57 protein-coding genes and 1 pseudogene (1 of these 58 running past the window's edge) are annotated in these 56,432 nt (G+C 61.7%); 30 read left to right on the top strand and 28 right to left on the bottom strand.

The window, feature by feature from the left end:
* The 3 genes in view from E5X88_RS20505 to E5X88_RS20495 are tightly spaced (each overlapping or abutting the next) and all read left to right on the top strand, a layout consistent with a single transcriptional unit that may run on beyond the window.
* On the top strand, positions 1–201 hold the 3' portion of the coding sequence (locus tag E5X88_RS20505) for an ABC transporter substrate-binding protein (protein WP_292164487.1). The gene continues 1,443 nt to the left of window position 1, outside the view; the window shows 201 of its 1,644 coding nt (coding positions 1,444–1,644); its start codon lies off the left edge, out of view; it ends in the stop codon at positions 199–201.
* Positions 191–1,135 carry an acetamidase/formamidase family protein gene (locus E5X88_RS20500; protein ID WP_292164485.1) on the top strand — a complete coding sequence of 315 codons (945 nt, stop codon included), beginning with the start codon at positions 191–193 and terminating at the stop codon, positions 1,133–1,135. The genes E5X88_RS20505 and E5X88_RS20500 overlap by 11 nt, the downstream gene beginning before the upstream one ends.
* Positions 1,132–2,949: an ABC transporter ATP-binding protein gene (locus tag E5X88_RS20495; RefSeq protein WP_292164484.1), complete on the top strand. Its 1,818-nt coding sequence runs from the start codon at positions 1,132–1,134 to the stop codon at positions 2,947–2,949. The genes E5X88_RS20500 and E5X88_RS20495 overlap by 4 nt, the downstream gene beginning before the upstream one ends.
* Positions 2,950–2,969: 20 nt before the next feature.
* Here E5X88_RS20495 and E5X88_RS20490 read toward each other — a convergent pair whose 3' ends face one another.
* From E5X88_RS20490 to E5X88_RS20470, 5 genes are all read right to left on the bottom strand, one after another.
* A complete protein-coding gene (locus E5X88_RS20490; protein ID WP_292164483.1) occupies positions 2,970–3,884 on the bottom strand; it encodes a nitrilase-related carbon-nitrogen hydrolase in 915 nt (304 codons plus the stop codon).
* A 26-nt stretch (positions 3,885–3,910) separates the two neighbouring features.
* Positions 3,911–4,258 (bottom strand): RidA family protein, encoded by a 348-nt coding sequence (locus tag E5X88_RS20485; protein ID WP_292164482.1) that lies wholly within the window; start codon positions 4,256–4,258, stop codon positions 3,911–3,913.
* A gap of 4 nt (positions 4,259–4,262) precedes the next feature.
* The gene (locus E5X88_RS20480; protein WP_292164481.1) at positions 4,263–5,450 is read right to left on the bottom strand and encodes an FAD-binding oxidoreductase; all 1,188 of its coding nucleotides are present in this window, start codon (positions 5,448–5,450) and stop codon (positions 4,263–4,265) included.
* Positions 5,451–5,452: 2 nt separating this feature from the next.
* Entirely contained in the window at positions 5,453–6,142 is a 690-nt protein-coding gene (locus E5X88_RS20475; RefSeq protein WP_292164479.1) for a D-2-hydroxyacid dehydrogenase, read from the bottom strand.
* A 461-nt stretch (positions 6,143–6,603) separates the two neighbouring features.
* Complete coding sequence (locus E5X88_RS20470) at positions 6,604–7,104, bottom strand: isoprenylcysteine carboxylmethyltransferase family protein (protein ID WP_292164477.1); 501 nt, start codon at positions 7,102–7,104, stop codon at positions 6,604–6,606.
* A gap of 146 nt (positions 7,105–7,250) precedes the next feature.
* On the opposite strand from E5X88_RS20470, the gene E5X88_RS20465 reads away from it, so the two are divergent.
* Positions 7,251–7,754 (top strand): MarR family transcriptional regulator, encoded by a 504-nt coding sequence (locus E5X88_RS20465; RefSeq protein WP_292164475.1) that lies wholly within the window; start codon positions 7,251–7,253, stop codon positions 7,752–7,754.
* Positions 7,755–7,805: 51 nt separating this feature from the next.
* Here the strand turns inward: E5X88_RS20465 and E5X88_RS20460 are convergent, their stop codons facing one another.
* The 6 genes from E5X88_RS20460 to E5X88_RS20435 all read right to left on the bottom strand — a co-directional run bounded on the left by E5X88_RS20460 (position 7,806) and on the right by E5X88_RS20435 (position 11,179).
* The gene (locus tag E5X88_RS20460; protein ID WP_292164473.1) at positions 7,806–8,171 is read right to left on the bottom strand and encodes a DUF4087 domain-containing protein; all 366 of its coding nucleotides are present in this window, start codon (positions 8,169–8,171) and stop codon (positions 7,806–7,808) included.
* Between the two features lie 27 nt (positions 8,172–8,198).
* On the bottom strand, positions 8,199–8,699 hold the full coding sequence (locus E5X88_RS20455; RefSeq protein ID WP_292164472.1) for a hypothetical protein: 501 nt from the start codon (positions 8,697–8,699) through the stop codon (positions 8,199–8,201).
* Between the two features lie 101 nt (positions 8,700–8,800).
* Positions 8,801–9,211 (bottom strand): lysozyme inhibitor LprI family protein, encoded by a 411-nt coding sequence (locus tag E5X88_RS20450; RefSeq protein WP_292164469.1) that lies wholly within the window; start codon positions 9,209–9,211, stop codon positions 8,801–8,803.
* Between the two features lie 74 nt (positions 9,212–9,285).
* Positions 9,286–9,930, bottom strand: coding sequence for a hypothetical protein (locus tag E5X88_RS20445; protein ID WP_292164468.1), 645 nt, complete (start codon positions 9,928–9,930; stop codon positions 9,286–9,288).
* Between the two features lie 384 nt (positions 9,931–10,314).
* Positions 10,315–10,824 carry a hypothetical protein gene (locus E5X88_RS20440; RefSeq protein ID WP_292164466.1) on the bottom strand — a complete coding sequence of 170 codons (510 nt, stop codon included), beginning with the start codon at positions 10,822–10,824 and terminating at the stop codon, positions 10,315–10,317.
* Positions 10,787–11,179, bottom strand: coding sequence for a hypothetical protein (locus tag E5X88_RS20435; protein WP_292164464.1), 393 nt, complete (start codon positions 11,177–11,179; stop codon positions 10,787–10,789). The genes E5X88_RS20440 and E5X88_RS20435 overlap by 38 nt, the downstream gene beginning before the upstream one ends.
* Before the next feature lie 644 nt (positions 11,180–11,823).
* On the opposite strand from E5X88_RS20435, the gene E5X88_RS20430 reads away from it, so the two are divergent.
* From E5X88_RS20430 to E5X88_RS20400, 7 genes are all read left to right on the top strand, one after another.
* Positions 11,824–12,135 carry a helix-turn-helix transcriptional regulator gene (locus E5X88_RS20430; RefSeq protein WP_292164463.1) on the top strand — a complete coding sequence of 104 codons (312 nt, stop codon included), beginning with the start codon at positions 11,824–11,826 and terminating at the stop codon, positions 12,133–12,135.
* Entirely contained in the window at positions 12,132–14,150 is a 2,019-nt protein-coding gene (gene hyfB, locus E5X88_RS20425) for a hydrogenase 4 subunit B (RefSeq protein ID WP_292164462.1), read from the top strand. The genes E5X88_RS20430 and hyfB overlap by 4 nt, the downstream gene beginning before the upstream one ends.
* A complete protein-coding gene (locus E5X88_RS20420) occupies positions 14,141–15,097 on the top strand; it encodes an NADH-quinone oxidoreductase subunit H (protein ID WP_292164461.1) in 957 nt (318 codons plus the stop codon). Before hyfB ends, E5X88_RS20420 begins: the two co-directional genes overlap by 10 nt.
* Positions 15,097–15,759, top strand: coding sequence for a hydrogenase-4 component E (locus E5X88_RS20415; protein ID WP_292164459.1), 663 nt, complete (start codon positions 15,097–15,099; stop codon positions 15,757–15,759). The genes E5X88_RS20420 and E5X88_RS20415 overlap by 1 nt, the downstream gene beginning before the upstream one ends.
* Entirely contained in the window at positions 15,756–17,204 is a 1,449-nt protein-coding gene (locus tag E5X88_RS20410; protein WP_292164457.1) for a hydrogenase 4 subunit F, read from the top strand. The genes E5X88_RS20415 and E5X88_RS20410 overlap by 4 nt, the downstream gene beginning before the upstream one ends.
* A gap of 20 nt (positions 17,205–17,224) precedes the next feature.
* Positions 17,225–18,775 carry an NADH-quinone oxidoreductase subunit C gene (locus E5X88_RS20405; RefSeq protein ID WP_292164634.1) on the top strand — a complete coding sequence of 517 codons (1,551 nt, stop codon included), beginning with the start codon at positions 17,225–17,227 and terminating at the stop codon, positions 18,773–18,775.
* Between the two features lie 63 nt (positions 18,776–18,838).
* Entirely contained in the window at positions 18,839–19,378 is a 540-nt protein-coding gene (locus E5X88_RS20400) for an NADH-quinone oxidoreductase subunit B family protein (RefSeq protein WP_292164456.1), read from the top strand.
* A 136-nt stretch (positions 19,379–19,514) separates the two neighbouring features.
* Here E5X88_RS20400 and E5X88_RS20395 read toward each other — a convergent pair whose 3' ends face one another.
* The gene (locus tag E5X88_RS20395; protein WP_292164455.1) at positions 19,515–19,748 is read right to left on the bottom strand and encodes a hypothetical protein; all 234 of its coding nucleotides are present in this window, start codon (positions 19,746–19,748) and stop codon (positions 19,515–19,517) included.
* A 388-nt stretch (positions 19,749–20,136) separates the two neighbouring features.
* Between E5X88_RS20395 and E5X88_RS20390 the strand changes: the two genes are divergently transcribed.
* The 7 genes from E5X88_RS20390 (at position 20,137) to E5X88_RS20360 (ending at position 29,518) form a co-directional block, all read left to right on the top strand.
* Positions 20,137–22,290, top strand: coding sequence for a class I SAM-dependent DNA methyltransferase (locus E5X88_RS20390; protein WP_292164453.1), 2,154 nt, complete (start codon positions 20,137–20,139; stop codon positions 22,288–22,290).
* Positions 22,247–22,399, top strand: coding sequence for a hypothetical protein (locus tag E5X88_RS20385; RefSeq protein WP_292164451.1), 153 nt, complete (start codon positions 22,247–22,249; stop codon positions 22,397–22,399). Before E5X88_RS20390 ends, E5X88_RS20385 begins: the two co-directional genes overlap by 44 nt.
* Positions 22,396–23,712: a restriction endonuclease subunit S gene (locus tag E5X88_RS20380; protein WP_292164449.1), complete on the top strand. Its 1,317-nt coding sequence runs from the start codon at positions 22,396–22,398 to the stop codon at positions 23,710–23,712. The genes E5X88_RS20385 and E5X88_RS20380 overlap by 4 nt, the downstream gene beginning before the upstream one ends.
* Complete coding sequence (locus E5X88_RS20375) at positions 23,709–24,296, top strand: hypothetical protein (protein ID WP_292164447.1); 588 nt, start codon at positions 23,709–23,711, stop codon at positions 24,294–24,296. The genes E5X88_RS20380 and E5X88_RS20375 overlap by 4 nt, the downstream gene beginning before the upstream one ends.
* Before the next feature lie 8 nt (positions 24,297–24,304).
* Positions 24,305–27,376, top strand: a complete 3,072-nt coding sequence (locus E5X88_RS20370; RefSeq protein ID WP_292164444.1) for a DEAD/DEAH box helicase family protein — start codon at positions 24,305–24,307, stop codon at positions 27,374–27,376.
* Positions 27,377–27,823: 447 nt separating this feature from the next.
* Positions 27,824–29,221, top strand: a complete 1,398-nt coding sequence (locus E5X88_RS20365) for an integrase arm-type DNA-binding domain-containing protein (protein WP_292164442.1) — start codon at positions 27,824–27,826, stop codon at positions 29,219–29,221.
* 27 nt (positions 29,222–29,248) lie between these two features.
* The gene (locus tag E5X88_RS20360; protein WP_292164440.1) at positions 29,249–29,518 is read left to right on the top strand and encodes a hypothetical protein; all 270 of its coding nucleotides are present in this window, start codon (positions 29,249–29,251) and stop codon (positions 29,516–29,518) included.
* A gap of 37 nt (positions 29,519–29,555) precedes the next feature.
* Here E5X88_RS20360 and E5X88_RS20355 read toward each other — a convergent pair whose 3' ends face one another.
* From E5X88_RS20355 to E5X88_RS20345, 3 genes are read right to left on the bottom strand one after another with little or no spacing between them, the layout of a single operon-like run.
* On the bottom strand, positions 29,556–30,647 hold the full coding sequence (locus E5X88_RS20355; RefSeq protein ID WP_292164438.1) for an ABC transporter substrate-binding protein: 1,092 nt from the start codon (positions 30,645–30,647) through the stop codon (positions 29,556–29,558).
* The gene (locus E5X88_RS20350; protein WP_292164437.1) at positions 30,644–32,002 is read right to left on the bottom strand and encodes a sensor histidine kinase; all 1,359 of its coding nucleotides are present in this window, start codon (positions 32,000–32,002) and stop codon (positions 30,644–30,646) included. The genes E5X88_RS20355 and E5X88_RS20350 overlap by 4 nt, the downstream gene beginning before the upstream one ends.
* A 22-nt stretch (positions 32,003–32,024) precedes the next feature.
* On the bottom strand, positions 32,025–32,702 hold the full coding sequence (locus tag E5X88_RS20345; protein ID WP_292164434.1) for a response regulator transcription factor: 678 nt from the start codon (positions 32,700–32,702) through the stop codon (positions 32,025–32,027).
* Positions 32,703–32,938: 236 nt separating this feature from the next.
* Here E5X88_RS20345 and E5X88_RS20340 point away from each other — a divergent pair, with 236 nt between their 5' ends.
* Entirely contained in the window at positions 32,939–33,907 is a 969-nt protein-coding gene (locus E5X88_RS20340) for a tripartite tricarboxylate transporter substrate-binding protein (protein WP_292164432.1), read from the top strand.
* A 25-nt stretch (positions 33,908–33,932) separates the two neighbouring features.
* On the opposite strand, the gene E5X88_RS20335 is transcribed toward E5X88_RS20340, so the two are convergent.
* A complete protein-coding gene (locus E5X88_RS20335; protein WP_292164431.1) occupies positions 33,933–34,055 on the bottom strand; it encodes a hypothetical protein in 123 nt (40 codons plus the stop codon).
* Here E5X88_RS20335 and E5X88_RS20330 point away from each other — a divergent pair.
* The 3 genes and pseudogenes from E5X88_RS20330 to E5X88_RS33665 all read left to right on the top strand — a co-directional run bounded on the left by E5X88_RS20330 (position 34,054) and on the right by E5X88_RS33665 (position 36,706).
* Positions 34,054–34,527: a tripartite tricarboxylate transporter TctB family protein gene (locus tag E5X88_RS20330; protein WP_292164429.1), complete on the top strand. Its 474-nt coding sequence runs from the start codon at positions 34,054–34,056 to the stop codon at positions 34,525–34,527. The two genes, E5X88_RS20335 and E5X88_RS20330, sit on opposite strands and share 2 nt — an antisense overlap.
* A 25-nt stretch (positions 34,528–34,552) precedes the next feature.
* Positions 34,553–36,067 carry a tripartite tricarboxylate transporter permease gene (locus E5X88_RS20325; RefSeq protein ID WP_292164427.1) on the top strand — a complete coding sequence of 505 codons (1,515 nt, stop codon included), beginning with the start codon at positions 34,553–34,555 and terminating at the stop codon, positions 36,065–36,067.
* A gap of 344 nt (positions 36,068–36,411) precedes the next feature.
* A pseudogene (locus tag E5X88_RS33665) lies at positions 36,412–36,706 on the top strand (DNA-binding protein).
* Between the two features lie 372 nt (positions 36,707–37,078).
* On the opposite strand, the gene E5X88_RS33660 reads toward E5X88_RS33665, so the two are convergent.
* From E5X88_RS33660 to E5X88_RS20285, 8 genes are all read right to left on the bottom strand, one after another.
* Entirely contained in the window at positions 37,079–37,246 is a 168-nt protein-coding gene (locus tag E5X88_RS33660; RefSeq protein WP_366929955.1) for a type IV toxin-antitoxin system AbiEi family antitoxin domain-containing protein, read from the bottom strand.
* A 469-nt stretch (positions 37,247–37,715) separates the two neighbouring features.
* Positions 37,716–38,774, bottom strand: coding sequence for a 3-carboxy-cis,cis-muconate cycloisomerase (locus E5X88_RS20315; RefSeq protein ID WP_292164425.1), 1,059 nt, complete (start codon positions 38,772–38,774; stop codon positions 37,716–37,718).
* Positions 38,771–39,385, bottom strand: coding sequence for a protocatechuate 3,4-dioxygenase subunit alpha (gene pcaG, locus E5X88_RS20310; RefSeq protein WP_292164423.1), 615 nt, complete (start codon positions 39,383–39,385; stop codon positions 38,771–38,773). The genes E5X88_RS20315 and pcaG overlap by 4 nt, the downstream gene beginning before the upstream one ends.
* Entirely contained in the window at positions 39,385–40,143 is a 759-nt protein-coding gene (gene pcaH, locus E5X88_RS20305) for a protocatechuate 3,4-dioxygenase subunit beta (RefSeq protein WP_292164421.1), read from the bottom strand. Before pcaH ends, pcaG begins: the two co-directional genes overlap by 1 nt.
* A complete protein-coding gene (gene pcaC / locus E5X88_RS20300) occupies positions 40,140–40,538 on the bottom strand; it encodes a 4-carboxymuconolactone decarboxylase (RefSeq protein WP_292164419.1) in 399 nt (132 codons plus the stop codon). The genes pcaH and pcaC overlap by 4 nt, the downstream gene beginning before the upstream one ends.
* A complete protein-coding gene (gene pcaD, locus E5X88_RS20295; protein ID WP_292164418.1) occupies positions 40,535–41,338 on the bottom strand; it encodes a 3-oxoadipate enol-lactonase in 804 nt (267 codons plus the stop codon). Before pcaD ends, pcaC begins: the two co-directional genes overlap by 4 nt.
* Positions 41,335–43,233, bottom strand: coding sequence for a sugar phosphate isomerase/epimerase and 4-hydroxyphenylpyruvate domain-containing protein (locus E5X88_RS20290; RefSeq protein ID WP_292164417.1), 1,899 nt, complete (start codon positions 43,231–43,233; stop codon positions 41,335–41,337). Before E5X88_RS20290 ends, pcaD begins: the two co-directional genes overlap by 4 nt.
* Before the next feature lie 43 nt (positions 43,234–43,276).
* Positions 43,277–43,993, bottom strand: coding sequence for a TetR/AcrR family transcriptional regulator (locus E5X88_RS20285; RefSeq protein ID WP_292164414.1), 717 nt, complete (start codon positions 43,991–43,993; stop codon positions 43,277–43,279).
* A 143-nt stretch (positions 43,994–44,136) separates the two neighbouring features.
* Between E5X88_RS20285 and E5X88_RS20280 the strand changes: the two genes are divergently transcribed.
* The 7 genes from E5X88_RS20280 (at position 44,137) to E5X88_RS20250 (ending at position 51,277) form a co-directional block, all read left to right on the top strand.
* Entirely contained in the window at positions 44,137–45,042 is a 906-nt protein-coding gene (locus E5X88_RS20280) for a shikimate dehydrogenase (protein WP_292164412.1), read from the top strand.
* A gap of 115 nt (positions 45,043–45,157) precedes the next feature.
* Positions 45,158–46,117 (top strand): TRAP transporter substrate-binding protein DctP, encoded by a 960-nt coding sequence (gene dctP / locus E5X88_RS20275; protein WP_292164633.1) that lies wholly within the window; start codon positions 45,158–45,160, stop codon positions 46,115–46,117.
* Positions 46,118–46,210: 93 nt separating this feature from the next.
* The gene (locus tag E5X88_RS20270) at positions 46,211–46,717 is read left to right on the top strand and encodes a TRAP transporter small permease subunit (RefSeq protein ID WP_292164409.1); all 507 of its coding nucleotides are present in this window, start codon (positions 46,211–46,213) and stop codon (positions 46,715–46,717) included.
* On the top strand, positions 46,714–48,015 hold the full coding sequence (locus E5X88_RS20265) for a TRAP transporter large permease (protein ID WP_292164406.1): 1,302 nt from the start codon (positions 46,714–46,716) through the stop codon (positions 48,013–48,015). Before E5X88_RS20270 ends, E5X88_RS20265 begins: the two co-directional genes overlap by 4 nt.
* A 4-nt stretch (positions 48,016–48,019) precedes the next feature.
* Positions 48,020–48,460 (top strand): type II 3-dehydroquinate dehydratase, encoded by a 441-nt coding sequence (locus tag E5X88_RS20260; protein WP_292164403.1) that lies wholly within the window; start codon positions 48,020–48,022, stop codon positions 48,458–48,460.
* A 5-nt stretch (positions 48,461–48,465) separates the two neighbouring features.
* Positions 48,466–49,305, top strand: coding sequence for a 3-keto-5-aminohexanoate cleavage protein (locus E5X88_RS20255; protein ID WP_292164401.1), 840 nt, complete (start codon positions 48,466–48,468; stop codon positions 49,303–49,305).
* A 619-nt stretch (positions 49,306–49,924) separates the two neighbouring features.
* Positions 49,925–51,277, top strand: a complete 1,353-nt coding sequence (locus E5X88_RS20250) for a site-specific integrase (RefSeq protein WP_292164398.1) — start codon at positions 49,925–49,927, stop codon at positions 51,275–51,277.
* A 101-nt stretch (positions 51,278–51,378) separates the two neighbouring features.
* Here the strand turns inward: E5X88_RS20250 and E5X88_RS20245 are convergent, their stop codons facing one another.
* From E5X88_RS20245 to E5X88_RS20230, 4 genes are all read right to left on the bottom strand, one after another.
* The gene (locus E5X88_RS20245; protein ID WP_292164396.1) at positions 51,379–52,833 is read right to left on the bottom strand and encodes an aldehyde dehydrogenase family protein; all 1,455 of its coding nucleotides are present in this window, start codon (positions 52,831–52,833) and stop codon (positions 51,379–51,381) included.
* A gap of 102 nt (positions 52,834–52,935) precedes the next feature.
* Complete coding sequence (locus E5X88_RS20240) at positions 52,936–53,058, bottom strand: hypothetical protein (RefSeq protein WP_292164393.1); 123 nt, start codon at positions 53,056–53,058, stop codon at positions 52,936–52,938.
* 20 nt (positions 53,059–53,078) lie between these two features.
* Positions 53,079–54,248 (bottom strand): alanine racemase, encoded by a 1,170-nt coding sequence (locus E5X88_RS20235; protein WP_292164390.1) that lies wholly within the window; start codon positions 54,246–54,248, stop codon positions 53,079–53,081.
* Between the two features lie 20 nt (positions 54,249–54,268).
* Positions 54,269–55,135, bottom strand: a complete 867-nt coding sequence (locus E5X88_RS20230; protein WP_292164387.1) for a GNAT family N-acetyltransferase — start codon at positions 55,133–55,135, stop codon at positions 54,269–54,271.
* Positions 55,136–55,432: 297 nt separating this feature from the next.
* On the opposite strand from E5X88_RS20230, the gene E5X88_RS20225 reads away from it, so the two are divergent.
* On the top strand, positions 55,433–56,371 hold the full coding sequence (locus E5X88_RS20225; RefSeq protein WP_292164384.1) for an ornithine cyclodeaminase family protein: 939 nt from the start codon (positions 55,433–55,435) through the stop codon (positions 56,369–56,371).
* Positions 56,372–56,432: the final 61 nt, after the last annotated feature.

Below are 56,432 nucleotides of genomic sequence, written 5' to 3'. Positions count from 1 at the left end.
CCGGCCAAATCAGGCGGACGTGCCAAAATGTGGAGCGCGATCTACGGCAAGGTCATGGAAGACGCGCCCTGGGCGCCGGTCTTCAACGAGCAGCGCTTCACCATGAAATCGGCCCGGATGGGCGGTGCCGACAATCTCTACGTCGACCCCGTCCATATCCCGATCAACTACGACAATGTGTATGTGACCGATGTGCAATAATTGCGACTACACCATCCACGGTCGCCATCACCATTTCGGCTGGGACAATTCCTTTGTCCCAGCCGAGCGGGTGGCGCCCGGTTCGACGATCGAGTTCCAGTGCCTCGATTCGTCCGGTGGCCAGCTTCAGGCCGACAGCACCGTTGCCGATATCGCCAAGCTCGATTTCAACAGGATCAACCCGGTGACCGGGCCGATCTTCGTCGAGGGTGCCGAGCCGGGCGACGCGCTGAAGGTGACGATCGAGATGTTCAAGCCGTCCGGCTTCGGCTGGACGGCGAACATACCGGGGTTCGGCCTGCTTGCCGACGACTTCCCGGAACCGGCGCTGAACATCTGGACATACGACGCCGCCTCGCTCGAGCCGGCGCTGTTCGGCAGGCAAGCCCGCGTGCCGCTGAAACCCTTCGCCGGCACCATCGGCAATGCGCCGGCTGAAATGGGTCTCCACTCGGTCGTGCCACCAAGGCGCGTCGGCGGCAATCTCGACATACGCGATCTCGCGGCGGGCACCACGCTCTACCTGCCGGTCGAGGTGGCCGGTGCACTGTTTTCGGTCGGCGACACGCATGCCGCGCAGGGCGACGGCGAGGTGTGCGGCACGGCGATCGAAAGCCCGATGGACGTCGTGCTGACGCTCGACTTGGTCAAGGGTGCGCGGCTGAAGACGCCGCGCTTCACCACGCCGGGGCCGGTGACGCGCCATCTCGACGCCAAGGGCTATGAGGTGACGACAGGCATCGGACCGGACCTGATGACGGGCGCCAGGGAAGCGGTCTCGCAGATGGTCGACTTGCTTGCCGGCCGCTACGGAATGGATCCGGTCGAGGCCTACATGCTGGTTTCGGTCTGTGGTGATCTCCGGATCAGCGAGATCGTCGACATGCCGAACTGGGTGGTGTCGTTCTACTTCCCGCGCTGCGTCTTCGAATGAGCAAAAGCGCAGGCAATAGGCGGCCCGGGGTTTTTGCCCCGGCCGCTTCGACCACGGCCGGACCGGTGCTGGAGATCTCCGGCCTGACCGTCAGCGTGCGCGGCGAAGACGGCGAGCGGCCGGTGGTGTCAGACCTTTCGCTCTCGCTTGCCCGCGGCGAGACGCTTTGCATTGCCGGCGAATCCGGTTCCGGCAAATCGATGACCGCGCTGGCGATCATGCAGTTGCTGCCGCAGCCCGCCGCCCGGATAGACTCCGGCACGATCCGGCTTCGTAATATGGATCGGGGCGACATCGATCTGGCGGCGCTCGATGAGCGCCGGATGCGCCACATTCGCGGCGACCGCATCGCGATGATCTTCCAGGAGCCGATGACATCGCTCAATCCGGTGCTGTCGATCGGCCGGCAGCTGATCGAGTCCATCGAGGCTCATACCGATCTCTCCCGCGCCGAGGCGCGCCGGCACGCCATCGAGGCGCTGAAGGCTGTCCGCATCCCGGAAGCCGAAAGCCGGCTGAAGCAGTATCCGCACGAGCTGTCGGGCGGCATGCGCCAACGCGTGATGATCGCCATGGCGCTGGCGCTGAAACCGGATGTGCTGATCGCCGACGAGCCGACGACGGCGCTCGACGTCACCGTGCAAGGCGAGGTGCTGGAATTGCTGCGCGATCTGCAGCGCGAACATGGCACCAGCATCATCCTCATCACCCACGACATGGGCGTGGTCGCCGAAATGGCCGATCGCGTCATCATCATGCGGCACGGCCGCATGATCGAGGAGGGGACAGCCGCCGATATTTTTGCCCGCCCGCAGGCCGACTACACGCGTGAACTGCTCGCCGCCGTACCGCGCATCGGAACCGGCGTCGGCCGCCGGAAGTCCGTTGAAGCGGAAATGCGCGGGAGTGTCGCTGTCGTCAACGATCTGCATGTCCGCTTCGACCTGCATGGCGGCTTCTTCGGCAGGGTGAACCGCCGTGTCCACGCCGTCGAAGGCGTCAGCTTTTCGATCGCGCCGCACGAGACGCTGGCGCTGGTCGGCGAATCCGGCTGCGGCAAGTCGACCACCGCCAAGGCGCTGGCCGGGCTTGTGCCCTACCAGGGCGATATCGTGATCGGCGGACGCAATCTGGCGGGCCTTGGCCGTGACCAGCGCAAGGCGGTTCGCCGCGACGTTCAGATGATTTTCCAGGATCCCTATGCCTCGCTCGATCCGCGCATGCGCGTCGGCGACCTCGTTGCCGAGCCGCTGTTGATCCACGGCATCGCCTCGAAGGAAGAGCGCAGCCAGCGTGTGGCATCGCTGTTCGAGCGCGTCGGCCTGTCGGCCGACCAGATGGAGCTTTATCCGCACGAATTCTCGGGCGGCCAGCGCCAGCGCATCTGCATCGCCCGCGCTCTGGCGCTCAGGCCCAAACTCATCATCGCCGACGAAAGCGTTTCGGCGCTCGACGTGTCGGTGCAGGCCCGCGTGCTCGACCTGTTGAAGGAACTGCAGCGCGAGTTCGGCATCGCCTATCTGTTCATCTCGCACGACATGGCGGTGGTCGAGAACATTTCCGATCGTGTCGCCGTCATGTATCTCGGCCAGATCGTCGAAATGGGCACCCGCGACCAGGTCTTTTCGAACCCGCGCCACCCCTACACGAAGCGCTTGATCGAGGCCGTGCCGGTGCCCGATCCGGCAAAGCGGCGGCCGCGTTTCGCGCGTCTCGATCAGGAGATCCCGAGCCCGACTCGAAATATCGGCGAAGACCCGCCGAAACTGGCCCTGAAGGATGTTGGCAACGGCCATCTCGTTGCTGTTTCCTGAGGCCAGCGAGGGCTGTCATCTCAAACCTGATCCGCGATCAGCCGATATTGGTCGGGCCGGCGATATCTTGCGAAATCGAAATTCACCTTACGGCAGACGGCGATGAGGTCGAGATCGGCGCGATGGACGATCACCTCATCGTCGAGCGACATCGCCTGCGCCGCGATTTCGCCGGTCGGTGCGACGATGCAGGAGCCGCCGATCAAGGCCTGGCCGTCCTCGACGCCGGCCTTGGCCGCTGCCGCGACCCAGACCGTGTTCTGATAGGCACCGGCCTGCATCGGCAGATGATTGTGGAACATGCGCAGATGCGCCAGCGCCGGTGCCTCATCGAGCAGCAGCGGCGTGTTGTAGCCGATAAGGACAATCTCGGCGCCGTTGAGACAGAGCATGCGGTAGGTCTCCGGCCAGCGCCGGTCGTTGCAGATAGCCATGCCGACGCGCACGCCGCGATAGGCGAAGACCGGAAAGCCGAGATTGCCGGGCTCGAAATAACGGCGTTCGAGGTGCACGGTCGTGCCCGGCTCCGGCTCGCTCGATCCGGGCACATGGATCTTGCGGTAGCGCCCGATAAGCGTGCCGTCCTGCCCGACCAGATCCATCGTGTTGAAGCGGCGCGTTACCCCGTCTTCACGCGTCCGCTCGGCATATCCGAGCGCAAAGCCTATCTTGAGGCGCGCCGCGGCGTGGTAAAGGCGCTGCGTCTCAGGGCCCGGCATGGCGTTCTCGAAGAACGCCTCGATCTCGGCCTCGTCGTCGATCCGCCAGCGCGGAAAGAAGGTCGTAAGCGCCAGTTCGGGGAACACCGCGATTTCAGCGCCGGCGGCGGCCGCTCTTTCCAGAAGCGCGATGAGCCGGTCCACCGTCTCGGCGCGTTGCGCGCTCTTTTGGATCGGGCCTGTCTGGCAGACCGCGATGGTCAGGTCTCGAGCCATGGCGTCGTCTCCTTGATAGGCCGTTTTCAGGCCGCAGCGGTCACCATGATCTCAACGCGATAGCCGTCGCCGGCGAGCCGGGCCTCGACCGTTGCCCGCACCGGCATGGCGCTTTTGTCGATCCAGGCATCCCAGGCGGCGTTCATCTTGTCGAAGTCGGCAATGTCGCGCAGCCACACCGTGGCGCTCAGGATCCTGGTCTTGTCGCTGCCGGCCTTCGCCAGATAGCTGTCGATCTTGGCGAGTACGTCGCGCGTCTGCTGCGTGGTGTCGCCCGACAGATCGTCGGCCGTCATGCCGGCCAGATAGACCATGCCATTGTGGCTGAGCACCCGGCAGAAGCGTGGTCCATTCTCGAAGCGTTCGATTGTCATGCGGTCATCCTTGCTCACTATGCTCTGGCTCCGGCGCGGATGTCGCCCTGATCCGGCCAGGCGCAAGATCGCCCGGCTCTATGCCCTGACGCAACAGTTCATCCGGCAAACGTCCGGTGCGGATCAGATAGCGGCATGCCCTGGCCAGCGCCGGCGATGTCTTGATGCCGTAGCCGCCCTGGCCCGCCAACCAGAAGAAGCCCTCGGCCTTGGCGTCGAAGCCCACCACCGGCGAGGCGTCGCTGACAAAACTGCGCAGGCCCGCCCATTGATGTTCTATCCGGCGCACGTCGATTGTCGTCGCGCGCTGCAGGCGATCGACCCCAACGGCGACGTCGAAATCATCGGGGTAGGCATCCATCGGCTCGCTCGGGGTCGCATCCGCCGGCGAGACGAAAATCCGGCCGGCGTCCGGCTTGAAATAGAATTCCTCGCCGACATCGTTGACGAGCGGCCATCCGGCAATGGAGACGCCATCTGGTGCTGCTACATGGAATGCGGTGCGCCGCTTCGGCACGAGGCCTATCGGGGCGACTCCAGCCAGACCGGCAATCCTGTCCGCCCAGGCGCCGGCCGCATTGACGAGGATCGGCGCGGCGAACAGTCCCTGGCTCGTCTGCAGGATCCAGCGGTCCTTGTGCCGCTCGATCGCGTCGACGCCGGCACTGGTGACGATCCGGCCGCCACGCTTGCGCGCATTGCGCAGGAAACCTTGATGAAGCTCGTTGACGTCGATCTCGCGAGAGTCCGGTTCGACGATCGCACCGGCGACATAATCCGATCGCAGCACGGGCACGCGCGCCAACGCCTCTCTGGGGCTTACCCGATGGATCGACGGGACAAGTTGGCGGGCCCTTTCGAGTTCTTCCTCAAGCCGGCTAAGCTGATCCTGACGCGCGATGGTCAGCATGCCACGCGGAAGCATCAAGGGATGGTCGCAAAAGCCCTCTGGCGGCGCTTCGAGAAAAGACCGGCTGGCGATCGCCAGCCGCCGGATGATGGCGTTGCCGTAATTCTCCGTAAAGCTGGCGGCCGACCGGCCGGTGGAATGATAACCGCAATGGCTTTCGCGCTCGAGCAGGATGACCGACGAGACGGCCGTCAGTTCATAGGCCGCGCTCGCTCCGGCAATGCCGCCGCCGATGATCGCGATGTCGGCTTCCTGTATCGAGGCGCCATTGGGAGACGTCATCGTCAGTAACCGCGAACGGGATCGACAACGTTTTCGAGCGGTTCACCTCGCAGAAAGCGGCTGAGATTGTCGGCAAACATGCGCAGGGCTTCCTTTTCCCAGCCATCATAGACCGACGAACAATGCGGTGTGACGATCACGTTCTCATAGCTCCAGATCGGGTGATCCTTTGGCAGTGGCTCGGTCGAAAAGACATCGAGCGCGGCGCCTTTGATGCGGCCGCCGTCGAGCGCCGACAGCAGCGCGGCTTCATCCACGACACCACCACGCGAAACGTCGATGAGCACCGCCGACGGCTTCATCGCGGCAAACGCTGCAGGGCCGATCAGCCCGCGCGTCGCCTCCAGCAACGGCACGCAACAGGCAATGAAGTCGGCCCGGCCCCAAAGCGCCGGCAATTCCTCGATGCCGTGAACCTCATCGACATCGGCGGTTGGCCTGGGACGGGCACGCACGCCGAGCGTCGTGAGCCCCAGGGCCTTCGCGCGCCGGGCCAATGCTTGCCCGGTCCTGCCGAGGCCGAGCAGCAGCAACGTCTTGCCATGGATCGGCTCCACCGTGCCGGCGATCCATGTCCGCGCATGCTGATGCCTGGCGAAATTTCGAAGACCCAGCGAGAAGGACAGCATCGCTCCCAGCGCGTATTCGGCCATCATGTCGGCCGCGACACCGGCGGCGTTCGTCACCGTCACCTTTTCTGGGTTCCAGGAACCCAGATGATCCGTCCCATTTCACCGTCGGGCTTTCCAGGAGAGCAGAGCGCGGGAAGCGCGCTGTGCCGTCGAAGCGCACCGAGTAGACGATCTCGGCTTTTGTCGCTTCTATCAAGGCTGCCAGACCGGCGTAGCTGTCACAAGGATAAACCGCCAGCCCCGGATGCTTGTCCCGCAACACCTTCATCGCCCCGGCCGGCGCGTTGGTGTGAAGGATTACGGTTGGGCCGACTGTCATCGTCACGATCGAGGGCCAAGGCGCGGCGCGATTCCCGCCGAGATGCGGCGACGCACCCCGTCCAGGCTTTCTGCGAAGGCATCAAGCACGTTCATTGAGTGTCTTGTAGCGTTGGTTCTGGATCGTCGCCGGCCGACAAAATAGTACCAACTCGGCAAGATTTTGGGGTCAGGCAGCACTCAATCGGCATTTTTTGCGACGCTCAGAGCCACCGGCGCACGTGTCGCTTGTAGTCGAGATACGCATCGCCGAACCGCCGTTCCAGGTACGCCTCCTCGCGGGCGACGACGCCGTAGCGGACCGTGATAGCAAGCGGCAGCGTAAGGATCAGGACCCACGGGCTTTGCGCGGCTACGCCGATGCCGCCGTATATGAGAAAAAAGCCGAGATAGATGGGATTGCGGGTCCAGCGGTAAATACCGTCAGTCACGAGCACGCGGGCGGGCTGGTTCGTAGGCAAAGGCGTCGCAGCGCGGGAGAAGTTGCGGACTCCCGCGGCAAAAAGCACAAGACCGATGAGGATCAGGAACCCGGCGACGACCCAAGCTGCCTCGTCGGCCTCCGGGATTGCGAACGGCAAAGGCAGCAGGCGATCCAGGACGAGACCGACCAGAATAACGGCAGGAAAGAAGAGGATCGGTCTCGCGATGACGCCTGCGGTTCCGGTGTCGGTTACCTCTCGCTCAGCCGGGTCCATTTCCATGTCTGCTCCCGCAGATGCTGGAGGGCTACGAAGCTCATAGCCGCCTAGAAACGACAACTAAGGTGTCATTCTAGAAATTGACAACAGGGGTGTCAATCGCGGAAATTGGTCAGACAGAAATTGGCACGGACGAGGGAACGGAAGCGATGGCGCCGGCACGACGCGAGACTGGACCAAGGACGGGGGCAGGCCCAACCGTTGACGGCAAGGCCGAGGCGATCACCGAGCTGATGCTCGAAGTGGCCCAGTGCTTCTTCAGGATACGGGCTCTCGGCCAGAAGACGGGGCTGATCACCAGTTGGGGCGGCGGGGCCTTCGGCTTCATGCGAAGCCTCGCGCTGCTTGGTCCTCTCACCGTGCCGCAGATCGCCCAGATGCGACCCACCAGCCGTCAGCGCATGCAGCGGCTTGCGGATGAGCTTGCGGCCGAGGGACTTGTCGAATTCGTCGACAATCCGAAGCACCGGCGCTCGAAGCTTGTGCAGCTGACGCGCAAGGGCGACGCGCGCCATGACGAGTTGAACACCCAGCTCATGGTGATCGCCTCGACCATGGGCGACGCTCTCGGCGAAGCGGATATCCGCAAGACCACCGGGATCGTGCGGCAGCTGAGCGAGGATGTGAAAGCGCGGTCGGAGCGGCCGTCGTAGTGCGCTCCCGGCGTCTTCGGGTGTTGTCAGCTTAAGTCGGACAATGGTCCATCAGTCCGGTTTTTGCAGCGATTTGTCGTTACGACATTGCGCCAGGGGCAGGATTTCGCCCGAGATCACCCTGGTGATCCTTTGTTGCCTGGCGTTGGTCACGACAGTCATGCACGCACATCCGTAGCCGTAGCCCGAGCCAGGCACATTGGTCTCGACGAATCGTCGGTCGTCAAAAGCCGGCACATTGCCGATGCCTTTGGGATCCGGTCGCCCCTGCATCTGGATCCACCAATCCCCGTCCCTGTCCGTCAGGACAAGGTTGCCGGGTGTCGGGCTCGAGTACCAGCCACAACGGCGCTCGGCATAGGCGGTCGCGGGTAGGGCCATGGCCAGGCAGAAACAGATGGCGAACAGCAGGCGCATGAAAACCGTCTCCTCCCTTTGCGGGCCTTATGGCTTCAACTCCGTGTCGTAATTTTCTTCGATCAATGCGCAATGAAGCGTCACAGGTTGCTTTTGGACGGCGCTGAGTGGGCCGTCGATGAAGTCGCAGCCGAGCAGATTGTCCGAACTGCTCTTGCGGGCCGATGCAACGTTGAGGTTGACCTTGGGAGGGCCAGCGAGCCAATCAAGACGTTTGGTGTCGATCTTTGCGCCGCTGATATGGGCGTGGCCGCCTGTGCCGGGTATCGCCACCTCCTCGTTTTGCTGCTCAAGATCGATTTGGCCGATCTCGTTGGCGTGCCTCTCGGCGCTCCGCTTCGGATCGCCGTAGTAGTCGACGAAGACAACGATGCCCTCCTTTTCGGCCGCGAGCTTGGCAGCTGCCTTTTTGGAAAGCGTGACGGTAACGTCGAAGCTCATGTCACCCTGTGCCGTTGCCGGCATGGCACAGGCCAACAGCGCAGATGCCGTAATCGTCATTGCGAGCGACGATCCATAGCGTTTCACAATCCGCCCTCCTTCAAGTCCTCACGCGATGATGATGCCCCTCGCACCCTTTCATGTCTGGCGCCGGCATCACGCTCGCCGCCGCCCGATTGTGATAAGTGTCAATCCGCGGCAGGAACGGGGCAACTCATGTCCCCTTCCTCGCATTTCAGGTAACCCTCGAAGTCCTTGACACGGGATTGCGCCAGGCTGTCCATGCACTGGGCGGTGAGCATTGGCATCATGCTTCCTCCGGCCGCTCCCGCGGTCTGGAAGCTGCACTCCGCGTCGCGAAATTTGACCCAATCCCGCTGTGCTTGAACGAGAAGCTTCTTGGTATCCGCATCGTCCTTCAGGCGGGCCTTGATCTGCTTGTAGAGATCATTGAGCTTCTTGTCGGATTTCTTGAACGCGGCATCGGCGCACTGGTTCAGGGCAGCCTGATCCTTGGCGGCGTCGTAGCACTTGTCCTGGGCAAAGGCGAAAGCCGGCATGGCCAGAACCATGACAGCGGTCAGTATGGCGGTTTTCATCGATTGTCCTCCGTTTAGAAATCATCTTGTTGACGGTCGGGATTCCCTCGGGGTCCACCGCCGGCACGGTCGGCCTAATTGGAATCGTCATCGTCCGATCCGCCAGCGTCGCTGGTACTGTCATCCGACGCATCGTCGTCCATATTCACGTCACCCGTGCTGTCGTTTTGGTCATCACCACCGTCCGTCGGGTCTTCATCGTCATTCTGATCGCTCGAATCGTCCTGATCGTCGGAACTGTCGTTGTCGGTACTGTCATTCGACGCATCGTCATCCGTGCTATCGTCGTTGGTGTCGGTGCTGTTTTGGTCATCGTCACCGTCCGTTGAGTCGTTGTCGTCCGAATCGTCCTGATCATCGGAACTATTGTCATCGGCATCGGGAGGAGACGCGTCTGCGTCCGGACGGTCGTCGCCAGGCTGCGAGTCGTCCCCGCGATAACTTGTGTCACCAAGGTTTGTCTCCATCTCGTCGTCGTATTCATCGACGATCTGCGTCCACTCCTGACGGTTGTCGACACTCGTCCATTGCGAAATATTGTTGATGGAGATGTTGGTGTTGAAGTTGTTGACCGTGATGTTGGTGTTTACCTCGACGACATCCGGCCCCCGGTTCACGCCAAACAGAAAATCGGTGACGCTCACCGCGAGCGCAGCCCAAACCAGCCTGTCGACGTCGGCCGGTGTCGAAATCGCTTGACGCCGCACTGTCGCAAGCACGTCACCCGGTCGGATGCCCTCTCGTGCGGCAACGCCATGGGTGCAACGGCCAAGACATATACGCCGCGAAGCTTGGGCGGGATCTGGTAGCGGTGCCGAGAGGCGTGATTGATCGGTATCAGAACCGCATCAAGAGCCCGGGAGACGTAGGGTGTCGGCAGATCATACTTGCTGGCATGTGCAATATTGATCGCCTGCGGGGCGGTTATGCTCACAACAGCCGTCATTTTCACGGTTGTTGCCAATACACGGGCGAACTGCACGATCAGTCTGGATTTTCGAAGAGTTTGCATTTTCCACACCTTGCGGCCGATGTCCGGAACCTGTCCTAGATGCCTCGCGGCTCCTTGCCTGCCGGGCGGCAATCTCCAGCGATCATCGCCGTCATTCCGTAACCGTCTCGGCAAAACACTTTGCTAGATCTTGCGGCGCTCCGAGTTTCTTCGCCCACGATACCAGTTCAGGTTTTTCCGACGGCTCGGCATAGCCGCCCCATACGTCGCGAAACTGCTTCTTTCCGTTGACTGTCTGGAAGAACATCACGCCGTCATCGCTCACGGGCGTGGAGACGTAGGCGGCGCTCCAGTTGCCGCTCTCCATGATCGTGATGAACTTCGCCTGAGCGGGCTTGAACTTGCTGTCCATCGCCGAGACGACGAGATGGGCATATTCCTGCTTGCGCGCCTTCGTCGCTTCGACCTTTACGCCGTCGCAGGCGTGATCCGCGGCGAAAGCGGGAGCGGGCGTCACTCCCAACACCGCAAGGCCGACCACGACGATTTTGGTGCGTCGGCGGATGAGACCGTTCAATCCAGACATGAGTGCAATCCTCCTCCACGGCTCGCTGCAGGGGCCATCAATCGGAATCGTCATCGTCCGATGAGCTGTCGTCATCCGGTGTGTCGACCTCGCAGCCGATGCCCCGGCATCCTTGGTAGTTGCCTCGCGTATCGAAGTTCGGATTGCCCTCTTTGTCGTACTGCGGTCTGTCGTCGATGCTTTGATCCCCGTCGTCGGGATCGTCGACCTTGCACCCGAGCCCACGGCATCCGATGTAGCGGCCCCGCGTATCGAAGTTGGGATTGCCGTTCCGGTCGTACTGCGGCCGGTCGTCAATCCTTCGATCCCTTTTATGGGGCCTATCCACCAGGCAACCCGTCCCGCGACAGCCATCATAGCCATCATCGGTTGTGCAGCCGGCGAAAGCCAACGATGCAGTGATCAGGGTCGCATACATTATGAATTTCATGATCATTCCCCTGGCTGGCTGGCGGCGACAGCTTGTCCGTCAGATCCATAGTCGATAGCCGATGGTGATACGAACCAGATCCCGGCGATAAAGGGCTGCTTGGGTGCCTGCCAGAAACTTATGGTCCTCGGGCCGATAGCTGCTAGATCCGGCATATCTGTCCCTCCATCCGAAGGCTTTTACAGGCGACCGTCCCCGCTCCTGTCGGCCGCGCAAAAGTCTCTCATGATCCGGTTTTGATGCTGACCAAAGGTACATCTCGCTGAAAGGTTGCACGGGAGTACAGCATAAAGCAAGTTTAGATTTAAACGGTTGATTAAACTTTAAATTAGGAATTTCTAACAAGCCAGGAATTTCTATCAATTTTCGAACTTATTCCTTTAGCTGTGGCACAATATTGCAAATAAGCCGGGATACGCCTTTTGGAATAAGGCTCGAACACAATTGCGTTGTAGTGATGCCGGTCGGCACGCAGGAAATCCCGGAATTGCCCGGATGTTCGCCCGCGATCTCATCCCGGCCACAGCCGCGTCGGCTCGCCATCAATATCGATGTCTCACGCATCAGTAATTGACGTTAAAACATTTTAATGTATGCTGCAGAGCCGAGACATCATATCTCAAAGATGAGCCGAAGGGTCTCCGGTGATAACTGCACCACAATTGCGCGCCGCCAGGGCGCTGCTCGGTATCGACCAGCGCCGGCTTGCCGAATTGTCCGGCCTTTCGGTTCCGACAATTCAGCGCATGGAAGCCAGCGAGGCGATGATCCGGGGCAATGTCGATTCCTTGATGAAACTGATTGCGGCACTTGAGGCTGCCGGCATCGAGCTGATCGGCGAAGGCGCGACCAGCCAGGCTGGCGGACGTGGCGTGCGGCTGAAGGTCGGCCTCAATCCAGCCAGGATCTCCGGCGCCGACGAAGCGGAAGCCGAGGTCGGCGGGAGCCCGCCGTGACGTCGATCGTTGCCCTTCTCTTGTGGGGTGCCGCCGCGTTCTTGGGAACCGCCATGCTGGCTGTCGCCGTCAGCCGGCGCGGCTCGGCGACGCATCTGGTCTATGGCGCAACCCTTGGCATCTCGGCCGTCATGTTCGCGATCGCCACAGCCGCGCTGACAGGCGATCCTGCCGGCGTGTCCCCTGTCACGCTGCCGCTCGGACTGCCGTGGATCGGCGCTCATTTCCGTCTCGACGCGCTGTCGGCATTCTTTCTGGTCGTCGTCAATCTGGGCGGCACCGTGGCCAGCCTCTATGGGCTTGGCTACGGCCATCACGAACCTGCGCCACACCGGGTGCTGCCGTTCTTCCCGGCCTTCCTTGCCGGCATGAACATGGTCGTGCTGGCCGACGACGCCTTCACCTTCCTGCTGTCCTGGGAGTTCATGTCGCTCGCCTCGTGGGCGCTCGTCATGGCGCACCATCGCGAACAGGACAATACGCGGGCAGGCTACATCTATCTGGTGATGGCGAGCTTCGGCACGTTGGCGCTGCTGCTCGCTTTCGGCCTGCTGGCCGGACCGGACGGAACCTACACATTCGACGCGATGCGAGCCGCCGAGCCAAGCCGGTTCGCTGCCGCTGCCGCCCTGGTTCTCATGCTGCTCGGCGCCGGTTCCAAGGCCGGCCTTGTCCCGCTTCACGTCTGGCTGCCGCTCGCTCATCCGGCGGCGCCAAGCCATGTCTCGGCCCTGATGAGCGGCGTCATGACGAAGGTCGCCGTCTATGGCTTCCTACGTGTCGTTTTCGACCTGCTCGGCGAGCCGGCATGGTGGTCTGGCGTCGTCGTGCTTTTCCTCGGCGGGCTGACGGCGGTCCTCGGCATCCTCTACGCGCTGATGGAAAAGGACCTCAAGCGGCTCCTTGCCTACAGCACCATCGAAAACATCGGCGTCATCTTCGTTAGCCTTGGCCTGGCGCTCGCCTTCAAGGCCAACGCGATGCCGTCGGCCGCAGCGCTGGCGCTCACCGCCGCGCTCTTCCACGTTCTCAACCATTCCTTTTTCAAGAGCCTGCTGTTTTTCGGCGCGGGCGCCGTGCTCACGGCGACCGGCGAGCGCAATATGGAGAAGCTGGGCGGCCTTATCCATCGCATGCCGCTGACCAGCTTTGTCTTTCTCGTCGGCTGCGTTTCGATCTCGGCGCTGCCGCCCTTCAACGGCTTCGTCTCCGAATGGCTGGCCTTCCAGGCCATATTGCAGAGCCCCGATCTGCCGCAATGGGGCCTGAAGGTGATGGTGCCCGCCGTCGGCGGCCTGCTGGCATTGTCGGCGGCGCTGGCCGCGGCCTGTTTCGTCAAGGCATTCGGCATCACATTTCTCGGCCGGCCGCGTTCCGCGGCGGTGGAGCAGGCGCAAGAGGTGGATCGCTACGCGCTGGCGGCAATGTTTACTCTCGCCGCCCTTTGTCTGCTTGCCGGCATTCTGCCGGGCCTGGTCATAGACGGTCTTTCACCGGTGACGCTTTCGCTCATCGGCAGCCGCATGCCGGTGCAGATGGCGCAGCCCTGGCTGTCGATCGTGCCGATCGCCGAGAGCCGCAGCTCCTACAACGGCCTTCTGGTGTTCGTGTTCATCGCAATCTCGGCATCACTCGCGGCATTCGTCATCCACCGCTTCGCCTCCCATGCGCTGCGTCGCGGTCCCGCCTGGGGTTGCGGCTTTCCCGACGTCACACCAGCCGCGCAATACACCGCCGTCAGTTTCGCGCAGCCCATTCGCCGCGTCTTCGGCACATTCGCATTCCGTGCCAGGGAAAAGGTGGAAATGCCGCCGCCGGGCGCCACCGCTCCGGCACGCCTCACCGTGGAAATCCACGATGTGGTCTGGGAGACTTTTTACCAGCCGATCACCGGCGCTGTCGGCTATGCGACCGAGAAGCTGAACCGTCTGCAGTTCCTGACCATACGGCGCTATCTGACCCTGGTCTTCCTCTACCTCGTCACCTTGCTTCTGGTGCTCGCGCTATGGCCCTGATCGCTGAACTGGCCGTCCAGGGCGCGCAGATGATGCTGGTGCTTTTGCTGGCGCCGCTTCTGACCGGTTTCGTGCGCAAGGTGAAGGCGAGACTGCTGCGCCGCCAGGGGCCTTCGCTGATCCAGCCCTACCGCGATCTCCTGCGGCTGATGCGCAAGGAGGTCGTCCTGGCCGGCAACGCATCCTGGCTGTTTCGCGTCATACCCTATCTGATCTTTGCCGCCACCTGGGTCGCCGCCGCGCTCATCCCGACATTCGCCACCGGCCTCACCTTCAGTTGGACCGCCGATCTGATCGCCATCGTCGCGCTGCTTGGCAGCGCGCGTTTCTTCCTGGCGCTGGCGGGGATGGATGTCGGCACGAGCTTTGGCGGCATCGGCGCAAGCCGTGAGGTGATGATCGCTTCGTTGGCCGAACCCGCCATGCTTTTGATCGTGTTCAGCCTGGCGCTTGTCGCCGGCGCGACGCAACTCTCCACCGTCGCCGCCTTCATGGGCTCGCCGGAGGTTGGCCTGCGGGTATCGCTCGGCATGTCGCTGATCGCCCTCGTCATGGTGGCGCTCGCCGAAAACGCCCGCATACCGGTCGACAACCCATCCACCCACCTGGAACTCACCATGGTTCACGAAGCGATGGTGCTGGAATATTCCGGCCGCCATCTGGCGATGATCGAGTTCGCCGCCTTCCTCAAGCTTCTGCTCTATGTGTCGCTGATTTCCTGCGTCTTCATTCCCTGGGGGCTGGTGACCGCCCGCTCCGGGCCAGGTGCTTATGCTCTGGGCGTCGCGGTCTACATCGGCAAGCTTGCGCTGAGCGGCATTCTGCTTGCGGTGTTCGAGACCGCCATCGCCAAGATGCGCGTCTTCCGCGTTCCGGATTTCCTGGGTGCCGCCCTCATGCTGGCCCTGCTCGGCACGCTTCTGTTGTTCGTCTCACGGAGCCTTTGATGAACGGCCTCACCTTCGACATCGCTCATCTGCTCGCCGGCGGCCTGGTGCTGGTCAGCTTCATGATGCTGTATCAGGATCGCCTGTTTGCGCTGATCAACGTCTTTGCGCTTCATGCGGTGGTGCTGGCTTTGTCCGTGGCCTGGCAGGCCTACGTCCAGGACGCCCATCACCTTTATGTCACCGCGGCGATTGCCCTCATCTTCAAGGCGATCGTCATTCCCGTAGGGCTTCATCGCATCATCCAGCGGATCGGCATCCATCGCGACATCGAGACCGCCGTCGGCATCGGTCCGACCATGCTGGCCGGCATCGGTCTGGTGGCGCTGTCCATGGTGCTGATGCTGCGGGTCACGCCCGAAGCCGACCCACTGGCCCGCGAGGACCTGGCCTTCGCGCTGTCGATAATATTGCTCGGCCTGCTTGTGATGGTCACCCGCCGCAACGCCGTCAGCCAGGTTGTCGGCTTCATGTCGCTGGAGAACGGCCTGGTGCTGGCCGCCACCGGCGCCAAGGGCATGCCGCTGGTCGTCGAGATCAGCGTCGCCTTCTCGATCCTGATCGCCTTCATCGTCATCGGCGTCTTCCTGTTCCGCATCCGCGAAAGGTTCGACTCTGTGGATGTCGGCGCGCTCGACGACTACCGGGGAGAACGCCGTTGACCGCTCCCTTCGATGCGGTGGCCGCCATCCTGCTGATCCCCGTCGGCGCGGCGGCACTTCTGGCGGCGCTGCCGAACTACAAGATGTCGGCGGGCCTGAATGTCGCCGCGAGCTTCCTGACCTTGCTCGCCGCGCTGTCGCTGTTCATCACCGACCGGCCGCAGCCGGGCCAGTACCTGCTCGTCGACGATCTCAACATCGTCTTCATCGTGCTCAACACATTCGTCGGCTTCACCACCAGCGTGTTCAGCGCCTCCTACATCGCGCACGAACTGGACACCGGCCGGCTGACCGCGCCGAACCTGCGCTTCTACCACGCGATGTACCAGATCATGATGTTAGGCATGAACCTCGCCTTCGTCTCGAACAATATCGGTCTGATGTGGGTGGCGGTGGAGCTTGCGACGCTGACCACCGTGCTCATGGTCGGCATCTATCGCACGCATGAAGCGCTGGAGGCCGCCTGGAAATATTTCATCCTGGGAAGCGTCGGCATCGCGCTTGCGCTGTTCGGCACCATCCTCGTCTACATGGCCGCGCAGCCGGTCGTCGGCGAGGGCACCAATGCCATGGTCTGGACGGTGCTTATCGAACAGGCCGCGCGTTTCGACCCGGCTTTGCTCAACGTCGCCTTCGTCTTCCTGCTGCTCGGCTACGGCACCAAGGTCGGTCTTGCCCCCTTGCATGCCTGGCTGCCCGATGCGCATGCCGAAGGCCCGACGCCGATCTCGGCGGTGCTGTCGGGCCTGCTGCTCAACGTCGCGCTCTATGCCGTGCTGCGCTTCAAGCTGCTGCTCGCCGCGAGCCCCGAGGCGATCGCGCCTGGACCATTGATGGTGGCGATGGGGCTCACCTCGCTGATCTTCGCGGCCTTCATGCTCTACCGCCGCCGCGACATCAAACGCCTGTTCGCCTACTCGTCGATCGAGCACATGGGCATCATCGTCTTCGCCTTCGGCATGGGCGGCCCGCTGGCGAACTTCGCCGGCCTGCTGCACATGGTCATGCACAGCCTGACCAAGTCGGCGATCTTCTTCGCCGTCGGCCACATCGCGCAGGTCAAGGGAACACAAAAGATCGCCGACATAAGAGGGCTGACGGAAACGCATCCCGGGCTTGGCTGGGCTCTGGTCATTGGCGTCGTTGCCATTGCCGGCCTGCCGCCGCTCGGCATCTTCATGAGCGAATTCCTGGTCGTGAGCTCGACCTTCGCAAGACAGCCGCTTCTGGCGATCCCCCTGGTATTCGGGCTTCTGCTCGCCTTCGGCGCCCTGCTGCTGCGGCTGACCGGTGTCGCCTTCGGCGAGCCGCGCGGCAGCACCGCGCCCGTCGAGGCATCCTACGTGCCGATGTATTCCCACCTGGCCCTGGTGTTTGGCGCCGGCATCTATTTGCCGGCATCCCTGGTCACCTGGTTCCAGCACGTCGCGGACATTCTGGGATGAAGCGGATGAGCAAAAGAAGCCTGCCTGCGCTGACCGGCCTCATCGAGGCCGGCCGGCCTGTCGAGCACCACGCGCCCGCCAGACGCGCCATGGTGGCGCCGAAAGCCTGGAACCTTGCCGTGGAGCAGCTCGCCGAGGGCCGCTGGAGCCTGCTCGGTCTTTGGGGCGAGCCGGACATCGTCCACATGGCGCTTCTCGGCGAAGGTCGGGAGATCGGCATGATCAGCCTGAAATGCCCCGGCGGCCGCTACCCATCGGTCGGCCAGCTTCATCCGCCGGCCCTGCGCCTCGAGCGCGCCGCCGCGGACCTGTTCGGGCTGCTGCCGCAAGGCCTTCCCGATACCCGTCGCTGGCTCGATCACGGCCAATGGGGCGTCAGTCATCCCCTGGCACCGGGGACATTGGCAGCGGGGGCATCGGCAACCCGGACCCCGCCGCCAGCCGCGGCGTACCGTTTCCTGCCCGCCGAAGGCGACAGCCTGCACCAGATTCCGGTTGGGCCCGTGCATGCCGGCATCATCGAGCCCGGGCATTTCCGCTTCACCGCAAGCGGCGAAACGGTTGTGCGACTGGAAGAGCGTCTCGGCTACGTGCACAAGGGCATCGAAGGCCTGATGGCGGGTTCGCCTGTCGAGCGCGCGGCCAGACTGGCGGGCCGGACGTCCGGCGACAGCACCGTCGCCTATTCGCTTGCCTTTGCCCGCGCGGTCGAAGCCGCACTCGGTGTCGAGGCTCCGCCGCGCGCGGTCTGGCTGCGGGCGCTGATGGCCGAACTGGAGCGCCTTGCCAACCATCTCGGCGATATCGGCGCCATCTGCAACGACGCTGCCTTCGCGCTCATGCATGCCCATTGCGGCGTGCTGCGCGAACGCGTGCTGCGCGCCGGCGACGCGGCCTTCGGCCATCGCCTGATGCGCGACCGCATCGTGCCCGGCGGGGTGGCAAGCGACCTGGGCGAAGCGGGGACGGCGGCAATCCGGGCGCTGGTCGCGGAGATCAGGCAGCGCTTTCCTCATTTGGTCGAACTCTACGACAACACGGCGTCGCTGCAGGACCGCACCGTCGCGACCGGCCGGCTCAAGCCGGCACTCGCCCGCCAATATGCAGCAGGCGGTTATGTCGGCCGCGCCTCCGGCCGGGATTTCGACGCGCGGCGCAGCCCGGGCTATCCGCCCTATGACGAACTCGCCTTCGACGTCCCTGTCCTTCAGGAGGGCGACGTGAATGCGCGCGTCTGGATCCGCATCCGCGAGGTCGAGCAGAGCCTGTCGCTGGTCGAGCAGATCCTGCAAAAACTGCCGGGCGGCCCGATCCGCGTCGATATTGCCGAGCCGGATGGGCCGCGTGAAGGCATGGCGCTAGAGGGTATGGCGCTTGTCGAGGGCTTCCGGGGCGACATTCTGGCCTGGCTGCGCATTGGCGCAGGCGGCATCATCGAGCGCTGTCACCTGCGCGACCCCTCCTGGTTTCAATGGCCGCTGCTTGAAGCGGCGATCGAGGGCAACATCGTCGCCGACTTTCCGCTCTGCAACAAGTCGTTCAACTGCTCCTATTCCGGCCACGATCTCTAAGACCATGATCCCAAAAAGTGGAAACCGGTTTTTGGAAAAGGTCAAACAAGAAGGCACGCTGTCATGCGCAAGCTTCTCTTCGAAAGCCTGATACGCCCCCCGCTCACCGAGCGTCCGCCCGAAGCGAGCGATGCCGCGGTCGACGAGCTCGCCCGCGCTCTCGACGGTGCCGCCCGCAAGCGGCTCGGCCGAAGCCTGTCGATCCGGGCGATCGACGCCGGCTCCTGCAACGGCTGCGAACTCGAGATGCATGCGCTCAGCAACGCCTTCTACGACATCGAGCGCTTCGGTATCCGCTTCGTCGCCTCGCCGCGCCATGCCGACGTGCTGCTCGTCACCGGGCCGGTCACCAAAAACATGCGCGAGGCGCTGAAGCGAACCTGGGACGCGACGCCCAACCCCAAATGGGTGGTCGCCCTCGGCGACTGCGCCAGAAACGGCGGCTGCTTCGCCGGCAGCTACGCCGTCATGGGCGGCGTCTCGGAGGTGCTGCCGGTCGATCTGCACATCCCAGGCTGCCCGCCGCCGCCGGTGGAGATTCTGAAGGGGCTGCTGGCGTTGCTGGATGGGGTGAATGCCGGAACGGGCGCTGCCCGAGGTTGAAATGCCGGCGAGCTCCGGCCGTGCGGCAATCGGCAAAGCGAAGCTTTTCGCGACCGCGAATGCATGGCTCAGCCCCGACTGACCCGCCCGCCTGCAACTATGCCTGCCCATTTCTATTCAGGCTCCCCTGCGCGGATCAGATCGCCGGCACCCACTTCCAGAACACGCCTTCCATCCGTTCGGGGTAGTGCTTGAAATCGCATTCGAAGCGCCATCCGTAAGTCTTGGCGGCCGCCAGCGCTTCCGTGCTGACCGGGTTCATGCCCGTTCCCGGCGCGAACCAGTCTTCCAGCAAGTCGTCGGGTATGTAGGCGCCGATCCTCAAAGGCAGCTTTTCGAGGACGACATCCATTTCCTTCGGTGCGGACAATGGCTTCTCCTTCAAATCTACCCACAAACAAATCATCCGAAGCCGATTGGGTTCCAGATCATCGCTGAGATCGAAGGTGACCGTGATGGGCGGGCAGGACTGGATTCGACGTCGAGCTTTACGAGATATGGCTGAAATAGGGGAATCGGCAGTCGGTGTTTTGGCGGTCGCGGTTCAGTGGCGGGAAGCCAGGTCGGCCAGGTTCCAGTATTCTGTCCGCTCCGGTCGTCGTCTACCAACCCCAAGCCGTCCTATCCGTCCACCAAAGCTCAATTGATCGCCGGTGTGGCGTACCAGTCGCTCCTTGACTGTACGCGGTCGGTCGATTCTACCTCCTCCGGGAAATGTTCCATTCCAAGTGAAGAAATTGCCAAGGCGGACTGCTGACATGAATCTGCAAGCCCACGAGAATTTGAAGTCTACGATCTGGGAAATTGCCAACCGACTTCGCGGCCCATATCGCCCGCCGCAATACCGGCTGGTCATGTTGCCGATGGTCGTGCTGCGCAGACTGGATTGCGTTCTTGAGCCGACCAAGGCCGCTGTACTCAAGGAATACGAAAAGCTGACCGCAAAGGACACGCCCGAAAGCGCGATGGATAAGCTGCTCGGAAAGGCCGCTGACCCCAAGCGCAAGCATCCGCTTTACAACGTAAGCCCTTTCACTTTTGAAAAGTTGCTTGGTGATCCGGAGAACATTGCGCCGAATCTCGTTTCTTACATCAACGGGTTCTCGCCTACTGCACGCGCAATTTTTGACAAGTTCAAATTTACAGACCAAGTCGAAAAGCTCGACGCCAGCAACCGACTTTTCACCATCGTCAAGGCGATGGCTGATCCCCAAGTTGATCTACACCCTGACCGCATAGACAATTTGCAAATGGGCTATCTATTCGAGCATCTGGTGATGCGCTTCAACGAGCAGGCCAACGAAGAAGCCGGCGACCACTTCACCCCCCGCGAAGTCATCCGTCTGATGGCCAACCTTATATATACCGGTGAACCGGATGTGTACAAACCGGGAATCTACCTTGAAATTTATGATCCCGCATGTGGTACCGGTGGAATGCTTTCGGAGTCAGAACGGTTCTTCAAAGGAGAACCCGGAAGTGATCTCGGGCAAAACAAGTCAGCACATTTGGCGTTGTTCGGGCAAGAATATAACGATGAAGCTTGGGCAATCTGTTGTTCGGACATGCTCATCAAGGATGAAGATGTCAGCAATATTATTCTCGGCGACACTCTGGGCGATGGCAAGGCTCGTGACGGCTTCGAGCGCAGGCAATTCCACTACCTGCTCGCTAACCCTCCCTTTGGCGTAGAGTGGAAGGACCAGAAGGCGGTTGTCGAGAAGGAGCACAACGAGTTGGGCTTCTCCGGTCGCTTCGGTGCCGGGCTGCCCGCGATCAATGACGGCTCCCTGCTGTTCCTCCAGCACATGATCTCGAAGATGTACCCCTACAAGGGAGGGGACGAAAACGCGGTCGGCTCCAAGATCGCCATCGTCTTCAATGGCTCGCCGCTCTTCTCGGGCGATGCCGGCTCCGGCCCATCGAACATCCGCCGCTGGATCATCGAGAACGATTGGCTTGACGCCATCGTGGCGCTGCCCGACCAGCTTTTCTACAATACCGGCATCTTCACCTATGTCTGGCTCGTCACCAATCGCAAGGCTCCCGAGCGGCGCGGCAAGGTACAACTGATCGATGGCACTCGCTTTTTCAAGCGGATGACGAAGAGCCTCAACAACAAGCGCAACGAGATCACCGACGAGCAGATCAGTCACCTCACCCGCATCTATGGCAATCACAGCGATGGCGAGGCGGCGGAGGTACGGGTCAACGGCGATACCGAAAAGCGAATCGTCTCGCGCGTCTTCGAGAATCGCGAGTTCGGTTTCCTCAAGGTGACGGTTGAGCGCCCGTTGCGCATGAACTTCGAGGCGAGCCCGGAGCGCATAGCCAAACTGGACGGCCAGAGCGCCTTCATCAATCTCGCTACCTCAAAAAAGCGCAAGGACGACAAGGCGGCGGCGCGCGAGATAGAGGAAGGGCGCGCGCAGCAGGAGGCCATTCGCGCCGCGCTGGCAACGCTCGAAGGCAAGGGCCGGTATATGGACCGCGAGGCGTTCGAGGCCGATCTTGCTCGCGCCACCAAGCGCGCCGGGGTCAGCATCGCCGCGCCGATCAAGAAAGCCGTCTTCGCCGCGCTGGGTGAGCGCGACTCAAACGCCGAGATTTGCTGCGACGGCAAGGGCAGGCCGGAGCCGGATAGCGAATTGCGCGACACCGAAAACATCCCGCTGCCCGAGGCATTCGGGATGCCCAAGGCGTTCCTGGACGCGGTGAACAGGGACGAGAACGCCGCCCATAAGGGTGCGAAATTGCCGATGTTCTTCGGGCCGGACAAACCAAACGAGCACCTTGTCACTGCAATGAAGCCCGCAATTGACGCCTATTATGGCGCGCGAAGTGCTCCCCCATGTCTCCGATGCCTGGGTGGACTACGACAAGACCAAAATCGGCTACGAAATCCCGATTAACCGACATTTCTACGTCTACGACCCGCCGCGCCCGCTGGACGAGATCGAGACGGACATCACCGCGCTGGAAGGCGAGATCGCTGGGCTGCTGAAAGGGCTGGTTGCATGACGACCGTGCCCGAAAAGGTGGAGCAGGCTTACGGCTCGCTTCCGGCTGGATGGCGGCTGGAGAAGCTCAAGTTCTTCGCGGATGTACGCAACAGCAATGTCGACAAAACGATTGCGGACGGCGAAGAGCCGATTCGGCTCTGCAACTACACCGACGTTTACTATAACGACCGGATCACTCCTGACCTGGAGTTCATGCAGGGGGGCGCGACCGAAGCGGAAATCGAAAAATTCCAACTCAAGCGCGGTCAGGTGATCGTCACCAAGGATAGCGAAAGCTGGGACGACATCGGTATTCCAGCGCTTGTTGCCGAAGATATGCCGGGTGTTGTCTGCGGCTATCACCTTTCGGTCTTTGAGCCGAATGGGGTCGATCTCGACGGCGGCTACCTCGCATGGCTTTGCCGTTCCGAGCCACTGAACGATCAGTTCAAGCTTGGGGCCAATGGCGTCACGCGCTTCGGACTCGGCCAGTACCCGATGAAAAACGCCTTTATCGCACTCCCGCCCCTCGACACCCAGCGACGTATTGCGCGGTTTCTGGATGAAAAGACGGCACGGATCGACGGGCTGATCGAGAAGAAGCGAGCGCTTCTGGACCGGCTGGCCGAAAAGCATCAGGCCCTGATCACCCGCGCCGTCACCAAGGGCCTGAACCCCGCCGCCCCCATGAAACCCTCCGGCATTGACTGGCTCGGCGACATTCCAGCGCATTGGGAAGTGTTGCCGTTGAAGCGTGTGTTGCGCAGTTCCACCTATGGCGTCTCCGCCTCTCTGGAACCCGCTGGAGGGGTCGCAGTGCTTCGGATGGGAAACCTAGTCGGTGGGGAAATCGACCTTGGCGATTTGCGTTTTCTCGATGAGGTAGATGAGAATCTACTGCTGGAGGCCGGCGACGTCGTCTTCAACCGCACCAACAGCCTTAATCTGGTCGGAAAGACCTCGATTTTTCGCGGGGACGCAGACTTCCCCGTGTCGCTCGCGTCCTATCTGGTGCGCTTCCGTTTCACCGATAGATACCTCCCAGAGTACGCCAATTTCGTCATGGGTACGGAAGTGCTGCTGGCTTTGGCTCGCACGCTCGCTTTGCCGAGCATCGGTCAGGCAAATCTTAATCCGTCAAGGTACGCGCAGATAGAATTCCCGATTCCACCTGTCGCTGAACAATCGGGGATAGTGGGGTATCTCGTGGAACAGACGAGCAGGATTGCGACGATTTGGGATCGCATCGACACATCGCGGCAACAATTGGCAGACTATCGAGCGGCGCTCGTCACGGCTGCCGTCACGGGTCAGATCGTAGAACTGGCATGACCCTCGACGCGTCCAGCTACTTCGACCACATCAAAGCGTACATCAGCGACGAATATATCGTCCATCGCGGCGACGGAGGCGAGATCGTCCTCCGTGAAAAGTACTTCCGCGAAGGCGAAACCAAGAAATCTACACGGATTGTGCGGCTGCCATACAAGGGCAAGGCGTTCGCCATCAAGCTCGATGGGCGAAATAACCCTCTTTTCCATTTTCTCGACGACAACGGCAAGGAGTGGTCAAAGCGGTGCGATTTTGTCGTTTTCCAGTGCTTCAACCGCAAGGTTATGGCGTACCTCTTCGAGTTCAAAACGAAGAGTTTGGATCCAGGCTCAATCATAGATCAGCTCAGGTCGGGTGCCCATTGGTGCGCTTGCCTCCGAAAGGTGGTCGCACAATACACAGGCGACAGCAGACCCCTGAAGATCAAGAAGTTCGTACTCACCGAGAACAACAATCCAGACGCCTATCTGGATGTAGACAATAAATATCTCGCGCGGGACCCTTCTGTTCGGCACTATCATTATGATGAAGTCGAGGCGCTGGGGCTCGACGAACTTGAGAATGAGTCCATAAATACGGTTTGAGGGGCAGTATGTCGGGGCACACCGAACACGACTTCGAGACAGCGATTGAGACCGGATTAATCGGCGCGGGCGGCTATGCTAAGCGCCAACCGACCGCCTATGACGAGGCTCTGGCGCTATTCCCGGACGATGTGATCGGCTTTCTGAAAGACAGTCAGCCGGCGAAGTGGGGGCAGTTGGAAGCGCTGCTCGGGGCCAAGACAGAAGCGACCATACTCGATAGTTTCGCCAAGGAACTCGACATCAAGGGCACGCTGCACGTCCTGCGACATGGGTTCAAATGCTACGGCAAGACGTTCCGATTGGCCTTTTTCCGCCCAAACTCAGCGATGAATCCTGAGGCAACCGCATCCTATGCCGCGAACCGGTTGACCATCACGCGGCAGGTGGCCTTCACCTCGGTGATGAAAAAGGCGGACGGCAAGAATCGGCGCTGCATCATCGACGTGACGCTCAGCCTCAATGGTCTGCCCGTGGCCACGGCGGAACTGAAGAACCCGCTGACGGGCCAGCGCGCGGCGGATGCGGTGCGGCAGTATTGCGATGGGCGCGACGAGCGCGATTTGCTGTTCGCCTTCAAGAAACGCGCGCTTGTGCATTTCGCGGTGGACCCTGACGAGGTGTGGATGACCACACGCCTCAAGGGTAAGGAAACCGTCTTCCTGCCCTTCAACCGAGGCAATAATCACGGCGCGGGCAACCCGCCTGTCGAAAGAAACTGGAAAACCCACTACCTCTGGGACGAGGTGCTACAGGCCGATAGCCTGATCGACATCTTGCAACGCTTCATGCACCTGGAAGTGAAGGAGCGGCAGGTCAAGTCCGACAAGGGCGTGCGCACCATCCGTAAGGAAACGATGGTCTTCCCGCGCTACCACCAGCTTGATGCGGTGCGTAAGCTCGTGGCCCATGCGCGCTCGAATGGCTCGGGGCGCAACTATCTCGTCCAGCACTCGGCAGGGTCAGGAAAATCCAACTCCATCGCGTGGCTTGCCCACCGGCTGGCGAGCCTGCACGACGCCAACGACCAGAAGGTGTTTCATTCGGTCGTGGTCGTCACCGACCGGCGCGTGCTCGATCAGCAATTGCAGAACACAATTTATCAGTTCGAACACAAGACCGGCGTGGTCGAGAAGATCGACGAGGACACCCAGCAGCTTGTTCGCGCCTTGTCGCAGGGCACGCCGATCGTCATCACCACGATCCAGAAATTCCCCTTCATTGCGCAGGCGCTCTCCACGCTGGAGGGCAAGGGCACGGGAGTGAAGATCGACACGGCGGGCAAGCGCTTTGCCGTGATCGTTGACGAGGCGCATTCCTCGCAAAGCGGCGAGACTGCGACCGCGCTCAAGGGGATGCTCAACAAGGATGGCATTGAAGCCGCGATCGCCGCGCAGATATCGGACGAAGAGGACGACGCTCTGTCCGATGATGCCAAGGCAGCCATACTGCGCGATGCGCTGAAACGCGCGCGGCAGCCGAACCTCAGCTTCTTTGCGTTCACCGCCACACCGAAATTCAAGACCAAGACGCTTTTTGACGAGCCGGGGCCATCCGGCACCTCGCCGTTCCACGAGTACACCATGCGGCAAGCCATCGAAGAGGGCTTTATCATGGACGTGCTCTTGAACTACACGACCTACAAGCGCTTCTTCGGCCTCATCAAGCAGGTGGAGGATGACCCGGAGGTGCCGCGCAAGAAGGCCGCGAAGGCGCTGACCCGTTATCTGGAACTGCATCCGGTCAATATCGAGCAAGTGGTTTCGGTTATCGTGGAGCACTTCCGTCTCTACGTCATGCACGAGCTTGGCGGGCGGGCCAAGGCGATGGTGGTCACCGGCTCGCGTCTTGCCGCCGTTAAATACAAGCTAGCGTTCGACCGCTACATCAAGGATCACGGATATACCGGGATCCGCTCGTTGGTCGCCTTTTCGGGCAGCGTGGAAGACCCGGAAGACCCCGGCTCTTCGTACACCGAAGTTTCGATGAACGACGGGCTGGCCGAAAGCGAACTGCCAGAAACCTTCGAGCGCGACGACTACCGCGTGCTTCTGGTCGCCGAAAAATACCAGACGGGCTTCGACCAGCCGCTCTTGCAAACGATGTATGTCGTCAAGCGGCTGGCCGGTGTGCAGGCGGTGCAGACACTATCTCGCCTCAACCGTATGGCTCCGGGCAAGGCGCGCACCTTCGTGCTCGACTTCGCTAACGAGGAAGACGATATCTACAAGGCGTTCAAGCCCTATTACGAAGCGACGCCCATTGGCGAGAATGCCGATCCGCACCGCCTGTCGGAATTGCAGCACAAGCTCTTGGAATGGGCGATCTTCTCACCCGACGACGTCAATGCCTTCGCCGAGGTGTGGTATCGGGGAAAGCGCGATCACTCCGCCACCGACCATCGGCTGATGAACGCGGTGCTCGATGCCGTGGTGCAGCGGTTCCTCGAGAAAGAAGCGCCGGAGCAGGACGAGTTTCGTGGCCAGTTGACCGCGTACCGGAACCTTTACGCCTTCCTCTCCCAGATTATCCCCTATCAGGACAGCGAACTTGAAAAGCTCTATGCCTTTGTTCGCAACCTAATCGCCAAGCTCCCACCACCAGGCGATGGCCATGCCTTTGCGCTGGACGACGAGGTGGCGCTTCGCTTCTTCCGACTCCAGCAGATGACGGAAGGTTCAATCGATCTAGGCTATGGCGAAGCCGCCCCGCTCAAGGGGCCGACGGACGTTGGCACTGGAAGTTTCGCGGAGGAGGGCGTCGCATTGTCCACATTGGTGGCGAAGCTAAACGAGCGCTTCGGCACCAATTTTACCGAAGCCGATCAATTCTTCTTCGACCAGATGCGTGCGAGCGCCGAAGAAGACGACAAGATCGTTGAAGCGGCCAAGGCCAACAACCTTGCCAACTTCTCATCCTATCTGGAACGGATGCTCGACGAACTGTTCATCGACCGCATGGAGGGCAACGAGGAAATTTTCTCGCGGGTGATGACCGACAAGGAGTTCCGCTCGGCTGCCCATGAACATCTTGCGCTGGAAATCTTCCGGCGCGTGCGCGACCGGCAAACGGCGGATTGACGAGAATTGATTGCAACGAATTGCACGAAAGGAATTTTGGGTGCCAAAGCTCGGATTGCACGCCTTCGTCAGCAGGGGCACAAAGACGGGAGAGTTTCTCTTCCCGCACAAGCACGAAGACGGCACTTACGTTGTATCGAAGACCCGTTTCGAGGATGACTACGTCCGCGTAGGAAACGACGGACTGCCAGAGACGAACGAAATTTAGGCGATATTTCAAAGGGGTTAGTGGCGCACCCGACAGGATTCGAACCTGTGACCTCTGCCTTCGGAGAATGGATAATCGGTTCCGCCGAAACTATCCGATTCTATCCGAATCCGCGCTATGCCACTGAAATCACAAAACAAATTTGAATTCGATCAGCACCGACGGTACGACGGAGCGGCTCAAACCCCCGGTGCTTACGCATTGCTTACGCGGGGATTCTGCCAAGGAAACACCCCCGAATGACGAAGCTAACCAAACGAACCGTCGATACCACCGAAATCAGGTCCTCGGACTATGTCATTTGGGACGAGGACCTGCCTGGCTTCGGGCTGCGGGTCTTCAAATCGGGGAAGCGAAGCTATGTCGTGCAGTATCGCTCGGCTGGCCGTTCGCGTCGCTACACGATCGGGCTACACGGAGTCTGGACTCCCGAGGAGGCAAGGCGCGAGGCGAAAGTCCTGCTCGGCCAGGTCGCGAGGGGTGGAAACCCTGCCGAGGAGCGCAAGCTCGATCGCGAAGCGATCACCGTCAAGGAACTCTGCACCCGCTACCTCGAAGATTTGAAGAACGGACTGGTGCTCGGGAAGCGAGGGCGACCAAAGAAGCTCACGACGATCTCCACCGATGTGGGGCGCATCGAGCGGCACATCATTCCGCTGCTCGGCAGCAGACGGGTACGGGACTTGGCCAAGTCCGACATCACGCAGGCCATGAAGGACATCATGGCGGGCAAGACGCGTACGAACGTCAAGACGGACAAGCTGCGCGGGCGCGCCATCGTGCGCGGTGGGGCTGGCACAGCCGCCCGGACTATAGGTCTCTTCGGCGGCATTCTCACCTATGCGGTGGAGCTGGGCATCATCGAACAAAACCCAGTGCACGGTGTGCGCAAGCCGAAAGACCAGGTCAACGCCCGCCGTCTCAGCGAGCAGGAATACCGCACGCTCGGCGATATTCTGCGGAAAGCGGCCGAGGACAGACAGTACGAGACCACCGCAGAGATGATCCGGGTGATCGCCTTGACAGGCTGCCGACGCAGCGAGGTCATCGGTCTGCGGTGCGGCGAGATCGATATCGACGGGAGTTGCCTGCGTCTTACCGACAGCAAGGAGGGGGCGTCCGTGCGTCCTATCGGCTTGCTGGTCCTGGAATACCTCGAGGGTCGCCGCGACGAGGAACAGAGTGCTGAAGACTACGTCTTTCCCGGCTGGGAGGACGGCATGCCATTCGGGAGCTTCCCCAGGCAGTGGACGAAGTTGCTCAAGGATACTGACTTGGCCGACATCACGCCGCATGTTCTGCGACACAGCTTCGCCAGCATCGGCAATGACCTTGGGTTCACCGAAGCGACGATCGCCGCCTTGGTTGGCATTGTCGCGCGCCTCGACTTGATCGGCGATCTCGGCGAGGCGGCGGCGCACCGTCATGTGATTGGCGCCGACGCCACTTGGAAGGAACAAGTCGATGACACGGGCGGCCTCGCGGAACGACAGCCTTGCACCAAGCTCGGCCTGGATGCGGACGAGCTCGGGCGTGGCGCGCCCTTTCAGAAGCATCGGCACACGTCTGGATCGCCCGCCAGATCCCGAAGAATCGGCCTCCGGTCGACGGCAAGGGCAAGGACGGAGCCGCAGTAGCCGGACAGTCACCGTGCCGAACAGGGTTTGGATGATCCGCTGCCGGCGATCGTGAAGAGGACGCGTCAAACCACAATGACAGCATCTTCGATCCAGGGTGGCGCTCTGCTCGATCTGGCCCTCGATCATCCGAAGCTGAAGCTGCTGCAGCAGATCTTTCGCCTCCGCAAGTCGAAGACCAAGGTCGTCCGGAACGCGTGCTTGCGCGCTCATCCCGGTTCTGTCGCCAAAGCGCTCATGATCGGATGCAATCGTTACCCCCAAGTTTGTTCCGCTCCCCTGGGCTCGCTACCGTGATCGACAGACACCCTCATCGGCAAGCTGAACCAGATCGTCAACGCCTCAACAGGACGTTCTTCCAGTCGGTTATGAACTGGTGCCGCTGGATTTCGTCTTGGGCGGCCAGCAGCGCCGGTCCGATGCGGATCGGCCTTCCGATGCCGGAGCCGGTCAGGCTCTCCGGCCCTTCCACGCCGTGAGGCAGCGGCGCATCTTCGGAAAAAAAGAACGACGACTCCCTCGCGACCTGACGCCCGCGCGCGGAAAGCAGATAATCGAGAAAGTGCTTGCCGAACTCCGCTCCCGCCGCGCGGGCGGGAATCATCGCTCCGCGCGACAGGATAAGGGCATAGTCCTCGGGCAGGACGATGCGCAGGTCCGGATTGGCGAGCGCCGCCGCATAGGCGTATGAGCCCAACACGTTGTAGGCGATGCTGATCCGCCCGGCGGCGAGTTCGCCGAGCACCTCGTTGTTGCAGCAGCGGACGACGGTTTCGGCGCGGCTGAGCGTCTCCAGGAGCCGGCCGTTCGCCGTCGGTGCTTGGCGCGAGTCGTAAAAAGCAAGGAGATAGCCGATGCCGGATGCCTCGATATCGTAGGTCGCGATGCGGCCGCGATAGACGTCGGTTTTGCTCCGCAGCAGATCCGACAGCGCATCGTGGCTGCGCGGCACGTCTTCGGGCGGCACGGAGCGCCGGTCGTAGACGAAGACGACGGGCTCGAAGGTGAAACCGAACACCTCGTTGCGCCAGTTCGCCCAATCCGCCACGCCCTGCGTTCCAGATGAATCATGCATCTGGGCGCAGCCGTCATTGGCGAGGCGGACCAGTTGGTCTACCGATGACGAGAGCAAGATATCCGCCTTGGACGATCCCGCCGCGCAGGCCTGCTGGGCCTCCCGGAACAGGTCGTTGGTCACGTAGTCGCTGTATTCGATCGCAACGCCTGGATTGAGCGCCTGGAAATCGCGCAGGAGCGGCCGCATCGCCTCGAGATCGGTCGCGGCGTGGATGACGAGACGGCCCGTCTCGTCTCCCTGCGCGGGAAATGTCACGCGATCGCCTTCCACCGCGCCGGCCATGGCCGGGAACAGGTAGGCGACGGCCGCGAGGACCCGCTTCAGCGCGGGCAGGCGATATCGGCTCATCGATCGGAATCCTGTATGAGCGGCAACTCCAGATAGACGCAAAACGGCTTGGTTTCCGTCCGTTCGCGGAAGCCGAGCCGTCCGTGCAGAACCGACGCGACCTCCGATGCGATGGCGAAGCCGAGGCCCGATGCGCCCCGCGTGTCCGAGCTTCCGGTATAGAAACGGCTGACGACGTTCGGCCAGTCCTCCTGCCTGATGCCGGGACCGTCGTCGATAACCTCGATCAGGCCGAAGTCCTCCCGACGCCGTACGCGAACCTCGAGTCTCGCGACCGCGCCGTGCCGCAGGGCATTATCGATGACGTTGACGATCGCCTCGCGCAGGCTCAACGCGTCGCCCATCGCCACAAGCTCCTCCTCCGACGGCTCGAACGAGACGACCATGTCCGGATCCACCGTGATCGGCACGGCGTTGCGGAAGGCCATGCGCGCCACCTCATTCAGCCACACCGGAGCGAGCTGGATCGAATCGAAGCGATGGATCACCATCGCGTGGTTGAGCAACTGGTTGGTCAGGCCGGCCAGCTCCGCCGTGCGGCTCTGCACGCGCTGCAGGTGCCGGCGGTCCTCCGGCGCGACCTTCTGTTCGTCGATCATGCTCACCTGGGCGGAAAGCGCCGTCAGCGGCGTGCGGATCTGGTGCGCGCTGTCGGCGATGTAGCGCTGGAGCAGCTTGATCCGCTCGTCGAGGCGGTTGATGAAGTGGTTGATGGACGTCACGAAGGGGGACAGCTCGCGCGGCACGGCGACCTGAAGGGGCGCGAGGTCCTGGGGATCGCGACGCCTCAGCGCCGCGCCAAGATCGTCGACCGGCCGAAGCGAGTAGCGCACGGCGAACGCCGTCCCGATAAGGGCCAGAACGCTCATGACCGCAACGAGAACGGACGCCCGCGCCGTCAGTTCCGAGGCAAGAGCGCGTCGCGCCTCGATCGTCTGCGCCACCACGACATAGGCCCAGCCCGGACCGTTCGGCATGCTCATCGCGTGGGAGACCGTTACGGTGCGGACGGGGACACCGAGAAAGGTGTCGTTGCCGAAGACGGGGGCCGCGCGGCTGACCTCGAGGTCGATCTCCGCCGCCAGGTCGGCATAGCCGGTGAGGGTCGCGCCCGACGGATCGATGACGCGATAGAAGACCCGGTCGTGCTGCGCCAGCCCGAGCAGCTCGAAGGCAGACGGAGGCAGCACGAACCGAAGGCTGTCTTCGGCGACGATGAGGCCGTCGCTCATCTGGAAGGCGGCGCCCAGAAGCAGCCTGTCATACGCTTCGTCGGCGGCGGTGCGCGCATATATCCAGGCCGCGGTGATCAGCGCCCCCGCGCCGAGCACCAGGACGAAGCCGACACGCCGCATGAGGCGGGAAAACAGCGAGCTTCTATGTGCCATCGTCGGAGATCAGTTGGTAGCCGCTGCCTCTCAGCGTGACGATCCGGGCGCGCGCACCGTCCAGCTTCTTGCGCAGGCGGCCGATGTAGAGCTCGATGGCGTTGGCCCCGGCAGCGTCGTCGAAACCGAAGAGCTGGTCGAGCAGTTCCTCCTTGCTGAAGACCTTGCCGGGGCGCGAGGCGAGGATCTCCAGAAGCGCAATCTCTCGGCGCTTGAGCTGTATCTCGCGCTTGCCCACCATCACATTGCGGTTGGCCCGGTCGAGGCTGATGTCGCCACAGACGATCAGATTGGTCGCGTCGCCGCCGCTGCGTCTTCGCACGAGCACCCGCGCACGCGCCTCCAACTCGCGGAAGTCGAACGGCTTGACCAGATAGTCGTCGGCGCCGTGGTCGAGCGCGGTGACCCGGTCGTCGATCTCGGAGCGCGCCGTCAGCACCAGCACGGGCACGCCGCTCTTGGCCTGCCGCAGTTTCTTCAGGATCGAGAAGCCGTCCATGCCAGGCAGCATGACGTCGAGGATCACGAGATCGTATTCGGTGAAGCCCAGTATGTCGGACGCGGCAGCGCCGTCGGTCTCCCAGTCGACGGTGTGGCCCGTCTGCTGGAAGCGCCGGCAGATCGCTTCGCCCACGTCATGGGTGTCTTCAATGAGGAGAACACGCACATTCCATTATCGCATGCGGCCTTGCCGGCGACAAGCAAATCCGGGGGCGGACTGGCGCGTGACAGGATGGTGACAGGAACGCGCGCTAGGTTGACCTTGCCGGCCTGGTGGAGAGCGAGGGGCCGGCGGGAGGAAATCGAAGGTGCCGCTGCTTGACGTCTTGTCCAAGGACAGGGCGCGCGGGGCCGTGCGCGAAAATTCCTCGCCACCGCTCACGATTCTATGGGAGGAAATCCATGAAGCATCTATTTGGCGCCACGCTTTTCGGAGCGGTGACGCTGGCGCTCACCGCGTCCGCGAATGCCCAGCCGTCGAAGCCTGAATGCCTCGCAGGCGCGAAGCCAGGCGGCGGCTTCGACCTGACTTGCCGGCTCGCTGCCAACGCGTTGCTGGAAACCAAGCTGATTTCCCAGCCCATGGCCGTGACCTACATGGAGGGCGGCGTCGGTGCGGTCGCCTACAACCATGTCATCGGCAAGCGCGGCAGCGACGGCAATCTCATCACTGCGGCCTCGAGCGGCTCTGCGCTGCTGCTCGCGCAGGGCAAGTTCGGCCAGTACGACGAAACGGCGGTGCGCTGGGTCGGCGCGCTTGGCGCCGATTTCGGCGTCCTCGTCGTTGCGGCGGATTCGCCCTATAAGACGCTCGGCGAACTGGTCGAGGCCTACAAGGCCGATCCGTCGGGATTCGCGATCGCCGGCGGCGGCGCCGTCGGATCGCAGGACTGGATGAAGGCATCCCTGCTCGCCAAGTCGGCGGACCAGGAGCCCAAGTCCATGCGCTACGTTGCGCTGGAAGGGGGCGGCGCGGTCCTGACGGCCCTCGAAGGCGGCCATGTGAAGGTCGGTTCGGGCGACGCGGCCGAGATGGTCAAGCACCACGTCGCCGGCAAGGTCCGCATCCTGGCGGTGATGTCGCCCGAGCGCCTGTCCGGCGAACTCGCGGATGTTCCGACCGCGCGCGAGCAGGGCTTCGAGATCGATTGGCCGGTCTGGCGCGGCTATTATGTCGGCAAGGACGTTTCCGACGCCGACTACCAGTGGTGGGTCCAGGCATTCGAGAAGCTGGCGACCACGCCGGAGTTCGCCAAGGAGCGCGAGGCGCGCGGCCTCTTCGAGTTCACGCTGGTCGGCGATGCATTCGATCAGCGCGTGAAAGAGGACGTCGCCCGCTTCAAGGTTCTGGCCAAGGAAGCCGGAATGTAAGTCGACGCCCGACGGGCGCGCCTCTTCAGATATGACGGACCAGGTTCGCCATCGGCCGCGCGCCGATGGCGAGGACCGGCATGGAGGCCGTCCGGGCGCAGGCAGCCGGCAACGGGTTGCGCTTCAGCGAAATGAGGGAGAACTCCATGTCTGACGAATCGCATGCCTCGCCGGGAGCCTCACGGATGATCGGCCGCGGCGCGGCGCTCTGCCTGCTCGCGCTGGCAATCACGTATGGCATCGGCGGAAGCGTCATCGAATACGCATTCTCGTCCGATCCGTTAGGGCCGCGGGCTTTTCCGGTCGCGTTGGCGACCGTTCTGGGTCTGCTGGCCGTCTGGTATTTCCTTTCTCCTGGACAGGCGGAGGGTTTCCCGTCCGGCGCACTTCTCGTCCGGGTGCTGTCCGTGCCCGTCCTGCTGGTCGTCTCCGTCGCCCTGTTCGAACCGGCTGGCTTCGCGGTGTCGATCTTCATCCTCACCTTGGGCACCGCGCTCACCTTTGCCGCGCCGCCATCGAAGGCACTTGCCGGAGCGGCCGGCCACGCTGCTCTGTGGTGGTTCGTCTTCTCCTATCTCCTGGAAGTCCACCTGCCGGTCGGCGCCCTGTTCGGCGGCTGAGGAACGAACCGGAAAGGTCAAATCCATGAACCTCGAATATCTCTGGCAGGGTTTCTCGGTAACCTTGACCGCGCAGAATTTGCTGATCGGCTTCGTCGGCTGCTTCATCGGAACACTCGTCGGCGCGCTGCCGGCGATCGGCCCAATCAACGGCATAGCGCTGCTCTTGCCCATCGCTTACACGATGGGCCTTCCGGCCGAGAGCACCATGATCCTGCTCGCGGCGGTCTATTGCGGCGCAGAGTATGGCGGCCGCATCTCGTCGATCCTGCTCAATGTGCCGGGCGACGCGGGCGCCGTCATGACGGCGATGGACGGCTATCCCCTGGCGCGGCAGGGGCGCGCGGGCGAAGCGCTGGCGCTGTCGGGCCTGGCTTCCTTCGTGGGCGGCATGCTCGGCGCCATCGGCCTCGCGCTGTTCGCGCCGTTGCTCGCAGGTCTGGCGATCGGCTTCGGTCCCGCGGAATATTTCGTGCTGATGATCTTTGCGTTCGCGACGCTGGGCTCGATGGTCGGCAGTCAGCCCGTCAAGACGTTGATCGGCTGCACGCTCGGCCTGATGCTCGCCACGGTCGGACTGGACGCGACCTCGGGAGCCTACCGCTTCACCTTCAACGAGCCCGAGCTTGGCGACGGCATAGAGTTTGTCGTACTCGTGATCGGCCTGTTCTCCGTGTCGGAGGCAATGCTCATTCTCGAACACGAGGGCAGGGGCGTCACAGTCATTCGCGAGCTTGGTCGCATGACTGCCCGCTGGACGGACATTGTGAAAAGCACCGGGGCATCGCTCCGCGGTTCCCTGATCGGTTTCGTGGTCGGCGTGTTGCCGGGCACCGGCGCCTCGGTTTCGAGCGCCGTCTCCTACACGACCGAGAAACGAATTTCCGACACCGAGGGTACCTTCGGAAAGGGCGACGTTCGCGGCCTTGCGGCCCCCGAAGCGGCCAACAACGCGACGGCGTGCGGCGCGTTCGTTCCGATGCTGACCCTCGGTGTGCCGGGTTCCGGAACGACCGCCGTCATGCTGGGTGCGCTGATGCTATACAACATCCAGCCGGGACCGATGCTGATGGTCGAACGGCCCGAGATCGTCGGTGGGCTCGTCGCCTCGCTTTTCGTCGGCAATTTCATCTTGCTGGCGCTCAACCTACCGCTGGTGCAGATCTTCGCCCGCGTTCTCACCGTACCGAACTGGCTGCTGGTGCCTGGCATCCTAGTACTGTCGATCGTCGGCGTCTATTCGACCCATGCATCGGTGTTCTCCATCTTTCTGATGCTGGGCATCGGCATGGTCGGCTGGCTGATGCGTAAGGCGGGCTTCGACATGGCGCCGATCATCCTCGGCTTCGTGCTCGGCCGCGTGATGGAGGTGAACCTGCGCAATGCCTTGGCGATCAGCGGCGGCGATCCGTCCATCCTGTTCGGCAGCACGATCTGCGTCGTGCTGTGGATCCTGGCCGCGGCCGTTGCGGTCCTGCCCTTCTATCTGTCGCGCCGGTCAAGGCGGCGCCAGCAGATCGCGGCGTCGACCGCGAGCTGACGAGGGTTCCTGGAGATCAGCTGATTTGACTTGTACCCCGCCGACGGCAATCCAGATCTACCGGTCCCGGCCCTGACGGTATGTCCATTCGTCCAGGCTCACATTGAACCGACTTGGATCTCAATGGCCGCATCGCCGATTCCTCGCTAAAGCATGACCATCGCGCAATCGAATCGCTGCAGACGTTGTCATTCTCCGGGGACTGGCCAAAATCGGATTACGCCGCCTCTTGATCAGCGGCGCGATAGATGCCGCAGCCGCGCCCGACATGTTGCGCCGAAGACCGCTCCGCCAATGCCTCTATGTGCCCGTCATTCCCGACGGGCAGACATGAGGAGAGACCCATGAGCCATCTGCCTATCATCCCGCCACGCTTCCTCGTCACCAAAGAGGCTGCACGTTTCCTGGCGCTTTCGGCCCGGACGCTCGAGAAACATCGAACTTATGGAACCGGCCCGATCTACCGCAAGCTCGGCGGCCGGGTCGTCTATGCGCTATCCGATCTGCAGTTGTGGGCCGACAAAGGTCTACGGTACTCGACCTTGGGAACCCGGTCCTGACATCGTCTATCCCGCCAAGTGGGGCGCAATGCTGGAAAAGCCCTTCAAGCAACTGAAAGATCTGTCCGGAAGGGCATGATCTGGTTGGCCCGCGGGGTTTGGAGTCAAGCCTCCGCCCGCGGGCCTTGGCCGAAACAGCCCTTGCCTCGATTGGTCAGCGATCGTCGCATGCGAAGGAGACCGACCATGAACACGACATCTCTCAAACTGAGATCGCGCAATACGAAGCAGCCGGATTGAAGATCGACCGCGACACGATCCGATCACTAGCGAAGAGGGCTGGCGAAAGCAGGACCTGACGCCGATCGAATCAGACCGAGGGGCAACGGCGCTCTCGAGGGCAAAGGCGGTATTGCCGAGCCCTGCTGCGATCGCCACTCGTCGGAGCCGGTCTCGATCTGACACACGATCGCGCATCTCTGCGCGACATTGGCCTCTAAATCGAGGCTGATCAGGCAGCCTTGCGATCCGCGGCGCGATAGAGCCCATAGCCGATCTTCACCAGCAGGCCTTCCTCACACATCCAGGCGAGGTAGTGTCTTGGGATGCCTATGGCGGTGAAATCGTAGGTCCTGACCGTGGTCCGTTCGCAGGCAAAAGCGTATGCTTTTTCGCGCAGCGAGGGCTTCGGGCCACCGGCCAGCCGAATGCGCTCTTCACGGTCTCGGTCACGTTTCCGTCGCGTTGGAAGCTGTTGCGTAGTTTCGAGGGGAATCGGCAGCTCGTAGTTCGCCGTTTCATTCAGACCGGGAGCCAGCGCCCTTTCTACGCCATGGCGCGAAATTGCGCACTGACGTGCGATTTTTCCCTACGCATCGATCCGATTCATTCTGGTGGAATGGCTCGCAAACAGCAGCGATGCCGATCGAAGTCAGTGGTAAGCTATCGTAGCGCCCTCCCTCCAACGACCGAGTCCGGCGCTACCTTCCAGTTCGAGAAGCGGAAGAATTGATCGAAAACAGCCCTTCTCAGGTCAGGACGCGAATGGCAGCTTCGCGCCGCTTATCAGACGTTGCGAAATTCTCGAATTTACCCGCAAGCAGACATCCCGCGGCACTGCCGACTACGCGACGTTGCAACCGGACGCATCAGGATCCCAGATCGTGTCCAATCGTCTGGATGCGTTTTATTAAACGCGCTGCGACTGCAGTTGAACCGCCCACAGCAATCAACATCTGCGGAAGTATCAGCCATTCAAGCGTCCACGCCACCCCGGATCGTTCCTGCTCATGGACGAGCGCGTGATGCATCCCTGAGAGCTGCGTCGCGGTGAATCGGGCAAGCGTGACGAGTGCCTCAGCGTCGACGGGGTTTTGCTTGTGCGTCATGGCGGACGAGGTGCCGCCACCTGCAAGCGCGATCGCGCCGCCAGTTTGCATCATCAATGCAACGTCCTGGCCGAACTTGCCGAGGCTACCAGTCACCAGCGATTGCCAATTCGCCAATTCAGCTATGCGGTCGCGCTGGCTTTGCCATTGCGGCACATCGATAAGATTCAACCGCGCAGCCAGAGCGGCACGCAACGCAGTTCCTTTGTCGCCGAATGCCTCCAGCGTTCCGACCGCACCTCCAAACTGGATGACACCGATCGATCGGCGTAAGGGCTGCAAGCGTTCGATACAGCGTTGGAGCGGCGCGCGCCAGCATTCGATCCGATCGGCGACGCGAATCGGCATCGCGGGTTGCATACGGGTGTGCGCCAACAGTAGACGCTCACCGAAGCGTCGAGACAGATCTGCGAAAGCCCCGGCGAGCACTGCGAGCCGCCTATCGAGGAGATCGAGGCACGGAAGAACGCGCAGCACCAGCGCGGTGTCGATTACGTCTTGGCTGGTTGCACCGAAATGCACGTAATTCGACGGCCCTTCGACAGCCTGTCTGATCTGCCGGATGAGGTCTGGCACGACGACGCCGTCGCGCGCTGTACCATTCTTCAGCGCGTTCATGTCCGGTTTGAATGTCGCGATTGTGCCGGCGATGCTCTTTGCAGTCTCTCCTGGGATCAGGCCGAGTTCCGCCTGAGCTTCGACAAGAGCCGTCTCGAAGCGCAGCATGGCAGTCATTTCTGCTTCGATGCCGAGCAACGCCGCCATCTCTTCGTCGCCGACGAGTCCGGAAAGAAAGGGATGTTCGAAAGCCGAGATCATATGTCGAAGAAGACGGTTTCGTCGTCACCCTGAAGACGTATGTCGAAGGCGTAAGTATCGCCCTCACGTGATGCAATGAGCGTACCAATCCGATTCCGGTGCTCGATGCGGGCAAGCACGGGATCTTGCGCGTTAGCCTTCTCTTCGTCGCCGAAATAGATCCGTGTATGAAGACCGATGTTGATGCCACGCGCGACAATCCACGCGGTGATGTGCGGCGCCATCGGACGACCGTCGATGAACGGCACACGGCCCGGCTTCACCGTCTCGAAAAGGCATTCCCCCGATGTCATGTCGGTCGCCTGGCGACCCCAGCCGGAGAAATTCGGATCGGCAGACCCGCGCAGTTCCGATGGCGAATTGTAGAGGCCTGCCGCGTCCGCTTGCCAAATCTCGACCAGCGCGTCTTTAAGTGGAGTATCGGCTCCGTCGATCACGCGTATCTTGATCCTGATGCGTTCACCTTTGGTCTTTTCGTTGACCATCGTCGCGCCGAGATCATGCGCGTAGACGCCCCCGATGCCGCAGAAATTTGGCATTAGCCCGATATGGACATAAGGACCTGCGGTCTGTGACGCGCTTTCCTTCAGGCGCTCGAGGGTCTGCGCCATCAATTGCCCTCCAAGCGGTTCTCGAAAAGCGTCGAGCGACGGCCGCGGAGCACGATGTCAAACTTGTAGGCACGCGCATCCATGGGGATGGTCGCTTGCATGTCGAGCGCTGCGGTCAACCCTTCGATCGCGTGGTGGTCGGGAATCGTGCGCACAATCGGGCATTTCCAGATCATCGGGTCGCCTTCGAAGTACATTTGGGTGATCAGCCGCTGCGCGAATCCATGACCGAAGATGGAGAAATGGATGTGGGCGGGACGCCAGTCATTCGGGCCGTTCGGCCAAGGGTATGGGCCGGGCTGAACGGTGCGAAACGAATAGGAGCCGTCCTCGGTGGCAATGATACGTCCGCCCCCCCCGAAATTCGGGTCGAGCGGCGCGAGATAACCTTCGTTCTTGTGGCGGTAGCGCCCGCCGGCATTGGCCTGCCAAACTTCTATCAGCGCGCCAGAAACGCCGATGCCGCGCTCGTCGAGCACACGTCCGTGGACGATGATGCGTGGGCCGATCGCCGCTTCGCCCGGTGCGGCGAAATTGTAGATCAGGTCGTTGTCCAATTCGCCGATAATGTCATGGCCGAAGACGGGTCCTGTCAACTCAGAGAGCGTATTGTTGAGCGCTACGAGCGGCCGCCGTGGCGAGCGCAGGATCGACGTCTTGTAACCAGGCGTGAAGGCCGGCGGATGCCACTCTCGATCGCGTTGGAAGAATGCGCCTGTTTCCGGCCTGGAATTGGGGGCGAGTTTTTGACCGGTCATGTGCTGCCGGCCCCAGCATCCATCTCGGCGAATGTCCTTTTCGCAATCTTGAAGGCGCGGTTGGCGGCTGGCACCCCAGCGTAGATCGCAACATGCATAAGAGCCTCGCGGACATCGTCCCGCGTTGCGCCGGTGTTGGTGGTCGCTCGTATGTGCATGGCCACTTCTTCGTCGTGACCGAGGGCTGCCAACAGCGCGATCGTCACCATTGAGCGCTCGCGCTTCGAGATCTTTGAGCGCGACCACAGATGGCTCCAGGCGGCTTCTGTGATCAACTCCTGGAACGGATCGTCGAATTCAGACTTGGCTGCTTCAGCGCGATTGACATGCGCGTCGCCAAGTACAGCGCGGCGGGTCGCCATACCCTCCTCGTAGCGTTTGCTGCGATTTCTCATCGGGTGCGCCTCCGCATGTCTTCCCCTATGAACTGGCGGATCAGGTCGGCGAGCTTTTCGGGTTGTTCAACGCAAGGGATGTGGCCGGCCTCGGCAATCACCTCGAACCGAGCGCCGGGAATTGACCGGGCGAATGCTTCCACAAATTCAGGAGGCGTCGAGCCGTCCTGGTCGCCTACTATGCAGAGCGTGGGCACGTCGATCGACGCCGTGTCGGCCCGGAAATCTGCGTCGCGGATGGCGGCGCATGCCGCGGCGTAGCCCGCGCTAGACTGACGGACGAGCATAGTCCGATAGCCGGCAAGCTCCTCGGAGCGGTTCTTGTGAAAATCTGGCGTGAACCATTTTTCCATGACGCCGTCGGCGAAGCTTTCGATGCCTTTCGAAGATGCGGCCGTGATACGGCCGTTCCAAATATCGCTTGTGCCGATCTTCGCCGCCGTGTCGCAGAGGATCAGTCCATCGATCAGTTCCGGCCGTGTGCCGTAAAGGCACTGCGCGATCACGCCACCGATCGACAAGCCGCAGACGATTATGCTTTCGATGCGCAGATGGTCTAGCAGGCCGGCGAGATCGGCCGCGTGCGTTTCGATCGCATGCGGCGCATCACCGAGTTCACTAAGGCCGTGACCGCGCTGGTCGTAGAGGACAATGCCGTAGTCCTCGGCAAGCAGCTGCTCGACAGCGCTCCATATGCGCAAGTCAGTGCCGAGTGAATTCACGAAGATGATCGTCGGCCTTCCACTGACCGGACGGTCGCGGTAATGAAGCGTTGTCCCGTTTATGCGGGCGAACGTCATGCGGATCCTACCCTGGGCATACCCTTCGGCCGCATCATGCGCTTTTGCGCGGCGATGCGGAACGGCGCATTCGGAGCGCCATAACCCGCATAGCCCCCGCGCCGCTCCACGATCTCGAATATGAATCCCTCGCCAAAAGTCGGGGCGTAGAGCTGGAAAAACTCACCCTTGTCGTCGCGGTCGTAAAGGATGTTTGATACGCGCAAGCGGTCGGCAAGATCGGGGTCGAGACCGAAACGCGCTTCCACGTCGTCATAATAGTTCATCGAGATCTGCAGCGGCTCGAAACCATTTGCCGCAAGTTTCTTCGCCACCGCGAAGATGTCGTCGGTTGCCATCGCCAAGTGCTGGACGCCTGAGCCGAAGGTCTCAGCGATGAAGTGGCCGGCGAGCGTGCGGCGGCTCTCGGCGCCGTTGAGGGTCAGGCGGAGTCGCTTGTCGAGGCCTTCGATCACCTGGCTTCTGACGAGGCCAGCTGGATCGACAATGTCGACCATCGGCGTCTTCGTCGTTCTGAAGAGGGAAACGTAGAACAGCAGCCAGCTCGGCATTTCCTCGTGGAACATGGTCTGGCCAACATGGTCGATGCGGGTGAGCCCGACGCCACTGTCGGGAGTTGTAGCAATGACCTTGAACTCTATGTCCCAGACCTTGGCCAGATCGGTTTTTCCGTCGAGAAAATAGACTAGCCCACCGCCGACGCCGCGGATCGCCGGGATCGACAGTTCATCCGGCCCAACCCGCTGGTGGAAGATCTCGGCACCCAACGCCTCAGCGCGGACGACAGTTGCTGCTGCATCCTCAACCTTCAGCCCGATTGCATAAGCCGACGTACCGTGCACGACGAACGAGGAATGCGCGAAGCCCTGCCGCTCTGTGTTGACTACAATGTTGATCTCGCCTTGCCGGTACAGAGTGACGTCCTTGGAGACGTGTCGCCCGGCTTCGGCAAAACCCAGCGTCGCTAGCAGCGTGCCGAGCGACTTGGCACCTTCGGGGTTTGCAGCGAATTCAATGAACTCGATACCTTCGACGCCGATGCGGTCGGGCATGGAGGGAACCGACGCGTCCAGCGCCGGCTCCTCGCGCCGGACCTGGTCCATTAGCCAGACGAGAGAGCGCTTGCCATCGACGGAGATGGCTTTGGCCGAACCACCGCGGAACTGGTCGTTGAATATCTCAAGCGAGATGTAGTCGTCATAGCCTGTGGCTGCGACCGCCTGCATGAACTCGCGAACGGGTAGGTCGCCTTCGCCTGGCATGTTGCGGAAATGCCGGCTCCAGTAGAGCAGGTCCATGTCGATGAGTGGGGCGTCCGCAAGCTGAACGATGAAAATCTTGTCCGATGGGATCGAGCGGATCGAGGACAGATCGATCTTGCGGGCGAGCGTGTGGAAGGAATCGAGTACCAGTCCGATGTTTGGGTGCGCCGCTCGCCGCACAATCTCCCACGCATCGCGGTGATCGTTGACATGGCGCCCCCAAGCCAGAGCTTCGTAGCCGACACGCAAATCTTGCTTGGCTGCGCGCTCGCCCAGCTCGTGGAAATCAGCGGCGGCGCGGTCGATACCGCCTAGGGACACTGGCGATACCGACGAGCAGACGAGCATCAGGTCGGTGCCCAGTTCCTGCATGACATCGAACTTGCGCTCGGCGCGGTCGAAGGCGCGGCTTCGCTGCGGCTCCGGCAAGCCCTCGAAGTCGCGGAATGGCTGGAAGAGTGTGATGGTTAGGCCGGCATCTCTCGCCATCTGCCCAACATCGCGTGGCGAGCCATCGAAGGCGAGGAAGTCATTCTCGAAAATCTCGACACCGTCGAACCCGGCCGCCGATATGGCCGCTAGCTTCTCGGCGAGATCGCCGGCGATCGAGACCGTCGCGATCGAGGTTCTCACGATTCCTCCGCGCTATGAACGAACCAGTTCGTACAAAACTAGGTCAAGCTAATTCGACTGGCAAGCTTTCGCGCTCATTTCGCTTTTTGAGATCTCCACTGGCTACAAAGCGCAGCACCATCTCGACCGAGTTCCGCTTTAGCCGCTCAAGCTGTTTCGGGGTCCCGAAGTCTCGACCGAAAATTTTGGAAAAGGTAGCGCGATTTGAGACGTTGAAGAAACACAGCGCGCTTACCTGCCAATGCAACTCCACGGGGTCGAGCCCCTTCCGGAACACACCATCTTCGACCCCTCGAGAATAGATGCGGCTGATCTGGTCGATCGCTGTAATGTTAAGGTCTCGTATCACCTTCGACTGGTCAAGATATGCGCCGTGGTGAATGTTTTCGATCATTACCATCCGGATGAATTCCTCGTGTCGGTGGTGATGATCAAATGTAAATTCCACGAGTTTCGTCAGAGCCGCGATAGGGGAAAGACCGTCCACGTTCAGCTTGGCTTCTCCTTCCCGCACCTCGCGGTAGGCGTTCTCAAGCGCGTGCAGGTAGAGACCTTCCTTGTCGCCAAAATAGTAATAGATCATCCGCTTGCTGTACCTGGTGCGAGCGGCAATTTCGTCGATTCGCGCTCCGGACAATCCGTTTAGCGCGAACTCCTGTGAGGCAACCTCGATGATGTTGCGGCGCGTCCCTTCTGGGTCCTGGACGCGTGTCGTCTCCAGCACCTGCTTGCCTTTCGGTCCAGTCTTCTTCGCGTTCATATGGTTTCCCGCCAGCGCCTATGGCAATTGACTAAACTAACTAGTTCGTACATTGTCCACAGATCGGGACCGCTTCATTTACTTGCCCGTGCTGCGGGAACACAAGGCCCCAGCCGATTGCGGAACAGGAGGAAACTGCGCGTATGGGCGGCAGCCTTGTCGATACCTTTGCCCGCCTCGCAGCCGAGCATGCAAGTGCTACCGGCGATAGCCGCAACCTTGTTGTGGTAGGACTCGCGGGCCGCGGCATCCAGTCGTCGCGCAGCCCCGTCATGCACGAGCGCGAAGCGCGACGGCTCGGCATGCGTTATTCCTATCTGCTTCTCGATTTCGACGAGCTCGATCTGGCCGATGATGCAATAGGCGAGGTCGTTGCGGCGGCACGGGCGGCCGGTTTCCAGGGGCTCAACGTTACGCACCCGTTTAAGCAAGCGGTCATTCCGCTGCTCGACGAGCTTTCATCGGAGGCACGCGCCATCGGCGCTGTGAACACGATTGTATTCGGCAGCGATTCCACCGGCCACAACACGGATAGCTGGGGCTTCGCGGAAAGTTTTCGCGATACGATGACAGGCGCGTCGACCGAGACGGTCACGATGTTCGGAGCTGGCGGGGCAGGCGCGGCTGTGGCGCATGCGCTGATGGAACTGGGTGCCGCACGCGTCATCGTTGTCGACAGCGACGCGGCAAAGGCCATTAGTCTCGCTGCGAGGATGCACGCTGCGTTTCCCGGACGTGTTGAGGCGTCATCCGATCCACTAAGCGCGGTCTCCGCCGCAAACGGCATCGTGAACACGACGCCCGTCGGCATGGAGAAATATCCTGGCACACCCTTTGACGCAACGCTGCTTACGCCGGAGAAATGGGTAGCCGATATCGTCTATTTCCCGGCCGAGACTGAGCTGCTTCGCAAGGCTTCGGCGACAGGCTGCCGGACATTACCCGGTATCGGCATGGCGATCTATCAGGCGGTGCGCGCCTTCGAGCTGTTCACTGGCAGGAAAGCGGATCGCCGAGCGATGGCCGACCATTTCGAAGCAGCCGCATGAACATGAGAATTACAAGGAGCCCCGGATAGGCCACGCCCACTTTCAGCGCGACGACCAACATGACGACCCAAGGGAGGAAATCGACATGAAAACTGAAATGAACCGCCGCCTTTTCATGGCCACCGCTGCCGGAGCACTTGTGGCCGGCACGGCCCTGCCCGCCTTTGCGCAGGACAAGCCGAAGCTACGATTTTCGGCTGTTTTCTCGGAGCAGGACATCCGCGCCGAGATGATGAAAATGTTCGCCGATGCCACCAAGGACGATTTCGTCTTCGAGGGCTATTACGGCGGTAACCTGTTCAAGCAGGGTACCGAACTCGTCGCGATCCAGCGTGGCAACCTCGAGATGGGCAACATCGCCCCGCAGGACATTTCCAAGCAGATTCCTGCCTGGTCGATCGTGACAGCGGGCTACCTGTTCCGCGACGCTGCGCATTTGAAGACATTCTTTGCCAGCGAGTCGGGCGCAGAACTGAAGAAGATGGCCGAGGACCAACTCGGTGTTGTGATCCTTGGGCCTACCTACTTCGGCGTGCGCCAAGTCGGGTTGAAGCCGGACAAGGAGATCAAGGTTCCGGCCGACCTCGCCGGCGTCAAGCTCAGAATGCCCGGCGGCGACGCATGGCAGTTCTTAGGCACTGCACTCGGCGCCAACCCGACTCCGATGGCCTATGCAGAGGTCTATACAGGCCTCCAGACCGGCGCTATCGACGGCCAGGACAACCCGCTTCCCAATGTCGAAAACATGAAGTTCTACGAGGTGATGAGCCAGATCGTTCTGACCTCTCATCTCGTCGGTTTTGACCTTCTCAGCATCTCCAAGAAGACTTGGGACGAGATGGGCGCCGACAAGCAGGCGAAGGTCCAGGCCGCCGCAGACGCGGCGATCAGCTTCTCGACTGAAAAGCACCTTGCCCGCGAGAAGGAACTGGTCGAGACCTTCAAGGGCAAGGGTCTCAAGCTCTACGAGCCCGACGTCGCGGCGTTCCGCAAGCACGTCCAGGAACAGTACCTCGCCTCCGATCTTGCCAAGGACTGGCCGGCCGGAATGGTCGACAAGATCAACGCGATGTAGCCTGATCCAGCGGGGCGGACCTCGCGCCGCCCCGCTTTCCCTTCACTTGGCGCGTTCGGCGCCGACTACCGGACCATGTTCATGAACCCCGGAATGAACCGACTAGGCGGCTGGCTCTATCGCCGTGCGGAGAATGTGCTTGCCGCCATGCTGGCGGTGATGTTCTTCGCCTTCCTGTTCCAGATATTCGCGCGTTATGTAATGAATTGGCCGACCGGCTGGACGAACGAGCTCTCCGCAATTCTCTGGATATGGATGGTGCTCTGGGGCGCTGCCTTCGTGCTCACTGAGCAGGAGGAAATGCGATTCGACCTAATCTACGCCTCGGTCCGCCCCCGAGCGCGTAGCGTGATGTTCCTGATTTCCGCAGCGTCGCTGATCTTCCTCTACGCGGTCTCCTTTCCAGCGGTGTTCGACTACGTCTCCTTCATGAAGGTCGAGAGCACCGCCTACCTGAAACTTCGCTTCGACTGGGTGTTCTCTATCTACGTCGTTTTCGTCATCGCCATCATCATCCGTTACCTCTGGCTCTCGTGGCAGGTCTTACTCGGATCGGCGCCCGAAGAGTTCGACCCGACCAAGGCAGGGTCAGGCGTATGACGATCGCTTCTCCCTTTTCCCTCTCGATCGTCGCAATCACGGCGCTGGCGCTGCTGGGGTTGCCAGTAGGCCATGCGATGATCGCCGGCTCGATCCTCTATCTGCTGCTCGCCGGGCTCGACATGGGAACTGCTGCGGAGCAGTTCCTGAACGGCATGTATTCCAACTACATCATCCTGGCGGTGCCGCTTTTCATCCTCGCAGCCGAGTTGATGAATATCGGCTCGATGACCGACCGGCTAATGACCTTCTGCAACGCCATCGTCGGCCGCTTCCGCGGCGGGTTGGCGCAAGTCAACGTACTACAGTCGATCATCTTCGCCGGCATGTCGGGTTCGGCCATCGCCGACGCTGCAGGGTCCGGCAAGATCATGCAGAACATGATGACGGCTGACGGCAAATATCCTGCGAGCTATGCGGCAGCACTAACCGCTGCCACCTCGGTGATCGGACCAATCATCCCGCCATCCATCCCAATGATCATCTACGCGCTCGTTTCTGACGCATCGATAGGCTACCTGTTCCTCGGTGGCGTCGTGCCAGGGCTCTTGATGGCGCTGTTCCAGATGATTCTGGTTGGCATTCAGGCGCGAACCCGCAATTTCCCCGTCGAACCGCCAACGCCGCTGCGTGAGATTCCCGGCATCACCTGGCGTGCGCTGCCGGCCCTCTTGATGCCGGTCATCCTGCTCGGCGGCATCTATTCGGGCATAACCACACCGACGGAAGCAGCGGCCGTCGCGGCCGCATATGCGCTGTTCATCTCGGCCGTGCTCTACCGGAGCGTCAGCCTAGCGGAGTTCTACCACTCGATCCTTGCCAGCGCCCGCACCACCGCGTCGATCGGGATGCTGATCGCTGGCGCGCTTGTCTTCAACTATGTGGTAACCGTCGAAAACATCCCGCACGCGCTAAGCGCAATTTTGACGAGCTGGGACCTCTCTCCGACCGGTTTTCTCATCCTTGTGAATGTCATCCTGCTCGTGCTCGGCTGCGTGCTAGAGGGAACGACCATCATCCTCGTAATCCTGCCGGTGTTCATCCCTACCGCCAACGCGTTGGGTATCGACCTCGTGCATTTCGGTGTGATGTGCGTGGTCAACATTATGCTTGGGCTGGTCACGCCGCCTTACGGTCTGTTGCTTTTCATAATGACGCGCATCGCCAACGTGCCGCTCTGGGACATCGTGCGCGACGTACTCCCTTTCCTATATGTGATGATACTGTCTCTGGTCTTCATCACCTTCTTTCCCGACGTCGTGCTGTGGCTGCCACGGCTTATGGGTTATCGAGGGTAACATAATGTCTGGCCCAATCTTCGTCCTGAACGGTCCCAACCTTAACCGATTGGGCACTCGAGAACCCGAGATCTACGGGCGAACAACGCTTTCGGACATCGAAGCGATGTGTCGCGAAGCGGCTGGCGATGTGCCGTTGCAGTTCCACCAATCAAACGCGGAACATCAGCTCGTCGATTGGATACACGACGCTATCGACCAAAATTCCCTCGGTATCCTGATTAACCCCGCTGGGCTCAGCTTCCGATCAATCCCACTCCTAGATGCGCTGAAAATGTTCTCCGGCCCAACTGTTGAACTGCACATTTCAAACATCCATCGACGAGAAGATATCTATCAGCGTTCGCTGGTCTCGAAGACAGCCACTGGCGTTATCGCTGGACTGGGTGCAAGGGGATACCCGCTGGCTATTCAGTGGTTGATCGGTCACCAGAAGGCCGCGTAAGCCTGATGTCCAATCCCTGCATCGTCGCAGTTGCAATCACCGGCTCTCTACCGCGCAAGCAGGACAACCCGGCGGTTCCCATCAGCGTTGCCGAACAGGTTGAGTCGACCCACGAGGCATTTGAGGCCGGAGCTTCCCTGGTTCACATCCACGTTCGCAACGACGACGAGAGCTCTTCGTCTGATCCTGAGCGTTTTGCAGCGGTCCAAAGGGGAATTCAGCGACATTGTCCAGGGATGATAATTCAGTTCTCGACCGGCGGGCGCGGTCGAGATCCTGAGGCGCGCGGCTCTGCCCTCTATCTCAAGCCAGACATGGCGTCACTTTCCACGGGCTCGGTCAATTTCCCTGCAATCATATATGAAAACCACCCCAACTTGGTCGACAGATTGGCATCCCGCATCAAGGAGTGTGGTGTTAGGCCGGAGATCGAGATATTTGATCTGTCTCATCTCCACGGTGCCAAAAGATTGGCCGATCTCGGCCTGATAGACAATCGTCCCCACGTCCAGTTTGTAATGGGCGTCCAGCACGCGCTGCCCGCCGAGGAACGTCTGCTCGATATGCTGCTAAAGGAAGCCAAGGCGATCTTCCCTAAATGCACGTGGACCGCCGCGGGCATTGGTCGAAATCAGAGCCTAGTCATGCGTTGGGCGCTGGCGCGTTGCGCGGACGGTGTACGAACCGGACTGGAGGACAACATCAGGATCTCGAGGCACCAGCTAGCGCGAAGCAATGCAGAGCTGGTTGAACATGCCGCTGCCGCGATTCACGAGCACAATCGATCAATTGCGTCCACTTCCGAAGCCCGAGGGGCGTTAGGCTTGGCGGCCGCCTGTGCCTAGTTTGGTGCTTGCTGGTTGGCACCGACCCGAATATCGAAGTTATTTTGATTACTTGTTTGGGCTTCGTCTGCTTTGGTGCGTTCTAAGCCGATAGCCGCCGGTCCGCTGTCGGCCCCATTGTGGCCGTCCCCAACCGCCTAGAAGGCAACTGTCGCGCACCTGTAAAGCCGGGAGTTGACTGCTGCCTTCGTGGGCAACGCTCAGGTGTCCGGCCACTTGCCGGATGCTCGATGCGCCAGAAAAAGCAGGGCTTTTGCAGTATTTCCAAACAAGAGAGAGCGTCTATTGGCGCCGCGCAGCTTCCCGAAACTCGGGTCCGCCGCTTACGTGGAATTAGCCAGAGGACAAGACGTCGACTTTGCCTCGCTCTAACCATTTGTAATAGAACGTAAAATTGGCGCACCCGACAGGAGTCGAACCTGTGACCTCTGCCTTCGGAGAATGGATAATGGCTTTCGCCGAAACCATCCGTTTCTATCCGATTGCGCGCTATGCCACTGAAATCACAAAACAAATTTGAATTCGATCGGCGCCGACGGTACGACGGAGCGGCTCAAACCCCTCCCCGCCGTGCTTACGCTTTGCTTACGCGGGGATTCTGCCAAGGAAACCTCTCCGCATGCCCAAGCTGACCAAACGAACCATCGATGCCACTGAAATTCGTTCCGCGGACTATGTGATATGGGACGAGGACCTACCGGGTTTCGGGCTGCGCGTCTTCGCATCGGGAAAGCGAAGCTATGTTGTGCAGTATCGCGCCTCCGGCCGCTCACGTCGCTTCACGATTGGTCTGCACGGTATTTGGACTCCCGATGAAGCTCGGCGCGAGGCGAAGGTTTTGCTCGGCCACGTCGCGAGGGGTGGAAACCCAGCCGAGGAGCGTAAGCTCGATCGCGAAGCGATCACCGTCAAGGAACTCTGCAACCGCTACCTCGAGGATCTGAAGAACGGACTTGTGCTCGGCAAGCGAGGGAGGCCTAAGAAGGCGACGACGATCTCCACCGACGTCGGGCGCATCGAGCGGCACATCGTTCCTCTGCTGGGTAATCGACGGGTGCGGGACTTGGCCAAGTCTGACATCACGCAAGCCATGAAGGACATCATGGCGGGGAAGACGCGCGCGAACGTTAAGACCGACAAACTGCGAGGACGCGCCATCGTGCGTGGCGGAGCCGGTACGGCGGCGAGGACCATCGGGCTCTTCGGTGGCATTCTCACTTATGCAGTGGAACTCGGCATCGTCGAGCAGAATCCCGCGCATGGGGTTCGCAAACCGAAGGACCAGGTCAATGCCCGCCGTCTCAGCGAACAGGAGTATCGCACGCTCGGCGAAATTCTGCGGAAGGCGATCGAGGACAGGCAATACGAAACAACTGCAGAAATCACCCGAGTGATCGCTCTGACAGGCTGCCGGCGCAGCGAGGTTATCGGCCTACGATGCGGTGAAGTTGACATCGACGGCAGCTGCCTGCGCCTGAGCGACAGCAAGGAGGGGGCATCAGTACGTCCGATCGGCCTCCCCGTCCTGGAATACCTCGAAGGTCGTCGCGACGAAGAGCAGGATGCGGAAGACTTCGTCTTCCCTGGCTGGGAGGACGGTACCCCCTTCGGGAGTTTCCCCAGACAGTGGACTAAGCTGTTCAAGGATACCGACCTGGCCGGCATCACGCCGCATGTCCTGCGGCACAGCTTCGCCAGTATCGGCAATGATCTTGGATTCACCGAGGCAACAATCGCAGCTCTAGTCGGCCATTCACGAGGGTCGGTGACCAGCCGCTACATCCATACGGTGGATACCGCGCTCATCATGGCAGCCGATAGCATCGCTGGCTACATCCAGGGACTCCTGGACGGCGCCGCGTTTACCCACACAGCTTACGCGCTCGATCGGGATTCCAGGAAGTCGGCGCTTGCTCACTTCCTGGGACAGACCAATCGTGCGGCGGGTGAAGCAAACCGAGTTGTCGCCTGATCCAGGTCATCAGGTTGTTTCACAATCGCGGAGGCGTCACTGAAGGCAGCCTACTGGCGCAGAGAGAGCAACCCGCGCCCCCTGCGTTTGGCAGACCACACCTAGAAATATCCGAGAATGGATTTAATCTCGAGATATTCCAGCATGCCCTCGAGGCCGTACTCGCGTCCGTTCCCGGATTGCTTGAAGCCGCCGAACGGTGCGTGGGGATCCCAGGCCGGGTAGTTGAGATGCACTTGACCGGCGCGGATCCGCGACGCGACGTCCTTGACGAGGTCCATCTCCGCGCCCTGCACATGCGCCCCGAGGCCATAGACGGTGTCGTTGGCGATGGTGACGGCCTCCTCCACGGTCTCGTAGGGGATGATGCAAAGAACCGGGCCGAAGATCTCCTCCTGGGCGATGCGCATGTCCGTGCGCACCTCGGAAAAAATCGTCGGCTTGACGTAGAGCCCGGCATTCAGACCGCCCGGGCGGCCCGTGCCGCCGGTGACGAGCTTCGCGCCTTCCGAGATGCCGACGCCGATCATGGTCTGGATGCGGTCGAACTGGGCACGGTTGGCGATCGCGCCGTGCGTGGTGGTCTCCACGAGGGGGTCGCCGACGACGATCTCGTCCGCGGCGCGCTCGGCGATCGACTCGATCTCGGCAAGCCGGGCGCGCGGGACGATCATGCGCGTCGGCGCACTGCAGGATTGGCCGAGATTGCGGAAGCCAGCAGCTACGCCCACGGAAACGGCACGATCGAGATCGGCGTCGGGCAGGATCACGTTGGGCGACTTGCCGCCGAGTTCCTGCGCGACACGCTTGACCGTCGGCGCGGCCGCCTGCGCCACGGCAACGCCCGCACGCGTAGAGCCGGTAATCGAGATCATGTCGACATCCGCGTGGGACGCGAGACGCGAACCGACACACGAGCCGTCGCCATTGACGAGGTTGAAGACACCGGCCGGGAAGCCGGCCTCCTCGATCGCCTCGGCGAACAGAAGCGCGCTTAGAGGAGAAAGCTCGCTCGGCTTTAGCACGACCGTGCAGCCTGCGGCGAGCGCCGGCGCGACCTTGGCGGTGATCTGGTAGAGCGGCCAGTTCCACGGCGTGATCAGCGCGCAGACGCCGATCGGTTCGCGGGTGACGGCGGTGCGGCCGCGCCGTTCGACGAAAGGGAAGCCTGTCAGGACATCGCGGGCGGCCTTTACATGGGCGATCGCCAGCGGCACCTGCGCGGTGCGCGCATATCCGACGGCTGCGCCCATTTCGAGGGTCAGGCATTGCGCGATGAGTTCGCTGCGCGCTTCCAGCAGCGCCTGCAGGCGATCGAGTAGACCCGCGCGGTATTCCGGCTTGGTCCGGCCCCAGGTGGGGAATGCCTGGCGCGCCGCCGAAACGGCCGCGTCCACGTCCTCGCAGTTTCCGAGCGGAAATTGCGTCGCGACCTCTTCAGTCGCCGGATTCGTCACGGCGCCCTTGGCGGTGCCCCTCGGCTCGCGCCATTCGCCGCCGATGAAGAACCTGTCCAGGCGGTGGTTGCGGGACAGGTGCTCAAGAGGCGCGGTCATGTCACGAGGTCCTTCATGCGGTAATAGGCGCCAAGGATCGGCAGGAACCAGGGACGCCCGAAATCCCCGGGGATCGCCGGCCAGTCGAAATCTTTCCAGGGTTCAGGTCGCGGCGCCCGTCCATGACCTCGCCATGATCGAACCCATCAGCGTCGACATCTGCGTGCCGTGCCCGCTGTAGCCCATCGAGTAGTAGATGCCGTCGTGCTCTCCCGCGCGGGGCAAGCGATCGCGGATCATGTCTTCTACCAGCCACGGATCCGCTCCCACCGCGAGTCGATCTCGCGACTTCCTCCGTTGACGACGCTGTAGAAATCGTGCTGGCCGGCCATCGCGCAGGCGTGGTTTGGCAGGATTCGCACCCGGGCACCGACCCGAAGGTCTGGCATGCTCTTGGCCGAGCCGCTGCGGATCGCCAGGATGCCGTGTTCCTGGCTGGCCTGTGACACGATCACGTCTTCGAGCACGCGACCCGCCTCGTCGCATACCAGGCCGTAACCCTGATCTACCCGCTGGCTCGCGGTGCCGCGATCGCGCGAGAGCGCCATCCACCCCGCGTCGACAAGCACCCAGCCCTTCTCCGGCTTAACGCCGACCACCGTGGCCAGCACTGAAATCGCGATGTCGTCGACGGCACAGACCCCGACTCCGTGCTGGACGAGGTCGAAGAACATGTAGACACCGGCGCGCAGTTCGGTGACGCCATCGAGATTCTCGGCGAAGTGTGCGGTGGGCGTCGAGCCGAGGCTGACGATCGGGCAGGCATGGCCATGATCGCGCAGAACTTCGGCGGCGCGCACGGTGGCCGAACGCTCGTTCTCCGCTGCCTTCACCAGTGCATCGGACGTGCTCAAACCATAGGACTCGCCCGCATGGGCGAGGACGCCGGCGACCTTGGCGCCCGCCGCGACGACCCTGTCGGCCACTTCGACCAGCTTTGGATCGTCCGGCTTCAGTCCACCGCGATGGTCGTCGCAATCCAGTTCGATGAACACGGATGGAGTAACGCCCGTGGCCTTGCGCACATCGGCCAGGGCATCGGCCTGTTCAACGGTATCAAGCAGCAGCTTCAGGTCGACGCCGGTGCGGCGGCAGAGCTCCGAGGCACGCAGAGCCGAGGCCGGCGACAGGCCGGCCGCATAGGTCATGTCGCGATAGCCGTGGCTGGCGAAGTATTCCGCCTCGGCGATGGTCGAGACCGTGATCGGGCCGGGTTCAGTGGGGAAGACCTGTCGGGCGACGTCGATGCTCTTGGCCGTCTTCATGTGCGGGCGCAACACAACGCCAAGCTTCCTGGCGTGGTCGGCGAGACGGTTTATGTTGCGCTCGAGCTTCCCGCGATCCAGCAGCAGCGACGGTGTGACAAGGCCATCGATCTTTTGGACCGGTTCCAGCGATTTCGCGCTCGTTTCCATGTTCTCGATGTTCCTCATCACTAACCGAAGGACTGGTTCGCCAGTGCGTACATGCAGGCCGCACCGTCGGGCATTGGTCGCCGCCCCTTGACCATGGCGGTAGCTCCGCCGACCCTGACAAGGCCCAGGCTTTCCAGCCAGTCGCCCAATCCATGCTCGGCATAGACGTCGATGCGCACAAACTGGCCGTGGAGCCTCGAAAGCTGGTCCAGGATCAGGCGTTGCGCGTCTTCGACGCTCTCGGCTGCAACCGGGCCGACCACATAGCCGCGGCCCCACCTCCGGGCGATGGCGTAGCCCCCAACCTGCCCCCCTCGGTCGATCATCACTATGTCGCCCACATCGGCAAGCGCAGCCACCATCAGCCCCCGAGGCATGCCGGTGGCCCGTTCGTCGAAGGCGCGGAGTGCCGGCAGGTCTGATACCGTCGCCGGCCTGATGTCGGCGCAGGCCTTCGTGGGTACGGGGACGTTCAGTTGGCCCTGGTGCTGAAGCACGGTGCCCCAAACAGTGAAGCCGCGTCGCCTGTAGAGCGTCAGCCCATCTTCGGTCGAATTGAGCAGCACGTTGCGACCTTCCGTCGCCTCAAGCAACGCGTTGAAGAGCCGCGAGCCATTGCCGCCGCCTTGCGCGGAGCGGGTGACGATGATCATCCCGGCCGAGGCATAGGCCTGCCCGTAGTTCCACCACATTGCCGACCCGATCACCTCGCCTGAACGCTCAAGGACAAGGCCCTCGCCCACCCTGGCAGCAAACTCCCAGTCCTCGCTGCGGTAAGGCCAGCCCATTTCCTGCGACAGCTTCAGCGCGCCCGGCACATGGCTGGTCTCGAACGCGGTCAGCTCGGTCGGATCGCCGACGATGTCATTGTTAAGCCTAAAGGCCATGCGCAAGACGCCTGATTTACCCAGAGATCGAACCTCAAGGTGGCGTCCGGCGCACAGATTTCGCTGCTGTTTTGCCCGTTCAGATCAGCGAGATTATTCGTTTTGAGCCATTCCTCAGCATACCAAACTGCGCAAAGCGGGCGAAGTATATCCGGCGCTCGTATCGCCTCGCTTTCATCGTTTGGCGATCCGTGTTGCGCCCGCACGGTTCACAAGGGACGCGATCCAAGCCCCCGCAATCGCACAGTCGCAACACGCCCCAACGATGAACCGCTTGTTGCTCAGGAGGTATTCGGGATGATCTACATCAGCGAAGAGGAGTCAGCCGCCCTGGTCACCCATGAACTGGCTTTCGACGCCGTGCGGAGGGCTCTCATTGCTGCCGCTTCGAAACAGAGCCTGGTCTTTCCCGCGGTTCTCGGGCGTGCACGGGAGGCGACCAATACCTTCTCAATCAAATCCGGTTCGTCGAACGACCTTACCGGCGTGAAAATCGGCTCCTTCTGGTCGCGCAATCCGGCACGTGACCTTCCCCGTCACAACTCCACCATCGTGCTGCTCGACCAGGACACAGGACGACTCAGTGCGGTGATTGAGGCCGGTAAGGTTAACGCCTACAGGACGGCCGCCGCCGACGCGGTTGCGGCCGATCTTCTTGCGCGGAAGCAAGCCAAGCTTCTGGCGATCTTCGGCGCAGGCAATCAGGCGGGTTTCGAGGTGACAGCCCTTGCTCGCATCCGCCCCATCGAGACCGTGTTGGTCGTGGCCAGTCCCTCACCACGCCGCGACGCTTTCGTAGACCGGATCGGGGACCACGGCCTGACTGCACGCGCCGTACCGGCCGAAGAAGCCGTCCGCGCGGCCGACATCGTGGTGACGGCGACACCCTCGCGCGAACCGCTGTTCGATGCGACGTGGGTGAAACCCGGGACTCATATCGTGAGCATGGGTTCGGATGCCCCGGGCAAGCGCGAATTGGCTAGCGAATTGTTGTCGAGGGCAAGCCTGTTCTGCGACCTGACTTCCCAGTCCATTCAAATCGGTGAGTTCCAGCATGTGCGCGAGTCGGTCGAAGCGGGCACACTCATCGTGACGCCAATCGGCGATGTGATCGAAAGCCGTGGGCCGGGACGCCGTTCCGACGAGGAGATCACCGTCTTCGACAGTTCCGGCATATCCCTACAGGATCTCTACATGGCCGAGGCGCTGATCCGCGCTAAAGCGTCCCACCGTTGATCTAGTTGTGGTGCCTCAGCAGGTTGTCCCGATCGAAGCCGAGGCGGCTGATGGGTGGTTT

Origin of the sequence: Mesorhizobium sp. (assembly GCF_004962245.1) — a bacterium.
In the GTDB taxonomy this organism is placed as follows: domain Bacteria; phylum Pseudomonadota; class Alphaproteobacteria; order Rhizobiales; family Rhizobiaceae; genus Mesorhizobium.
Note: the sequence above shows the minus strand (reverse complement) of the source record. Positions and strands in the feature narration are given on the sequence as shown.

Coding starts and splice junctions, on each gene's coding strand:
- dctP (WP_292164633.1), top strand. CDS start 45,158: ATGGCCACCGCTGCCGGAGCACTTGTGGCCGGCACGGCCCTGCCCGCC.
- pcaG (WP_292164423.1), bottom strand. CDS start 39,385: ATGGCGCAGACCCTCGAGCGCCTGAAGGAAAGCGCGTCACAGACCGCA.
- E5X88_RS20480 (WP_292164481.1), bottom strand. CDS start 5,450: ATGACGTCTCCCAATGGCGCCTCGATACAGGAAGCCGACATCGCGATC.
- E5X88_RS20370 (WP_292164444.1), top strand. CDS start 24,305: ATGTCGGGGCACACCGAACACGACTTCGAGACAGCGATTGAGACCGGA.
- E5X88_RS20375 (WP_292164447.1), top strand. CDS start 23,709: ATGACCCTCGACGCGTCCAGCTACTTCGACCACATCAAAGCGTACATC.
- E5X88_RS20285 (WP_292164414.1), bottom strand. CDS start 43,993: ATGAACGCGAAGAAGACTGGACCGAAAGGCAAGCAGGTGCTGGAGACG.
- E5X88_RS20325 (WP_292164427.1), top strand. CDS start 34,553: ATGAACCTCGAATATCTCTGGCAGGGTTTCTCGGTAACCTTGACCGCG.
- E5X88_RS20490 (WP_292164483.1), bottom strand. CDS start 3,884: ATGGCTCGAGACCTGACCATCGCGGTCTGCCAGACAGGCCCGATCCAA.
- E5X88_RS20380 (WP_292164449.1), top strand. CDS start 22,396: ATGACGACCGTGCCCGAAAAGGTGGAGCAGGCTTACGGCTCGCTTCCG.
- E5X88_RS20225 (WP_292164384.1), top strand. CDS start 55,433: ATGATCTACATCAGCGAAGAGGAGTCAGCCGCCCTGGTCACCCATGAA.
- E5X88_RS20260 (WP_292164403.1), top strand. CDS start 48,020: ATGTCTGGCCCAATCTTCGTCCTGAACGGTCCCAACCTTAACCGATTG.
- E5X88_RS20350 (WP_292164437.1), bottom strand. CDS start 32,002: ATGCGGCGTGTCGGCTTCGTCCTGGTGCTCGGCGCGGGGGCGCTGATC.
- E5X88_RS20280 (WP_292164412.1), top strand. CDS start 44,137: ATGGGCGGCAGCCTTGTCGATACCTTTGCCCGCCTCGCAGCCGAGCAT.
- E5X88_RS20440 (WP_292164466.1), bottom strand. CDS start 10,824: ATGACGACAGCTCATCGGACGATGACGATTCCGATTGATGGCCCCTGC.
- E5X88_RS20315 (WP_292164425.1), bottom strand. CDS start 38,774: ATGATCTCGGCTTTCGAACATCCCTTTCTTTCCGGACTCGTCGGCGAC.
- E5X88_RS20435 (WP_292164464.1), bottom strand. CDS start 11,179: ATGAAATTCATAATGTATGCGACCCTGATCACTGCATCGTTGGCTTTC.
- E5X88_RS20500 (WP_292164485.1), top strand. CDS start 191: ATGTGCAATAATTGCGACTACACCATCCACGGTCGCCATCACCATTTC.
- E5X88_RS20265 (WP_292164406.1), top strand. CDS start 46,714: ATGACGATCGCTTCTCCCTTTTCCCTCTCGATCGTCGCAATCACGGCG.
- E5X88_RS20485 (WP_292164482.1), bottom strand. CDS start 4,258: ATGACAATCGAACGCTTCGAGAATGGACCACGCTTCTGCCGGGTGCTC.
- E5X88_RS20270 (WP_292164409.1), top strand. CDS start 46,211: ATGAACCGACTAGGCGGCTGGCTCTATCGCCGTGCGGAGAATGTGCTT.
- E5X88_RS20460 (WP_292164473.1), bottom strand. CDS start 8,171: ATGCGCCTGCTGTTCGCCATCTGTTTCTGCCTGGCCATGGCCCTACCC.
- E5X88_RS20235 (WP_292164390.1), bottom strand. CDS start 54,248: ATGGAAACGAGCGCGAAATCGCTGGAACCGGTCCAAAAGATCGATGGC.
- E5X88_RS20390 (WP_292164453.1), top strand. CDS start 20,137: ATGAATCTGCAAGCCCACGAGAATTTGAAGTCTACGATCTGGGAAATT.
- E5X88_RS20250 (WP_292164398.1), top strand. CDS start 49,925: ATGCCCAAGCTGACCAAACGAACCATCGATGCCACTGAAATTCGTTCC.
- E5X88_RS20420 (WP_292164461.1), top strand. CDS start 14,141: ATGGCCCTGATCGCTGAACTGGCCGTCCAGGGCGCGCAGATGATGCTG.
- E5X88_RS20255 (WP_292164401.1), top strand. CDS start 48,466: ATGTCCAATCCCTGCATCGTCGCAGTTGCAATCACCGGCTCTCTACCG.
- E5X88_RS20230 (WP_292164387.1), bottom strand. CDS start 55,135: ATGGCCTTTAGGCTTAACAATGACATCGTCGGCGATCCGACCGAGCTG.
- E5X88_RS20400 (WP_292164456.1), top strand. CDS start 18,839: ATGCGCAAGCTTCTCTTCGAAAGCCTGATACGCCCCCCGCTCACCGAG.
- pcaD (WP_292164418.1), bottom strand. CDS start 41,338: ATGACGTTCGCCCGCATAAACGGGACAACGCTTCATTACCGCGACCGT.
- E5X88_RS20335 (WP_292164431.1), bottom strand. CDS start 34,055: ATGGAGTTCTCCCTCATTTCGCTGAAGCGCAACCCGTTGCCGGCTGCC.
- E5X88_RS20450 (WP_292164469.1), bottom strand. CDS start 9,211: ATGAAAACCGCCATACTGACCGCTGTCATGGTTCTGGCCATGCCGGCT.
- E5X88_RS20245 (WP_292164396.1), bottom strand. CDS start 52,833: ATGACCGCGCCTCTTGAGCACCTGTCCCGCAACCACCGCCTGGACAGG.
- E5X88_RS20465 (WP_292164475.1), top strand. CDS start 7,251: ATGGCGCCGGCACGACGCGAGACTGGACCAAGGACGGGGGCAGGCCCA.
- E5X88_RS20330 (WP_292164429.1), top strand. CDS start 34,054: ATGTCTGACGAATCGCATGCCTCGCCGGGAGCCTCACGGATGATCGGC.
- E5X88_RS20365 (WP_292164442.1), top strand. CDS start 27,824: ATGACGAAGCTAACCAAACGAACCGTCGATACCACCGAAATCAGGTCC.
- E5X88_RS20470 (WP_292164477.1), bottom strand. CDS start 7,104: ATGGAAATGGACCCGGCTGAGCGAGAGGTAACCGACACCGGAACCGCA.
- E5X88_RS20355 (WP_292164438.1), bottom strand. CDS start 30,647: ATGAGCCGATATCGCCTGCCCGCGCTGAAGCGGGTCCTCGCGGCCGTC.
- E5X88_RS20340 (WP_292164432.1), top strand. CDS start 32,939: ATGAAGCATCTATTTGGCGCCACGCTTTTCGGAGCGGTGACGCTGGCG.
- pcaH (WP_292164421.1), bottom strand. CDS start 40,143: ATGACCGGTCAAAAACTCGCCCCCAATTCCAGGCCGGAAACAGGCGCA.
- E5X88_RS20495 (WP_292164484.1), top strand. CDS start 1,132: ATGAGCAAAAGCGCAGGCAATAGGCGGCCCGGGGTTTTTGCCCCGGCC.
- E5X88_RS20415 (WP_292164459.1), top strand. CDS start 15,097: ATGAACGGCCTCACCTTCGACATCGCTCATCTGCTCGCCGGCGGCCTG.
- pcaC (WP_292164419.1), bottom strand. CDS start 40,538: ATGAGAAATCGCAGCAAACGCTACGAGGAGGGTATGGCGACCCGCCGC.